This is a genomic window from Paraburkholderia sediminicola (assembly GCF_046026895.1).
In the GTDB taxonomy this organism is placed as follows: domain Bacteria; phylum Pseudomonadota; class Gammaproteobacteria; order Burkholderiales; family Burkholderiaceae; genus Paraburkholderia; species Paraburkholderia sediminicola_C.
In genome coordinates this window covers 1-54,323 of sequence record NZ_JAQQEU010000048.1, presented here as the reverse complement: position 1 = coordinate 54,323, position 54,323 = coordinate 1, and the positions used below count along the sequence as shown (strand labels likewise).

General features: G+C 66.6%; 45 protein-coding genes, 1 tRNA gene and 1 riboswitch. Of the genes, 25 read left to right on the top strand and 21 right to left on the bottom strand.

Going from position 1 to position 54,323, the window contains the following annotated elements:
- Positions 1-354: 354 nt before the first annotated feature.
- From PQR02_RS27310 to pepN, 5 genes are all read right to left on the bottom strand, one after another.
- Positions 355-430: transfer RNA gene (locus PQR02_RS27310), tRNA-Thr, on the bottom strand.
- Between the two features lie 50 nt (positions 431-480).
- Positions 481-1,500, bottom strand: coding sequence for a class 1 fructose-bisphosphatase (locus PQR02_RS27305; RefSeq protein ID WP_408238690.1), 1,020 nt, complete (start codon positions 1,498-1,500; stop codon positions 481-483).
- A gap of 121 nt (positions 1,501-1,621) precedes the next feature.
- Entirely contained in the window at positions 1,622-2,077 is a 456-nt protein-coding gene (locus tag PQR02_RS27300) for a HigA family addiction module antitoxin (RefSeq protein ID WP_408238687.1), read from the bottom strand.
- A 16-nt stretch (positions 2,078-2,093) separates the two neighbouring features.
- A complete protein-coding gene (locus tag PQR02_RS27295) occupies positions 2,094-2,375 on the bottom strand; it encodes a type II toxin-antitoxin system RelE/ParE family toxin (RefSeq protein ID WP_408238684.1) in 282 nt (93 codons plus the stop codon).
- A gap of 210 nt (positions 2,376-2,585) precedes the next feature.
- A complete protein-coding gene (pepN, locus tag PQR02_RS27290) occupies positions 2,586-5,291 on the bottom strand; it encodes an aminopeptidase N (protein WP_408238681.1) in 2,706 nt (901 codons plus the stop codon).
- 235 nt (positions 5,292-5,526) lie between these two features.
- Here pepN and PQR02_RS27285 point away from each other — a divergent pair, with 235 nt between their 5' ends.
- A complete protein-coding gene (locus PQR02_RS27285) occupies positions 5,527-6,225 on the top strand; it encodes a DUF4136 domain-containing protein (protein ID WP_408238678.1) in 699 nt (232 codons plus the stop codon).
- 145 nt (positions 6,226-6,370) lie between these two features.
- On the opposite strand, the gene PQR02_RS27280 is transcribed toward PQR02_RS27285, so the two are convergent.
- On the bottom strand, positions 6,371-6,943 hold the full coding sequence (locus tag PQR02_RS27280; RefSeq protein WP_408238675.1) for a TMEM165/GDT1 family protein: 573 nt from the start codon (positions 6,941-6,943) through the stop codon (positions 6,371-6,373).
- Between the two features lie 14 nt (positions 6,944-6,957).
- Positions 6,958-7,167, bottom strand: a riboswitch (yybP-ykoY riboswitch).
- Positions 7,168-7,762: 595 nt separating this feature from the next.
- On the opposite strand from PQR02_RS27280, the gene PQR02_RS27275 reads away from it, so the two are divergent.
- From PQR02_RS27275 to PQR02_RS27195, 17 genes are all read left to right on the top strand, one after another.
- A complete protein-coding gene (locus tag PQR02_RS27275) occupies positions 7,763-8,557 on the top strand; it encodes a beta-ketoacyl synthase chain length factor (RefSeq protein WP_408238672.1) in 795 nt (264 codons plus the stop codon).
- A complete protein-coding gene (locus tag PQR02_RS27270; RefSeq protein ID WP_408238669.1) occupies positions 8,541-9,335 on the top strand; it encodes a lysophospholipid acyltransferase family protein in 795 nt (264 codons plus the stop codon). Before PQR02_RS27275 ends, PQR02_RS27270 begins: the two co-directional genes overlap by 17 nt.
- The gene (locus PQR02_RS27265; protein WP_408238666.1) at positions 9,310-9,609 is read left to right on the top strand and encodes a phosphopantetheine-binding protein; all 300 of its coding nucleotides are present in this window, start codon (positions 9,310-9,312) and stop codon (positions 9,607-9,609) included. Before PQR02_RS27270 ends, PQR02_RS27265 begins: the two co-directional genes overlap by 26 nt.
- Before the next feature lie 3 nt (positions 9,610-9,612).
- Positions 9,613-9,864: an acyl carrier protein gene (locus PQR02_RS27260; RefSeq protein ID WP_408238663.1), complete on the top strand. Its 252-nt coding sequence runs from the start codon at positions 9,613-9,615 to the stop codon at positions 9,862-9,864.
- Positions 9,864-10,526: a COG4648 family protein gene (locus PQR02_RS27255; protein ID WP_408238660.1), complete on the top strand. Its 663-nt coding sequence runs from the start codon at positions 9,864-9,866 to the stop codon at positions 10,524-10,526. Before PQR02_RS27260 ends, PQR02_RS27255 begins: the two co-directional genes overlap by 1 nt.
- The gene (locus PQR02_RS27250; RefSeq protein ID WP_408238657.1) at positions 10,523-12,217 is read left to right on the top strand and encodes an ApeI family dehydratase; all 1,695 of its coding nucleotides are present in this window, start codon (positions 10,523-10,525) and stop codon (positions 12,215-12,217) included. Before PQR02_RS27255 ends, PQR02_RS27250 begins: the two co-directional genes overlap by 4 nt.
- Entirely contained in the window at positions 12,217-13,980 is a 1,764-nt protein-coding gene (locus tag PQR02_RS27245) for a glycosyltransferase family 2 protein (protein ID WP_408238654.1), read from the top strand. Before PQR02_RS27250 ends, PQR02_RS27245 begins: the two co-directional genes overlap by 1 nt.
- Positions 13,967-15,652 (top strand): HAL/PAL/TAL family ammonia-lyase, encoded by a 1,686-nt coding sequence (locus tag PQR02_RS27240; protein WP_408238651.1) that lies wholly within the window; start codon positions 13,967-13,969, stop codon positions 15,650-15,652. Before PQR02_RS27245 ends, PQR02_RS27240 begins: the two co-directional genes overlap by 14 nt.
- Positions 15,649-16,080 carry an acyl-CoA thioesterase gene (locus PQR02_RS27235; RefSeq protein WP_408238648.1) on the top strand — a complete coding sequence of 144 codons (432 nt, stop codon included), beginning with the start codon at positions 15,649-15,651 and terminating at the stop codon, positions 16,078-16,080. The genes PQR02_RS27240 and PQR02_RS27235 overlap by 4 nt, the downstream gene beginning before the upstream one ends.
- Positions 16,068-16,766 carry an outer membrane lipoprotein carrier protein LolA gene (locus tag PQR02_RS27230; protein ID WP_408238645.1) on the top strand — a complete coding sequence of 233 codons (699 nt, stop codon included), beginning with the start codon at positions 16,068-16,070 and terminating at the stop codon, positions 16,764-16,766. The genes PQR02_RS27235 and PQR02_RS27230 overlap by 13 nt, the downstream gene beginning before the upstream one ends.
- Positions 16,766-19,255 carry an MMPL family transporter gene (locus PQR02_RS27225; RefSeq protein WP_408238642.1) on the top strand — a complete coding sequence of 830 codons (2,490 nt, stop codon included), beginning with the start codon at positions 16,766-16,768 and terminating at the stop codon, positions 19,253-19,255. Before PQR02_RS27230 ends, PQR02_RS27225 begins: the two co-directional genes overlap by 1 nt.
- Entirely contained in the window at positions 19,252-20,436 is a 1,185-nt protein-coding gene (locus PQR02_RS27220; RefSeq protein WP_408238639.1) for a beta-ketoacyl-[acyl-carrier-protein] synthase family protein, read from the top strand. The genes PQR02_RS27225 and PQR02_RS27220 overlap by 4 nt, the downstream gene beginning before the upstream one ends.
- 5 nt (positions 20,437-20,441) lie before the next feature.
- Positions 20,442-20,930 carry a hotdog family protein gene (locus PQR02_RS27215; protein ID WP_408238636.1) on the top strand — a complete coding sequence of 163 codons (489 nt, stop codon included), beginning with the start codon at positions 20,442-20,444 and terminating at the stop codon, positions 20,928-20,930.
- A complete protein-coding gene (locus PQR02_RS27210; protein ID WP_408238633.1) occupies positions 20,927-21,652 on the top strand; it encodes a 3-ketoacyl-ACP reductase FabG2 in 726 nt (241 codons plus the stop codon). The genes PQR02_RS27215 and PQR02_RS27210 overlap by 4 nt, the downstream gene beginning before the upstream one ends.
- Entirely contained in the window at positions 21,652-22,878 is a 1,227-nt protein-coding gene (locus PQR02_RS27205; RefSeq protein WP_408238630.1) for a beta-ketoacyl-ACP synthase, read from the top strand. Before PQR02_RS27210 ends, PQR02_RS27205 begins: the two co-directional genes overlap by 1 nt.
- A complete protein-coding gene (locus tag PQR02_RS27200; protein WP_408238627.1) occupies positions 22,875-24,116 on the top strand; it encodes a beta-ketoacyl-[acyl-carrier-protein] synthase family protein in 1,242 nt (413 codons plus the stop codon). Before PQR02_RS27205 ends, PQR02_RS27200 begins: the two co-directional genes overlap by 4 nt.
- A 66-nt stretch (positions 24,117-24,182) precedes the next feature.
- A complete protein-coding gene (locus PQR02_RS27195; protein ID WP_408238624.1) occupies positions 24,183-25,427 on the top strand; it encodes an NAD(P)/FAD-dependent oxidoreductase in 1,245 nt (414 codons plus the stop codon).
- 101 nt (positions 25,428-25,528) lie between these two features.
- On the opposite strand, the gene guaD is transcribed toward PQR02_RS27195, so the two are convergent.
- From guaD to PQR02_RS27145, 10 genes are all read right to left on the bottom strand, one after another.
- Complete coding sequence (guaD, locus tag PQR02_RS27190; RefSeq protein WP_408238621.1) at positions 25,529-26,902, bottom strand: guanine deaminase; 1,374 nt, start codon at positions 26,900-26,902, stop codon at positions 25,529-25,531.
- 105 nt (positions 26,903-27,007) lie between these two features.
- Positions 27,008-28,060 (bottom strand): adenosine deaminase, encoded by a 1,053-nt coding sequence (locus tag PQR02_RS27185; RefSeq protein WP_408238618.1) that lies wholly within the window; start codon positions 28,058-28,060, stop codon positions 27,008-27,010.
- 90 nt (positions 28,061-28,150) lie between these two features.
- Positions 28,151-29,170 (bottom strand): xanthine dehydrogenase accessory protein XdhC, encoded by a 1,020-nt coding sequence (gene xdhC, locus PQR02_RS27180; protein ID WP_408238615.1) that lies wholly within the window; start codon positions 29,168-29,170, stop codon positions 28,151-28,153.
- Between the two features lie 153 nt (positions 29,171-29,323).
- Positions 29,324-31,753 carry a xanthine dehydrogenase molybdopterin binding subunit gene (gene xdhB, locus PQR02_RS27175; RefSeq protein WP_408238612.1) on the bottom strand — a complete coding sequence of 810 codons (2,430 nt, stop codon included), beginning with the start codon at positions 31,751-31,753 and terminating at the stop codon, positions 29,324-29,326.
- Positions 31,753-33,318, bottom strand: coding sequence for a xanthine dehydrogenase small subunit (gene xdhA / locus PQR02_RS27170; protein WP_408238609.1), 1,566 nt, complete (start codon positions 33,316-33,318; stop codon positions 31,753-31,755). Before xdhA ends, xdhB begins: the two co-directional genes overlap by 1 nt.
- Positions 33,319-33,701: 383 nt before the next feature.
- Positions 33,702-34,211, bottom strand: coding sequence for a disulfide bond formation protein B (locus PQR02_RS27165; protein ID WP_408238606.1), 510 nt, complete (start codon positions 34,209-34,211; stop codon positions 33,702-33,704).
- Positions 34,212-34,326: 115 nt separating this feature from the next.
- Entirely contained in the window at positions 34,327-35,706 is a 1,380-nt protein-coding gene (locus PQR02_RS27160) for an amidase (RefSeq protein WP_408238603.1), read from the bottom strand.
- A 122-nt stretch (positions 35,707-35,828) separates the two neighbouring features.
- Entirely contained in the window at positions 35,829-36,509 is a 681-nt protein-coding gene (locus tag PQR02_RS27155; RefSeq protein ID WP_408238600.1) for a GntR family transcriptional regulator, read from the bottom strand.
- Positions 36,510-36,674: 165 nt separating this feature from the next.
- Positions 36,675-38,027 (bottom strand): MFS transporter, encoded by a 1,353-nt coding sequence (locus tag PQR02_RS27150; protein WP_408238597.1) that lies wholly within the window; start codon positions 38,025-38,027, stop codon positions 36,675-36,677.
- Between the two features lie 7 nt (positions 38,028-38,034).
- Positions 38,035-38,721, bottom strand: a complete 687-nt coding sequence (locus PQR02_RS27145; protein WP_408238594.1) for a DUF2848 domain-containing protein — start codon at positions 38,719-38,721, stop codon at positions 38,035-38,037.
- 212 nt (positions 38,722-38,933) lie between these two features.
- On the opposite strand from PQR02_RS27145, the gene PQR02_RS27140 reads away from it, so the two are divergent.
- The 3 genes from PQR02_RS27140 to PQR02_RS27130 all read left to right on the top strand — a co-directional run bounded on the left by PQR02_RS27140 (position 38,934) and on the right by PQR02_RS27130 (position 43,809).
- Positions 38,934-40,691: a cation:proton antiporter gene (locus tag PQR02_RS27140; RefSeq protein WP_408238591.1), complete on the top strand. Its 1,758-nt coding sequence runs from the start codon at positions 38,934-38,936 to the stop codon at positions 40,689-40,691.
- 182 nt (positions 40,692-40,873) lie between these two features.
- Positions 40,874-42,397, top strand: a complete 1,524-nt coding sequence (locus PQR02_RS27135) for a gamma-glutamyl-gamma-aminobutyrate hydrolase family protein (RefSeq protein ID WP_408238588.1) — start codon at positions 40,874-40,876, stop codon at positions 42,395-42,397.
- A 653-nt stretch (positions 42,398-43,050) separates the two neighbouring features.
- Positions 43,051-43,809, top strand: coding sequence for a DUF2968 domain-containing protein (locus tag PQR02_RS27130; protein WP_408238585.1), 759 nt, complete (start codon positions 43,051-43,053; stop codon positions 43,807-43,809).
- 72 nt (positions 43,810-43,881) lie between these two features.
- Here the strand turns inward: PQR02_RS27130 and PQR02_RS27125 are convergent, their stop codons facing one another.
- Positions 43,882-44,988, bottom strand: a complete 1,107-nt coding sequence (locus tag PQR02_RS27125; RefSeq protein ID WP_408238582.1) for a hypothetical protein — start codon at positions 44,986-44,988, stop codon at positions 43,882-43,884.
- Positions 44,989-45,316: 328 nt separating this feature from the next.
- Positions 45,317-45,841: a GNAT family N-acetyltransferase gene (locus PQR02_RS27120; protein WP_408238579.1), complete on the bottom strand. Its 525-nt coding sequence runs from the start codon at positions 45,839-45,841 to the stop codon at positions 45,317-45,319.
- Between the two features lie 324 nt (positions 45,842-46,165).
- Here PQR02_RS27120 and PQR02_RS27115 point away from each other — a divergent pair, with 324 nt between their 5' ends.
- Positions 46,166-47,467: an MFS transporter gene (locus tag PQR02_RS27115; protein ID WP_408238576.1), complete on the top strand. Its 1,302-nt coding sequence runs from the start codon at positions 46,166-46,168 to the stop codon at positions 47,465-47,467.
- Positions 47,468-47,630: 163 nt separating this feature from the next.
- On the opposite strand, the gene PQR02_RS27110 is transcribed toward PQR02_RS27115, so the two are convergent.
- Positions 47,631-49,478, bottom strand: coding sequence for a tetratricopeptide repeat protein (locus PQR02_RS27110; RefSeq protein WP_408238573.1), 1,848 nt, complete (start codon positions 49,476-49,478; stop codon positions 47,631-47,633).
- A gap of 205 nt (positions 49,479-49,683) precedes the next feature.
- On the opposite strand from PQR02_RS27110, the gene PQR02_RS27105 reads away from it, so the two are divergent.
- The 3 genes from PQR02_RS27105 to PQR02_RS27095 all read left to right on the top strand — a co-directional run bounded on the left by PQR02_RS27105 (position 49,684) and on the right by PQR02_RS27095 (position 53,002).
- Positions 49,684-50,016: an ArsR/SmtB family transcription factor gene (locus PQR02_RS27105; protein WP_408238570.1), complete on the top strand. Its 333-nt coding sequence runs from the start codon at positions 49,684-49,686 to the stop codon at positions 50,014-50,016.
- Complete coding sequence (locus tag PQR02_RS27100; protein WP_408238567.1) at positions 50,016-51,131, top strand: cation diffusion facilitator family transporter; 1,116 nt, start codon at positions 50,016-50,018, stop codon at positions 51,129-51,131. The genes PQR02_RS27105 and PQR02_RS27100 overlap by 1 nt, the downstream gene beginning before the upstream one ends.
- Positions 51,132-51,280: 149 nt before the next feature.
- Entirely contained in the window at positions 51,281-53,002 is a 1,722-nt protein-coding gene (locus PQR02_RS27095) for an FAD-dependent monooxygenase (protein WP_408238564.1), read from the top strand.
- Between the two features lie 107 nt (positions 53,003-53,109).
- Here PQR02_RS27095 and PQR02_RS27090 read toward each other — a convergent pair whose 3' ends face one another.
- Positions 53,110-53,361, bottom strand: a complete 252-nt coding sequence (locus tag PQR02_RS27090) for a formate dehydrogenase subunit delta (RefSeq protein ID WP_408238561.1) — start codon at positions 53,359-53,361, stop codon at positions 53,110-53,112.
- A 7-nt stretch (positions 53,362-53,368) separates the two neighbouring features.
- Positions 53,369-54,323 (bottom strand): molybdopterin oxidoreductase family protein (locus PQR02_RS27085; RefSeq protein WP_408238558.1); only part of this gene is annotated, 955 nt, incomplete at its 5' end.

Sequence of the window (54,323 nt, the reverse complement as noted above, 5' to 3'; positions counted from 1 at the left end):
ACCGTCAACCTCCCGGCCGACAAGGATGATGCAGTGCTGCCCCCACAACTCCACTTGTTCTAACGCACATGTCGTGGTTCGGCGACGACATCCACCACTCACCGTACGGGCCTAACTGGTGGTGCCCGACCGCGAGACGGCGGCACTCGAAGCGGCAGAAGTCGAGCTGGTGTCAGTTATGAAGGCGTACAGAACGGCATGACGTCTGTGCGCCGACGGGGCAAACGCTGCCACTGCGAAAAACGGAGCGCGCAGGCAGAGTCGTGTTGATCGAATTTGCCTATGCGGTGCCTACATGGAATTCAGAAAGCAAAAAGCCCAGTCGCAATGACTGGGCTAAGTGCTTGAATCTGTTGGTGCCGGAAAGAGGAATCGAACCCCCGACCTTCGCATTACGAATGCGCTGCTCTACCGTCTGAGCTATTCCGGCATCAGGAGAAACAAGATTATAGGGACTTGTTTAGCAGCTTGGCAAGCCCCTCACTTATTTTTTATTTCGAGATGATAGCGGGTGACTCGATCGACTTCATTCTTCGAGCCGAGGAACACTGCCACACGCTCATGCAGGCTCTTCGGCTGGATATCAAGGATGCGCTTTTCGCCGTTGGTCGCGGCGCCGCCAGCCTGTTCGACGATGAATGCCATCGGGTTCGCCTCGTACATCAGGCGCAGCTTGCCCGGCTTGTCCGGCGTCCGCTTGTCGGCCGGATACATGAAGATGCCTCCGCGATTCAGGATGCGATGCACGTCCGCGACCATCGATGCGATCCAGCGCATGTTGAAGTCGCTCTGGCGCGCCCCTTCCTTGCCAGCCTTCAATTCGCCGATGTACTTCTCGACCGGCGGATACCAATGGCGCTCGTTCGATGCGTTGATCGCATATTCGCGCGTTTCGACCGGAATGCGCATTTCGCTTTGCGTGAGCACCCACGACCCGAGTTCGCGGTCTAGCGTGAAGCAGTTCACGCCGTTTCCGGTGGTGAGCACGAGCACGGTTTGCGGGCCATACACCGCATAACCCGCGGCGACCTGCTGCGTGCCCGGCTGCAGGAACGACTGTTCGGTGGGTTGCTGGCCGTCCGGGCAGCGCAGCACCGAGAAGATGGTGCCGATCGAAACGTTCACGTCGATGTTCGACGAGCCGTCGAGCGGATCGAACACCAGCAGGTATTCGCCCTTCGGATAGTTGGCCGGGATCGGGAAGAACTGTTCCATTTCCTCGGATGCCATGCCGGCGAGGTTGCCGCCCCATTCATTCGCTTCGAGCAGGATTTCGTTCGACAGGATGTCGAGCTTCTTCTGCACTTCGCCCTGCACATTCTCGCTGCCGGCCGTGCCGAGCGCATCCCCGAGCGCGCCCTTGCTGACGTGGTAGCTGATCGCCTTGCACGCACGCGCGACGACTTCGATCAAAAGGCGCAGGTCCGCCGGGAGGTTATTGGTCTCGCGCTGCTGCTCGATCAGGTACTTCGTGAGGGTGGTACGACGTTGCAAAGACATTGCTGTACTCCGGGAAGGCTAGTGGAATATCCCGATTTTAACCGCTGGATGTGTCCGCTCCGTGGTTTTGCGCGCGCAGGGCGCGCGGTGCTGTGGCCGGCGCCGCACCGCGCCGCGCGATTCAGGCCTTGCGGCGTGCCCTGGCGGCGGTGAAATTGCCGCTCACGCTGGCCGCGAGTGCCGCCGCGCGGGCGTGCGCGGCCGACACCGTGGGCAGTTTGGGGCGATCCGCCTTGGGCATGGGCTCGATTTCGCGTTCGATCTGCTCGCCGGCGGCCGCGGTGGCGACGCGCAGGTCGTAGGCGATCTGCAGGTTGAGCCAGAACTGCGCGCTCGCGCCGAAGTAGCGCTCGAGCCGCAGCGCGGTGTCGGCCGAGATGGCGCGCTTCGCGCGCACCACGTCGTTGATGCGCGGCGCCGGTACGCGCAGCGCAAGTGCGAGCGCATTGACGGACATGCCGAGCGGTTCCAGGAACTCGCTGCGCAGAATCTCGCCCGGATGGATTTCCGGGATGCTGTCGCCGGTATCGATGTCGGAGAAATCGATACTGTTCAGCTCTGAGCGTTTGATGACCATGCCGGTCTCCCAATAATCAGTGATAGTCGACAATCTCGACATTCAGCGCCTCCTCGCCGACGAAGTGAAAACAGATGCGCCATTGCGCATTGACGCGGATGCTCCATTGCCCGCTGCGCTGGCCTTGCAAGGCTTCGAGCCGGTTGCCCGGCGGCGCGTGCAGATTGACGATGGAGTTGGCGGCGTCGATCATCAGCAGCTTGCGGCGTGCGAGCGCCTGAATGTGAAGCGGCAGCGAATGCACGAACTTGCCCTGAAAGATTCTCGCCGTAGCCTTGTCGCCGAATGTCGTGATCATGGGATGATATAACGCATTGCGTTAAACGTAAACCGTTAATAGAATGCGTTTACTTTCACCCCTGCGAGCCGGCATGAACATTCGTCCAGATGGCCAACGTGGGGCGCGCCAATCGCCGCCCACGAGCCGGATTCAGGACGAAAAAAAAGCCGGCAACGCGTGCCGGCTTTTCGAGACGGATGCCGCAATCACGCGGCTGCCAGGCAGGCACTACGCCAACGCCTTCTCCACGATTTCACGCACGTCGCGCGACTTCACCTGGGAAGCGACCTTCTCCAGCGCCGCGCGCATGCGCTCGCGCAGCGCCGGCGTGAAGCGGCGCCACAATTCGAGCGAGCGGGCAAGGCGGGCGGCCACTTGTGGATTGAGCGCGTCGAGCGCGATCACCTGATCCGCCCAGAAGGCGTAGCCCGAGCCGTCTTCGGCATGGAACTGCGCGGGATTCGCCGCGCAGAAGCTGAAGATCAGCGAGCGCGCGCGGTTCGGGTTCTTCAGGTTGAAGGCTGGATGCGTCATCAGCTTGCGCACGATGTCGATCACAGGACGCTGCGCGCTGCCACGCTGCGCGGCTTGCAATGCAAACCACTTGTCGATCACGAGCGGCTCCTTTTCGAAGCGCTGATAGAAGTCGTCCAGCGCCTGTTGCGCGTCGCTGCTGCCGCCCTTGGCCGCCGCCGCGTTGAGCAGGGCGGAGAGCGCCGCCGCGCGGTCGGTCATGTTGTTGGCGGCGTCGTATTGCGCGGACGCGAGACGCACGGCTTCAGCCGGATCGTCAAGTTCCGCAAGATACGACAGCGCGAGATTCTTCAGCGCCCGATGGCCGGCCGCCTCGGGTGTCGCTTCGTACGCACCGGGCGTGCGATGCCGCTCGTACACCTTGAGCCACTCGTCCTTCAGCGCCGTGGCCAGACGCTTGCGCACGAACTGGCGGGCGGCATGCACGGCCGCCGGATTCGATTCGGCCATCTGCTCGGCGAGGTACGCTTCGGACGGCAGCATCAGCGCGAGTTCGCGGAACGACGGCGACAGCGTTTCGTCGGCGAGCACGCGCGCGAATGCGGCGACCACCGAGTCGTCGAGTTGCAGCGGAACGTTCGTGGCGGCAGCTTCGGCGAGCGTCATCAGCTCGCGCGTGGCGAGCCGCTGGCCGGCTTCCCAGCGGTTGAACGGATCGCTGTCGTGCGCGAGCAGGAAGGCCAGCTGGTCCGCCGAGTAGTCGTACTCGACGATCACCGGCGCGGAGAAATTGCGCAGCAGCGACGGCAGCGGTTCCTGTGCGACGTTCACGAACGTGAAAGTCTGTTCAGTCTGCGTGAATTCGAGCACGCGCGTGGTGGCGGCCGAAGCCCTGGCTTCGCCTTCCAGCTGGAGCGGCAGATCCTTGCCGTCCTTGCCGATCAGGCCGATCGCGAACGGAATCAGCAGCGCTCCCTTCTGGGTGTCGCGCGCGGCCGGCACGGCGTCGCCGTAACCTTGCCTGAGCGTCACGCTGTAGCGCTGCTGCGCGGTGTCGTAGCGAGTGCGCACGGATACCCTTGGGGTGCCGGCCTGGCTGTACCAGCGCTCGAACTGCGCGAGATCGCGGCCGTTCGCATCGGCGAGCGCGTAACGGAAATCGTCGCAGGTCACGGCCTGGCCGTCATGGCGCTTGAAGTATAGGTCCATGCCCTTGCGGAAACCGTCACGGCCGAACAGCGTCTGATACATCCGCACGACTTCGGAGCCCTTTTCATAGACCGTCATCGTGTAGAAGTTGTTGATCTCGACATAGCTCTCCGGACGTACCGGATGCGCCATCGGACCCGCGTCTTCGGCGAACTGCATCTGGCGCAGCACGCGCACGTCCTCGATGCGCTTGGTCGCGCGCGCGGCTTCGTCGCTGCTGCTGGTCTGGCCGGCCGCCATGTCCGCCGAGAACTCCTGGTCGCGGAACACCGTCAGGCCTTCCTTCAGGCTCAACTGGAACCAGTCGCGGCAGGTCACGCGGTTGCCGGTCCAGTTATGGAAGTACTCGTGGCCGACCACCGCCTCGATGTTCGCGAAGTCGGTGTCGGTTGCCGTTTCCGGGTTCGCCAGCACGTACTTCGTGTTGAAGATGTTGAGCCCCTTGTTCTCCATCGCGCCCATGTTGAAGTCGCTCACCGCGACGATCATGAAGCGGTCCAGATCGAGTTCGAGCCCGAAGCGTTGTTCGTCCCAGCGGATCGAATGGATCAGCGAGTCCATCGCATGACGGGTCTTGTCGAGATCGTGCGGTTCGACCCACACCTGCAGCAGCTTTTCCTTGCCCGAGCCGGTCTTCATGCGTTCTTCGAGCGCCACCAGCTTGCCCGCGACCAGCGCGAACAGATAGCTCGGCTTTCTGAACGGATCTTCCCAGCGCGCGAAATGGCGGCCGTCGGGCAAATCGCCTTCTTCGAGCAGATTGCCGTTCGACAGCAGCACCGGATAATCGGCCTTGCTCGCGCGCAGCGTGACCGTGTAGGTCGCCATCACGTCCGGGCGGTCGAGGAAGTAGGTGATGCGGCGAAAGCCCTCGGCCTCGCACTGCGTGAAGAAGTTGCCGCCCGATACGTAGAGGCCCGACAGCGTGGTGTTCGCAGCCGGGTTGCAAAGGGTCGTGAGCGTCAGCTCGAAGTTGTCCGGCACGTTGTCGAGCAGCAGGCCGTGTTCATGAGGATGTGCGTTGGCGAACGGCTGGCCGTCGATCTGCGCGCCGAGGAACTCCAGCTCTTCGCCCATCAGTTCCAGATGCGCGGCGCGCGACGCGTCCGGGTTGCGGCGCACACGCATCGTATTCCTGACGACCGTGCGTTCGGGGACCAGATCGAACTCCAGCGCGACGGTGTCGATCAGGAAGGCGGGCGGCGCGTAATCGGCGCGGCGGATCACATTGGGCGTTGCGGTATCGGCCATGGCGTTCTGTGGTGATGGTACTCGAGCGGTCAGGCGCGCAAGGGCACGCGAGCCGGGCTTGACGAGCCATTGTACAAAGCCTCGGGCAATCGTGCGGAGCGAACTTTTTACCGGCGCGCCAGGTCAGCGTATTATCGGGCGCACGCGCAGCAACAGGCGACAACAGGCCGCACGGCAGACGAACCCGGTCATGACTGACGATAACGGGCAACCCTGAGGCATCACGAGGCAGACCATGAACATCCACCCATGGACCCGCCGCGCCGCGCTGTTGCTCGCGGCGCTGACGGTGCTCCTGTCCGGCTGCACCACCTACGTGACCACGCAGGTCACGGCGTTCTCCGACTGGAGCAGCAACGACGCGGCCCGCACCTTTGCGTTCACGCGGCCGCCGGGTCAGCAGAGCAATCTCGAACTCTCCACGTACGAGCGCATCGTCGCCAGCGAGCTCGCGGTGCATGGGTTCCGCGAAGTCGACAGCGCGCAGGCGCGTTATCTGGTCGGACTCGCGTATGGGATTCGCTCCGACATGGTGACCGTCGCACAACCGGTGTACTACAACCCGTGGCCCGGGCCTTACTGGGGCCGGCCGTTCGATCCATGGGGACCTTGGGGTCCGTATCCGAGCACGTATGTGAGCCAGACCTATCAGATTTTCACGCATCTGCTGGGCTTGCGGATCACCGAGCGCGCGACGGGCAAGGAGGTCTATAACGTGACGGCGCGCAACTCGGGCGAAGAGTCGTCGCTGGTCGGGGCGATGCCGTATCTGGCGCGCAGCGCGCTGGCCGATTTCCCGCTCGGCAACGGCGTCGTGCACACGGTCAAGCTCCTGGTCGACAAGAACGGTGGGCCGGCCAACGAGATGGCCGCCGCTGGCGCCGTGCCTGCCGCGGCTCCAGTTCCGGCGTCGGGAGCGAAGGTCGCCGAGTAGGGGCAGTGCGCCGAACGCTACGCGCGGTAAGCGCCAGGCGTTACAGCTCGATGAAAAACGGCCCACGGGGAATGACCTGCAGGACCGTCTCCATTTCTGGACTGCGTGAAATGCGGCGACTCGAAACATGCAACCGGGACGCCGCTTAAACGCCGATCCCAAACAACGCCATCGTCCCCAGCACCCCGAACATCACTGCGGCAATGCCGTGCACGAGTTTGGTCGGCAGCCGGTGGGCGAAGCGGTCGCCGAGCAGGATCGCCGGCACGTTCGCGATCATCATGCCGAGCGTGGTGCCCGCCACCACGCCGAAGAAATCGTGAAAGCGCGCGGCGAGCGCCACCGTCGCGATCTGCGTCTTGTCGCCCATTTCCGCAAGGAAGAACGTCACCACGGTCGCGCCGAACACGCCGAAATGCGTGCGGCTGGTGTTGGCTTCCTCGTCGTCGAGCTTGTCCGGCACGAGGATCCACAAACCCATCGCGATGAACGACGCCGCCAGCGCCCAGCGCATGAGGGTCGGCGTGAGCAGCGAGCCGAGCCACGCGCCGATTGCGCCCGCGCAGGCGTGATTGACGAGCGTGGCGGTGAGTACGCCGAGGATGATCGGTACAGGCTTGCGATAGCGGGCGGCAAGGACGAGCGACAGCAGTTGCGTCTTGTCGCCGATTTCGGCGAGCGCGACCGCGCCGGTCGAAATGAGGAAAGCGTGATTCACGATGGTGTGGGTTGATCCGGGCCTGCGATGAACGAGCGACGACCCACGACACGCCGGGCCCTGTTGCGGCGCGTGGATCATCGGTCTCGCCAGGCCGGAGGCTGCGGCTGCCATGGCCGTGACGACCAGGTCTGTTGACAGGCGCCCCCGCGATCACACGTGCGACGCACCGGATACAACGGTGCGGACCTGCGGCGGGGCGGCTACTCCCCAATGAGGGACGGAGTATAGCAGGCCAAGCCGGCCTGCGCGGCGCAATTGGCCGTGAAGCGCCGCAGCCTTGCATGCGGCCGGCCCGCAGCGGATGGCCGTGCGCGGTGGTTCGTGCGCAGCCCACGAGGGGCGCGCCGCTTGGCAGCTTGCAAAATGTTCCGATCTGAAACACGCGTGCAGAAGGCTGGTTGAAAGCAATGGTGCGGCTCATGTCCAGGGGGCTCGCCGTCAGCGCCGCCCAAAGCGCGCCGCCACTGGCTTTTGGGCCGGTTGGGGCGCGGGGTGCCGAAGTTGCGATCACTGGCCCTCGCGTATTGACCCCGTATAGCCTCGACGCGACGGATACAGATAGATACGTCTTTTGTCGCTGAATTAATTCAGAATACGCACCATATTCCGGCGACCAGGGGAGCCCGCGACGATCCATCAAACTCATTGCCAGGCGCCCTGAAACCTGGGCAGGCACTGCTCATTCGCCGAACTCCCTATAAGAAGACTGGATGGTCCCCGGCTGGAGATGCCGATCCGCGCGGCGCACGCACGCTGCGACCGCGGTATGCTCCGTCCGGCGCGCGGGCCTCCTCCTATCTCCACGCGAACACCCATATGCCCGATCTGCACTGGACCATTCCGGTCGGTCGCTGGTCTAGCTGGCCGGCTACCACATCCGCCGCCCCCGAGATTGGCTTCATCGAGCCGATGGTGCGGCGGCGTCTGAGCACGCTGTCCAAGGTGGCGCTGAAAGTCGCGCACGACTGCGTCGCGCAAGGCGCGGTCCGGGTCGTGTTCGCGTCGCGTCACGGGGAATTGCGCCGCACCACCGACATTCTGCGCAGCATCAGCGCGGCCCAGCCGGTGTCACCGACCGCCTTCAGCCTGTCGGTGCTGAACGCGATGACGGGCGTGTTCGGGATTGCGCGTGGCGACCGCTCGGCGGCGAGCGCGATTTCGGCCGGCGCCGAAACGCTCGGCTATGCGCTGCTGGAAGCCCACGCGCAATTCGCGACGCAGCCTGACTCGCCGGTCCTGCTGGTGTACGCCGACGAACCGGCCGACACGGCCTACGGCACGATCGAAGACGAAGTGCAAGGCGGCGCGATCGCGATTCTGCTGGACCGCGAGGCGGCGGCCGGGCACATAACGTGCTCCCTGTCCCGCGCCGGGGCCGAGCGGCCCGCGCGGTCCGGGGGCGCACACGGGGCCGGCGTCAACCGTGAGAGCGGCGCGGCCACCGAAACCGCAGCGGCCACCGAAACCACCGCCGCCAGCGGCCTCGGCCAGGCCGCCAGCTTCGCGACCCAGAGCCAGGCGCTGCTGCACTGTCTGGAAACCGCCCAGCCGGCCTGCTGGCAGCGCGCCGGCGCCCTCTGGCATTGGAGTTGGCATGACCGCGCGGCTTGATTACCTGTGGCGCTTTTGCGCGACCGGCATGGCCTTCGTGGTGTTCGGCATCTGCGGCGTGCTGTTTTCCGTGCTGCTGTTTCCGCTCGCGTGGCTGTGGCCGCATCGCGCGTCGCGGCAGCGGGCGGTGACGGGCGTGATCCACTGGTTTTTCCGCGCGCTGGTCGCACTGTTGCGCAGTGCCGGTGTGATGAAGCTCGACGTGTCGGGCTCGGACGTATTGCGCGCGGGCGGACCATCGGTCGTGGTGGCGAATCACCCGACCTACCTCGACGTAATGGTGCTGTTGTCGCTCACGCCGCGCGCCTGTTGCGTCGTGAAAAACGCGCACTGGAGCAACCCGTGCTTCTGGGGGATCGTGCGAGCCGCGGAGTACGTCAGCAACGCGGACCCCGCGGCGCTGATCGACGCGGGCGCGAGGCAACTGGCGGCGGGCTATACGGTGATCATTTTTCCCGAGGGCACGCGCAGTCCTGGGCGCAATCGGCTGCATGCGTTTTCGCGCGGTTTCGCGCACATGGCGTTAAAGGCCGGCGCGCCGATCGTGCCGGTGCTGATGGATTGCGACCCGCCCGCGTTCATGACGCAGATGCGCTGGTATCACGTTCCGGCGCGCCCATTCCGGATGCGCGTGAACGTGCTCGCGCCGTTAGGCGTCGAGCAGCTTGCGGCCCATCAAACAACACCGGCTCTCGCGGCGCGCAGCGTGACGAGCGCCGTCGAAGCACACATTACCCGGCATCTGTTCGCTTATGGATTCTTTAAAACTGGAAATTAAGCAGCTTCTGATCGAAGCGCTCGACCTCGAAGACCTGACCCCCGCCGATCTCGACGACGATGCCCCGTTGTTCGATACGGACGGCATCGGTCTCGACTCGATCGACGCGCTCGAAATCGGCATCGTGCTGCGCAAGCAATACCAACTGACCATCGCGGCGAACGACGAACGCACGCGCGAACACTTCCGCTCGATCAACACGCTGGCCGCGTTGGTGGCGAGTCAGCGCGAAGCGGTGGCTGCTACGAACGAAACCTCAAAGAAGGGGGAATGAACCGTGTCCGACGCAGAGATTCTTGAACGCATACACGCGATCTTCAAAGAGAACTTCGCCATCGAGCCGGAACGCGTGACGCCCGACGCGCATCTGTTCGAAGACCTCGATCTCGATAGCATCGACGCCGTCGACCTCGCGATCAAACTGCAGGAAATGACCGGCCGGCGCATCAAGCCCGAGGCCTTCAAATCGGTGCGCACCGTGGGCGACGTGATCGGCGCGGTCGAAACCCTGCTGGCGGCCCAAGGCTGATGCCGGCCACGCGCTCGCGCATGCCGGCGGCGGCGCGTCCGGCCGTCGCGGCGCAGGCCGGCCCTGCGCGGCGCTGGGGCAAGCTCGTCGTGCAAGCGCTGCTCAAGCTCGCCTATCCCGCGCTGATCCTGTGCGCGTGGCGCTGGGACGCGCCGCGTGTGGTCGGCTGCATGCTGTTCGCGATTCTGTGGCTGCAGCGCTGGGCCGGCGGCGGCACGCTCGCGGCGTCGCTGCGGCGTCTGACCGCCATCGACTGGGCCGTGGTCGGCATGCTGAGCTGCGCGTCGGCGGCGATCGTCGTCACCGACAGCGAGCTGCTGTTGCGGCTCTATCCGTCGCTCGTCAATCTCGGTTTGCTGATCGCGTTCGGCGCGACACTCGTGCGCGGACCGTCGATGATCGAAAAATTCGCGCGCCTCGGCAATCCGGATCTGCCGCCCGGCGCGGTGCGCCATACGCGGCGTGTGACTCAGGCGTGGTGCGCGTTTTTCGTGCTGAACGGCGCGTTTTCCGCTTACACGGCGCTGTACTGGGGTCGCGCGAGCTGGTCGCTCTATAACGGTGCGATTGCTTATGGGCTGATCGGCGTGCTGCTGGTGGCCGAGGTGATCTGGCGTTATCTGGTCGTGCTGCCGCGCGCCGCGCGTTCGGGGGTGGCATGATCGCGTTGCACCATCTGTTGTCGGCTGCGGATGAAGCCGCCGCGCCGGTATGCCGGGATGGCAACGCGGTGCTGGATCGCGTGGCGTTCCGCGCGCGCGTCGCCACACTGATCGCGCTGCTACAAACGCGCACAGAATCGCGCTACGCGCTGTGCATCGACGATCCGTTCGATTTCGCGTGCGCGCTGTTCGCGCTATTCGCGTGCGGCAAGGAGCCGGTGTTGCCTGCCAATGCGACGCCGGGCTATCTAGCCGATCTCGCCGGCGCGTACGACAGGGTGCTGACCGATGCGGACCTGCCGCTCTTCACAGGCGACACGAGCGCGGACCTCGTCGCCGCGCGCCGCGCCCACCCGATCGATCCGCAAGCCCCGCTCACGCTCTACACGTCAGGCAGCAGCGGCCGCCCGAAACCGATCCGCAAGACGCTCGCGCAATTCGACGCCGAAGTGCACACGCTGGAACAGCAGTGGGGCGCGCTGGTCGGCGATGCGACGATGCTCGCGAGCGTGCCGCATCACCACATCTACGGTTTGCTGTTTCGTGTGCTATGGCCGCTGGCTGCCGGTCGCGCGTTCGATCGCGCGATCAGCCTCGATCCGCTGCATTTGCAAAGGCGGGTCGCGCAATGCGGCGCGACGGTGGTCGTCTCGACGCCCGCGCAATTGTCGCGTTGGCCCGCGTTGCCCGGCTTTGCCGCGTTGACGCCGGTGCCGCGCGCGTTCTTTTCGTCGGGCGGCCCGCTCGCGCTCGAAGCCGCGCGGCACTACGCCGCCGCGTACGGCGCCGCGCCGCTCGAAATCTACGGCAGCACGGAAACCGGCGGCATCGCGTGGCGGCGTCAGGACCGGACCGATGCATGGCAGCCGGTGACCGGCGTCGAAGTGCGCCGCGACGAGGAGGGTGCGCTGAACGTCCGCTCACCGCATCTCGGCCATCCAGGCTGGCACCGCACCGACGACAGCATCGCTTGCGACGCCCAGGGCCGTTTCCGTTTGCAAGGCCGGCTCGACCGCGTGCTGAAGCTGGATGGCAAGCGCGTGTCGCTGGCCGAGCTGGAAGCGCGTCTCGCGCTGCATCCGTATGTGGCGCAAGCGGCGATCGTCCCGCTGGAGGGCGCGTCGCGCGAACGCGCCGGCGCGGTGGTCGCATTGACCGACGCGGGCGGCGCGGCGTTGCGCGACGAAGGCCGCGTGCTGCTTGCGCGAACCCTGCGGCGCCATCTCGCGAACTATTTCGACGTGGTCGTGCTGCCGCGTCATTGGCGTTTCCGGCTGAGCTTGCCGTTCGACGCGCGCGGCAAACTGCCGGTGAGCGCGGTGGCGGCCGCCTTCGACGCGCGCGCCGAAGGCATGGACGTGCTGGCCGAAACGCGCAGCGGCGACACGCTGCATTACGAACTGCGCGTGCCGCGCACGCTCGCGCATTTTGCCGGCCACTTTCCCGGCCTGCCGATTCTGCCGGGCGTCGTCCAGCTCGACTGGGCGATCCGTCTGGCCGCGGATCATTTGCCGGGCGTGCGCGCGGTCGCGTCGATCGACAGGCTGAAGTTCATGGCGCCGGTCTTGCCGGGCGCGGTGCTCAAGCTCACGCTGGCCCACGACGCCGCGCGCCGCCGGGTGCAGTTCACGTACCGGATGGACGGCCGCGAATGCGCGGCGGGGGTGATCGTCTATCGGGAGCCCGCGTGATGAGCCGCTTCGCTGCCTGCATCGTCATTCCGATCTACAACCACAAGGACGCGATCGGCGCGACCGTCGACCGTCTCGCGATGCATCGGCTGCCGATCTTCGTGGTCGACGACGGCAGCGACGAGCCGACCCGGCAGGTGCTCGCCGCGCTCGCGCAGCAGTACGCGGGGCAGCTCACGCTGCTGCGTCTGCCGGTCAACGGCGGCAAAGGCGCGGCGGTGATGGCGGGGTTGCGCGCCGCGCGCGACGCGGGCTATACGCACGCGTTGCAGATCGACGCCGACGGCCAGCACGATGCGGCCGACGTGCCGCGCTTCATCGACGCGGCGCGCGCCGAGCAAGGCGCGGTGATTCTCGGCCGGCCGGTCTACGACGAGAGCGTGCCGAAAGCGCGCCTTTACGGCCGCTATCTGACGCACGTGTGGGTGTGGATCGAAACACTTTCGCTGACGATCCGCGATTCGATGTGCGGGTTCCGTCTCTATCCGTTGGCGCTGGTTTGCGAGCTGATCGATAGCGTGCGGCTGCCCACGCGCATGGACTTCGACATCGAAATCCTCGTGCGCCTGCATTGGCGGCGCGCGGCGTTCCGTTCGATTCCGACGCGCGTCACTTATGCCGCCGACGGCATATCGCATTTCGACGTGCTGTGGGACAACGTGCGCATCAGCGGCAGCCATACGCGGCTCGTGTTCGGCATGCTGTGGCGTCTGCCGAGGCTGCTCGCGCATAAGGTGATGCCGCGTCGCGCCGCGCTTGCCGATGAGCCATGCGAACCGGGCGAACCGCGCGAACCGGATGAAGCCACGGAGCCGAACGGCCAGCACTGGTGGCGCGTCGCCGAACGCGGCAGCCACCTCGGCATGGCTTTGCTCGCGCTCAGTTGCAAGCTGTTCGGCCGCCGCTTCACCTCGCTCTGGCTGCATCCGGTCGTCGCCTATTTTCTGCTGACGGGCCGCGCCGCGCGCGGGGCGTCGGCCGATTACTTCAGGCATCTCGGCGCGGCCGCGCCGCAAGGCGAGACGCCGCGTCCCGGCTGGCTGTCCGCGTATCGCCACATGCTGGCGTTTGCGCAGTCGGGTTTCGACAAACTCGCCGCCTGGTCCGGGCGCGTCGACGAGGCGGACGTTAAATTCGACGATCGTTCGGCGTTCGAAGCATTGGTTTCGAGCGGCAAAGGCGCGCTCGTGATCGGCGCGCATCTCGGCAATCTGGAGATGACCCGCGCGCTCGCCACACACGGCGCTCACGCGAAAGTCACCGCGGTCGTCTACACGGAGCACGCGCGCCGCTTCAACAGCGTGCTGGCGTCGGCCCATAGCGAGTTCGCGCGGCATCTGCTCGAAGTCGGCGACTTCGGGCCGGAGACCGCGGTGCTGATGCAGCAGCGCGTCGATGCCGGCGAGTTGCTGGTGATCGTCGGCGACCGCGTGCCCGCGCACGAAGCGGGCCGCACGACCCACGCGCGATTTCTCGGCGCGAGCGCGCCGTTCGCGCAAGGTCCGTATGTGCTCGCGCATGCGCTGGGCTGCCCGGTGTATCTGTTGTTCTGCCTGAAAGAGCGCGACGGCTATCACCTGTATTTCGAGCCGTTCGCCGAGCGCATCGAGTTGCCGCGCCGTGAACGCGCGCAGCATCTCGCGACGTGGGCGCAACGTTACGCGGCACGTCTCGAACATTATTGCCGCAAGGCCCCTTACCAATGGTTCAACTTCTTCGATTTCTGGGCCAGCCCCAAGCGAGGCGCGAATGGCCGAACATGATCTGAGCGAAGCGCGCGATGCCGGCACGAGCGTGAACGCGCACGCCGACGCCAACGCCGACGCCAACGCCGACGCCAACGCCGACGCCAACGCCGACGCCAACGCCGACGCCGACGCCAACGCAAACACGGCGGCGGTCGTGCTCGGCGCGCGCAAATTGACGATCGAAGAGGTCGTCGCGATTGCGCAGCACCGCGCGCCGGTCGCGCTGAGCACCGACCCCGCATGGCGCGCGCGCATCCAGCGCGGCGCGGATTTTCTGCGCCGCCATCTGGCTGCGGGCGCGACCGTGTACGGCGTCAACACCGGTTACGGCGACGCCTGCGTGGTCGACGTGCCGATGGAACTGATCGAAGCGCTGCCGCTGCAACTGACGCGTTATCACGGCTGCGGCATGGGCCAGCATCTGGACGACGCGCAAGCGCTCGCGGTGATCGCCGCGCGGCTCAACTCGCTGGCCTATGGGTTTTCCGGCGTGCGCCCGGTGCTGCTCGAACGCCTGGCCGATCTGATCAATCATCGTGTGTTGCCGCGCATTCCGGCCGAGGGCTCGGTCGGCGCGAGCGGCGATCTGACGCCGCTGTCGTATGTGGCGGCGGCGCTCGCGGGCGAGCGCGACGTGAAGTTCGAAGGCGCGCTGCGCGACGTGCGTGACGTGTGGGCCGAACTCGGTCTGGCGCCGCTCACGCTCGCGCCGAAAGAAGGTCTCGCGCTGATGAACGGCACGGCGGTGATGACGGGCCTCGCGTGTCTCGCGTTTGCCCGCGCGGATCATCTGACGCGGCTCGCCGCGCGTTTGACGGCGCTCTCGACCGTGGCGCTCGACGGCCGTGCCGCGCACTTCGACGCGACGCTGTTCGAGGTGAAGCCGCACGCCGGCCAGGCCGAAGCGGCCGGCTGGATCCGCGACGATCTCGCCGGCCGCGACGATACGCCCGGACATCGTCTGCAGGACCGCTATTCGATTCGCTGCGCGCCGCACGTGATCGGCGTGGCGCGCGATGCGCTGACGTGGGTGCGCCGCGACGTCGAGAACGAGTTGAACAGCGCCAACGACAACCCGCTGATCGATCCCGACAACGAGCGCGTGCTGCACGGCGGCAACTTCTACGGCGGCCACATCGCGTTCGCGATGGATGCGCTGAAGGTCGCGGTCGCCAATCTCGCCGATCTGATGGACCGGCAGTTCGCGCTGCTGGTCGACGTGAATTTCAACAACGGCTTGCCGCGCAATCTGTCGGGCGCCGCGCCCGCGCGCGCGGCGATCAATCATGGCTTCAAGGCCGTGCAGATTTCGTCGTCGGCATGGACTGCGGAAGCGCTGAAGAACACGATGCCCGCCAGCGTCTTTTCACGCTCGACCGAATCGCACAACCAGGACAAGGTCAGCATGGGGACGATCGCCGCGCGCGACTGTTTGCGCGTGCTGGAGTTGACCGAGCAGGTGGCCGCCGCGCATACGCTTGCGACGGTGCAGGCCGCGCGTTTGCGTTTGCGGATCGACAGCGCGACGCCGGTGCCGGCGCCGCTGCAAAGCTTGATCGACAACGTGAGCACGGGCTCGCCGTTCGTCGATGAAGACCGCGCGCTGGAAAGCGAACTGCGCGCGTTGACCGCGCGCATTGCCGCGTGCGATCTGCTCGACGACTATCGCGGAGGGCCGAACGCATGAGCGGGAAGCCGAAAGTGCTGAGCGCGAGCGCGACGGTCGAAGTGCCGTTCCACGACGTCGACGCGATGAATGTGTGCTGGCACGGGCACTATCTGAAGTACTTCGAGATCGGCCGCGCGGCGCTGCTGCGCGCATTCGATTACGACTACCGCGAGATGCAGGCGTCGGGTTATCTGTGGCCGATCGTCGAGGCGCATCTGAAGTACGTGCGGCCTGCGGTGTATGGTCAGCGGCTCGATGTGCGCACGCAACTGCTCGAACACGAAAACCGCCTGAAAATAGGCTATGAAATTATCGATTGCGCGTCCGCTACGCGGCTCACGAAGGGCTACACGATCCAGGTCGCGGTCGATGCGGCCACCCAGGAGTTGCAGTTCGTGTCGCCGCCGGTTGTATTCGAAAAGCTGGAGCGCATATGGGGACGATGACATTGCGCGCGCTGCTGGTGAGTGCGTTGAGCACATTGAGCGTGACCGGTGCGATCGGGATGGCGGCGTGGCCGGCGTCGGCAGCCAGTGCAGCCGCGGCAACCACCGCGCCCGCATCGACCGCCGGCAACCCCGCACTCGTCTCGCAGGTCGCCGCCCATCTCGCCCAGGCCAAGGGCGTGCGCGCGCAATTCACGCAGACGCAGACACTCGCGGCGATGAAGCAGCCGCTCGTCAGCAGCGGCGCGTTGCTGTTCTTTCGCGAGCGCGGCGTGATCTGGCGCGTCGATGCGCCCTACAAAGCCACCTATGTGATCACCGACGCGGGCGTCACCCAGGTCGACGCCACTGGCCGGCGCGTGAGCGCCCGCAGCGCGCAAGGCACACGCGGTGTCGCGCAGATCTCGAAGCTGATGCGCGCGATGCTCGGCGGTGACCTGTCGGCGCTGTACTCGCAGTTCGACGTGCAGGCCGAAGGCAGCGCCGCGCAATGGCGCATGCAACTGACGCCGAATCAGCCGCAGCTCGCGCAGTCGATCAAGCGTCTGGAGATGGGCGGCGGCGACTACCTGCAAAGCTTGCGCATCACGCTGGCTAACGGCGACGTGACCAGGCTCGACTTCACGCAGGGCGAGGCGGTGACCGAACCGACTGCGGCTGAACGCAGCCTGCTCGGAGCGCCGTAATGAACATGCGGGACGTGCGCGATACGCGCAAGGCGCCGCAACAGCGGTCCGCGAGACAGACGTGGGGCGTGCGCGCCGCGTGGCTGCTGCTCGCGCTGGCCGCGGCGCTGTACTGCGCATGGCGCTTCGCGGGGCCGTCGCCGTTGCAGACCGATCTGCTCGCGCTCTTGCCCGCCACCGAAGCGGACCCGGTCGCCGAAAAAGCGGTCGACACACTGGCGAGCGCGCTCGGCGACCGCACGGTGTTGCTCGTCACCAGCCACGACGACAAGCACGCGAAAGCGGCGGCGCAGCAGCTTGGCGCATCGCTGCAAAAGAGCGGGGCGTTCGCCTCGGTGACGGCGGAGTTGCCGCCGTTCGATCTCGCGCAGATCGCCGCGTTATACATGCCGTATCGCTTCGGCCTGCTCGCGCCGGTCGACCGCGCGGCGCTCGCCGCCGGCGCCGCGGGCGCATCGGGTGCATCGCGTGCATCGGGCCCGACCTTGCGCGACACGCTCGCGCAGCGCATCTACAGCCCGTTGCACGGCGGCCTGAGCACGCCGCTCGCCGACGATCCGTTCGGCTGGCTCGAACGCTGGCTCGGTGGCCTGCCGCTCGCAACCTCCAATCTCGAAGTCGAAGACAACCTGCTGGTCGCGCACCGTGGCGCCGCGACCAGCGTGCTGATCGTCGCGACGTTGCGGGGCTCGGCCTACGAAACCAAAACGCAGCGCGCGGTGCAAGCGGCGCTCGCCCACAGCGAAAGCGCGTTGCGACAGGCGTTTCCCGATGTGTCGGTGGCGCGCACCGGCGCCGTGTTCTACGCGGAATCGGCGCGCAGCGCGGCCGAACGCGAAGTGCACCTGATCGGCATCGCGTCGTTGTGCGGGATCGCGCTGCTGATGTTGTGGGTGTTCCGCTCGCCGCGCCTGCTGCTGCTAGGTTTCGTGTCGACGGCGTTCGGCATCGTCTGCGCACTCGCCGTCACGCTGCTGGTATTCGGCAAGCTGCATCTGTTGACGTTGGTGTTCGGCGCGAGCCTGATCGGCGAGGCCGTCGATTATTCGATCCAGTACTTCGTCGTGTATCTCGGCGCGCGGCGCGACTGGGACGCGCGGCGCGGCGCGCGCACGGTGCGGCCCGCGCTGACGGTCGCGCTGCTGACGAGCCTGCTCGGCTACGCGATCCTGACGTGGGTGCCGTTTCCCGCGCTCAAGCAGATCGCGTGCTTCGCGATGGTGGGCATCACGACGGCGTTCGCATCGGTGCTGTGGCTGTTGCCTGCGTTGCTGACGCGCGCGCCCAAGCGCAGCCCGCAACGCGTGTTCGCGGGGGCGGCGCGTTTGCTGGCGCTCTGGCAGCGCGCGATCGGCGGGCGGCGTGCGTGGTATGTGGCGGCGCTGTTGCTGATCGTCGCGCTTCCCGGCTGGCTGCGTCTGACGAGTGACGACGATATTCATCTGCTGATCCAGCGCGATGCGTCGCTCGTCGCGCAGGAGGACAAGGTGCGCGACGCGGTGGGCGTCGATAACAGCGCGCAGTTCTTCGTCGTGCGCGGCGACACGCCGGAAGCGGTGCTGCAACGTGCTGAAGCGCTGGGCGCGAAGCTGGATGCATTGGACGGCACGGCGAACCAGGTCGGCGGTTATCAGTCGGTGACGCAGTTCGTGCCGTCCGCGAAGCAGCAGGGCGAAAACCGCGCGCTGCTCGCGCAGCATGTCTTCGACGACCGTGGCGCGTTGCGGGCCACATTGCTGCAAGCGGGCTTCAAGGATGAAGTCGCCGATGCGTGGCTCGCCGCGTTCGCGCAAGCGCAGCCGCCGCTGACTGTCGAGCGTTGGCTGGCCGCGCCGTGGTCGCAACCGTACCGGCATCTGTGGCTCGGTGCAGTGGATGCCGCTGCGCGCGAGTATGCGGCAGTCGTGATTCCGCAAGGCGTGACGCCCCGCAATGCACCCGCGTTGCTCGCACTCGCGCAGCACTTGCCGGGCGTCACGTTCGTCGATAAGGCCGCCAGCGTGTCGAAGCTGTTCGGCGCCTATCGGGTGGACAGCGGCTGGTGGCTCGGCGGCGCACTCGCCCTGGTGCTCGTGCTGCTAACCATGCGATACGCCGCGAAGGAAGTCCGATTGAGGGACCGCCTGCGCGGCGGCATCGCCACCACTTTGCCGGTGCTGCTCTCAATCGGCGTCACGCTCGCGGTGTTCGGCTACGCCCGCGTACCGCTCAATCTGTTCAACTGGCTCGCGCTGATGCTGGTGCTCGGCGTCGGCGCAAACTATGCGGTGTTCCTGCGCGAGGGCTGTCTGCGCGCGGACGCGGATCTCGGCGCGGTGTGGACCGGCGTGCTGCTGTCGGCGGCCACCACGCTGTTGTCGTTCGGCATGCTCGCCATGAGCGCGATGCCTGCGCTGAAGAGCTTCGGCGCGACGCTCGCGCTCGGCATCGCGGTCGCGGTGCTGCTTGCGCCGATCGGCATGCCACTGCAATCGAGGAGGGCGGCATGAGTGCGCCATCAGTTTATTTACACGCGCTCGGCATGACCAACGCGCTCGGCGGCAACGTCGATGAGATCGTGCCGGCGCTCGCCGCCACGCGTGCACCCGGCATGGCGCACGTGCACACGGGCATCGGCGACGCGTTTGCCGGCAGCGTGCTCGCGCCGCTTGAGCTGGCGCCGCGCGCCGACCTCGCGCGATACGACTGCCGCAACAACCGCTTGCTGTTGGCCGCGCTCGCGCAGATCGGGCCTGCCATCGATGCCGCGCGCGAACGCTACGGCGCAGCGCGCATCGGCGTGGTGCTCGGCACCAGCACGTCGGGCATCGAGGCCGCCGAAGCCGCGTTCGTCTATCACGCGAAAGCGGGCGAGCTGCCCGACAGCTTCAACTACCGTCAGATGGAAATCGGCACGGCCGCGCCGTTCGCCGCCGCCGCGCTCGGCGTGCAAGGCCCGGCCTTCACGATCTCGACCGCGTGCACGTCGAGCGCGAAGGCCTTCGCATCGGCGCGCCGGCTGTTGCAATTGCAACTGTGCGATGCCGTGGTGGTCGGCGGCGTCGATTCGCTGTGCGAATTGACGATGCAGGGCTTCGCGTCGCTCGAATCGACTAGCGCCGTGCGCACCAATCCGATGAGCGTCAACCGCCGCGGCATCAATGTCGGCGAGGGTGCGGCCGTCTTTCTGATGAGCCGCGACGAAGCGGCGGTGCGGCTCGCGGGCGTCGGCGAATCGAGCGACGCGCATCACATTTCGTCGCCGGACCCGCAAGGCACGGGCGGCGAACTCGCGTTGCGCGCGGCGCTCGCCGATGCGGGCATCGCACCGGCCGCGCTCGGCTATGTGAACCTGCACGCGACCGCCACGCCGAAGAACGACGAGATGGAAGCGAAGCTGATGGCGCGAGTGTTCGCGAACGGCGTGGCGACGAGCGGCACCAAGCCCCTGACCGGCCATCAACTCGGCGCGGCGGGCGCGACCGAACTCGGCTTCGCGTGGCTCACCCTCGCGCGTGACGACGTGCCGCTGCCGCGTCATCTGTGGGACGGCGAAGCCGATCCCGCCTTGCCCACGCTCGACCTGGTGGAAAGCGAACGTTTCGTGCCGCGCGGCGCGGGCACGCAATACGTGATGAGCAATTCGTTCGCGTTTGGCGGCAGCAATGTCAGCCTGATCCTCGCACGGTGACGCACATGACGACTCCGCCACCGGGCGACGGGCAACTCGTGCAGCAACCGATCGAGGCGATCATCCCGCATCGCGGCACCATGCTGCTGATCGACGCGGTCGACAGCTTCAGCGACACCACGCTGAACGCGCGCGCCACCGTCGATCCGCACGCGTGGTACGCCGGCGCCGACGGCGCGATGCCCGCGTGGATCGGCATCGAACTGATGGCGCAGGCGATCGCCGCGCACGTCGCGCTGCTGGCGATGCGCGGCGGCGGCCGCGCACGGCCCGGCGTGCTGCTCGGCTCGCGCAGCTACCATGCGCTGCGGCCGGCGTTCGCCCGCGGCGCGCGTCTGCTGGTCCACGTGAGCGAGCTGCTGCGTGCCGAAGCGGGCCACGGCGCGTACGAATGCACGATCCACGAAGACGGCGTGTGTTGCGCCGAAGCCGTCATCAAGATTTTTCAGCCGCCCGATTTTCAGTCATTCATCGAAGGGAGTGTCAGTTCATGAGCCGGCGTGTTCTCGTTACCGGCGCAAGCCGCGGCATCGGCCGCGCAATTGCGTACAAACTGGCCGCCGACGGCTTCGCGGTCGGCGTGCATTGCCGCACGGGACGCAGCGAAGCCGATGCGGTTGCGACGGGCATCGCCGCGCAAGGCGGCACGGCGCGCGTGCTGCAATTCGACGTGCGCGAGCGCGCCACCTGCCGCGCCGTGCTCGAAGCGGATGTCGCCGCGCACGGTCCGTACTACGGCATCGTGTGCAGCGCGGGCGTGACGCGCGACGCCGCGTTTCCCGCGCTCACCGAAGAAGATTGGGACATCGTGATCGAGACGGGTCTCGACGCGTTCTACAACGTCGTCCATCCGCTCACCATGCCGATGGTGCGTGCCCGCAACGGTGGGCGCATCGTCACGATCGCGTCGGTGTCCGGGGTGATGGGCAATCGCGGCCAGGTCAACTACAGCGCGGCGAAGGCCGGGCTGATCGGCGCGACCAAAGCGCTCGCGGTGGAGCTGGCGACGCGCAACATCACCGTCAATTGCGTCGCGCCGGGTCTGATCGAAACCGGCATGCTCGAGCAGAGGCCGCTCGAACAGGCATTGAAGACGGTGCCGATGAACCGCGTCGGCCAGCCAGCGGAGGTTGCGTCGGTGGTCAGTTTCCTGATGTCGGATGCGGCCTCGTATGTGACGCGCCAGGTGATCGGCGTGAACGGCGGGATGGTGTGATGAAGCGCGTCGTCATTACCGGCATGGGCGGCGTCACCGCATTCGGCGATAGCTGGGACGCGATCGAGGCGCGCCTGAAAAGCGGCGCGAACGCGGTGCGGCGGATGCCCGAGTGGGATTACTTCGAATCGCTGCATACGCGGCTCGCGTGTCCGCTGCCCGATTTCAGTGTGCCCGCGCACTATCCGCGCAAGAAGACGCGCGCGATGGGGCCGGTGTCGATGTATGCGGTGCGCGCGAGCGAGCTCGCGCTCGCCGATGCGGGCCTCGCCGACGACCCGAGCATCGCCGATGGCCGCATGGGCGTCGCGTATGGTTCGTCGTCGGGCTCGGTGCAGCCGATCCGCGCGTTCGGCACGATGCTCGAAACCGGCTCGATGAACAATGTCACGTCGAACAGCTACGTGCAGATGATGCCGCACACCACGGCGGTCAACGTCAGTCTGTTCTGGGATCTGAAAGGGCGCATCATCCCGACCTCGTGCGCGTGCGCGTCGGGCAGCCAGGCGATCGGCTACGCGTTCGAGGCGATCCAGTCCGGCAAGCAGACGCTGATGCTGGCGGGCGGCGCGGAAGAACTGTCGGGCCCGGCGGTGGCGGTGTTCGACACGCTGTATGCGACCAGCACGCGCAACGATGCGCCGCATCTGACGCCGCGTCCCTTCGATGCCGCGCGCGACGGCCTCGTGGTCGGCGAAGGCGCGGCGACGCTGGTGCTCGAAGAATACGAGCACGCGGTGGGGCGCGGCGCGCGCATTCACGCGGAAATCATCGGTTTCGGCTGCAACTCGGACGGCGCGCACATGACCCAGCCGACCGCCGACACCATGGCGCTCGCGATGCAGCTCGCGCTGCGCGACGCGCAACTGCCAGCGCACGCGATCGCCTACGTGAACGCGCACGGCACCGCGACCGATCGCGGCGACATCGCCGAAAGCCACGCGACCGCGCAGACCTTCGGCGCGCGCATGCCGATCAGTTCGCTCAAGAGCTACGTCGGCCATACGCTCGGCGCGTGCGGCGCGCTCGAAGCGTGGTGGACCATCGAGATGATGAAGCGCAACTGGTACGCGCCGACGCTCAATCTCGACAATGTCGATCCGGCGTGTGCGCCGCTCGACTACATCGCCGGCACCGGGCGCGAGATCGACGCCGAACATGTGATGAGCAACAACTTCGCATTTGGCGGCATCAACACGTCGCTGATTTTCAGGCGCGTCCGATGAGCGTCGCGCTGCAACGCGTGGTCGTCACCGGCATGGGGATCGTGTCGTGTCTCGGCAATTCGCTCGACGAGGTGGCCGCCGCGTTGCGCGCGGGCCGCTCGCGCATCGAGCGAGTCGATGCCTGGTGCGAGCGCGGGTTCGCGTCGCAGGTGTCGGGCGTTGCGTCGGTCGCGCAGGAGCCGCCGTTCGAGCGCAAGCTCGAACGCTTCATGGGCGACACCGCGCGCTTCGCGTGCCATGCCGCGCGCCGCGCGATCGACGATGCCGGGCTCACGGCGGCCGTGTTGCGCTCGCCGCGCGCGGGCGTGGTGATCGGCTCGGGCGTCGGCTCGCTGTCGAGCTACGACGCGGCGCTGGCGATCGCGCACGCGCGCGGCGTCGACAAGGTGCCACCCTACACGGTGCCGCAGACGATGAGCAGCACCGCCTCGGCCAATGTCGCGCAGCTGTTCGGGCTGGAAGGGGTGAGCTATTCGCCGTCGTCGGCATGCACGACCTCGGCGCTCGCGATCGGCCAGGCCATGCAGTTGATCCAGACCGGCCGCCAGCGGATCGTGCTGGCCGGCGGCAGCGACGCGCTGCACGACAACACGACGCTGCTGTTCGACGCGATGGGCGCGCTGTCGCGCCGCTTCAACGACGAGCCGCAGCATGCATCGCGTCCCTATGACACGCAGCGCGACGGTTTCGTGATCGCGTCGGGCGGCGGCGTGCTGGTGCTCGAAGCGCTCGATCACGCGGTGGCGCGCGGCGCGCGCATCTATGCGGAGCTCACCGGATTCGGCGCCAGCACCGACAGCGCCGGCATGGTCGCGCCGCGCGCGGCGGGCATTGCACGGGCGATGCGCGGCGCGCTGGACGAAGCGGGCAAGCGCCCCGACTACGTCAACACGCACGCGCCGTCGACACCGCTCGGCGATCTCGAGGAACTGCGCGCGTTGAATGAGGTGTTCGGCGCTGCGCTCGGGCAGCGCGTGCCGGCGTTTTCGTCGACCAAAGGCATGACCGGGCATTCGCTTGGCGCGTGCGGCGCGCACGAGGCGATCTACACGCTGCTGATGATGCGCGACGGGTTCATCGCGGGCACGGCGGATATAGGGACGCCGGAACCGGAACTGAGCGACATGCCGCTCGTGCGCGCGACGCGCGCCGCGCGCATCGGCACGGCGCTGTCGGTGTCCTTCGGGTTCGGCGGCAGTTGCGCGAGCCTGATGTTCGAAGCATGGCAAGGCGTTTGAGATGGCCGCGCCGTGCAGGCAAACCCACGCATTTGCAAGCACACATTTGCAAACACTGAGGTACACGTGAATCAACATTCGTCAAAGCGGACCACCGTCGATGTCGCGATCATCGGCGCCGGTCCGGCCGGCGCGGTCGCGGCCGCGCTGTTACGCAAAGCGGGCCGTTCGGTCCTCGTGCTGGAGCGGCAGCATTTTCCGAGATTTTCGATCGGCGAGAGCTTGCTGCCGCAAAGCATGGCCTACCTCGAAGAGGCCGGCATGCTGCAAGCCGTGGTCGAAGCGGGCTTCCAGTACAAGAACGGCGCGCATTTCGTGTATCGCGACCAGTCGTCGTCGTTCGACTTCCGCGACAAGCATTCGCCCGGCTGGGGCACCACCTATCAGGTCGAGCGCGCGGTGTTCGACGACATCCTGATTCGCTGCGCCGCCGGGCAGGGCGCCGACGTGCGCTTCGGCCACACGGTGCGCGCGGTCCACACGGGTCTCGTGCCGCTCGTGGACGTGGTCGACGAAGCCGACCACGCGTACCAGATCGAAGCGCGCTTCGTGCTGGACGCGAGCGGCTTCGGGCGCGTGCTGCCGCGTCTGCTGAATCTCGAATCGCCGACGCGCATGCCCACGCGCGCCGCACTCTTCACGCACGTGCGCGACGGCATTCCGGTCGAAGCAAGCGATCGCAACAAGATCTGCATCGCGACGCATCCCGAGCGCCGCGATGTGTGGTTCTGGATGATTCCGCTGGCGGGCGGCCGCTCGTCGGTGGGCTGTGTCGCCGAGGCCAGTTTTCTCGAGGTGCCCGAAGCGGAGCGCGACGCGACGCTGCGCGCGCTGATCCAGCAGGAGCCGACGCTGAACCGGCTGATCGGCGGCGCGCCGTTCGTGATGCCGGTGCGCCATATCGGCGGGTACGCGGCGAACGTCGAGCGTCTGCATGGGCCCGGTTACGCGCTGCTCGGCAATGCGGGCGAATTTCTCGATCCGGTATTCTCGTCCGGCGTGACGATCGCGCTGCGTTCCGCGCATCTCGCGGCGCACACGCTGAACCGGCAACTGGACGGCGCGGCGGTCGACTGGTCCGCGGACTATGACGTGCCGTTGCGCAAGGGCATCGACACGTTCCGTGCGTTCGTCGAGCGCTGGTACACCGGCGAGTTGCAGGACATCATCTACCACCCGGATCAGGTGCCGTCGATCCGGCGCATGATCACCGCCGTGCTCGCGGGGTACGCGTGGGATGAATCGAATCCGTATGTCGCCGATCCGGTGCGACGGCTCACGACGTTGCATGAGGTGTGCATGCCGCGGTGAATGGCGGCCCAATTTGATCTGGAATCCAGAGCAAATGAAAACGGCGCTTCGGGAACGAAGCGCCGTTTCTTATTCATCCACGTGAATCGATCCACGCACCGTCAAGCCGCGATTCTCGCCGCCCCCTGCGCATGCTGCCGCGCATCGTCACGGCGATGCACCCGTTTGCCGGCCGCATACGTTTCATAAACCGCGCGATCGTCGCCGAGCAGCGCAAACGCGAACAGCAACTCTTCCAGCGATTCCTTGCGCGCGGTGCGGCGCGCGAGCAACGGCGTCGCCTGCGGATCGAGCACCACGAAGTCCGCTTCCGAGTTCGGTTTCAACGTGCCGACCTTGTCCACCAGGTCGAGCGCTGCGGCCGCGCCCGCGGTCGCCAGATAAAACATGCGCGTGGCGCTCAGATGATGGCCGCCCAGACGCGCGACCTTGTGCGCCTCGTTCATCGTTTGCAGCATCGAGAACGAGGTGCCGCCGCCGACGTCGGTTGCCAGCGCGATCGGCATGCCCGCCGCGTCGGCCTTGTCGAAGTCGAACAGGCCGCTGCCGAGAAACAGGTTCGAGGTCGGGCAATGCGAGGCGACCGTGCCGGTTTGCGCCATGCGCCTGCGGTCCTCGTCATCGAGGTGGATGCAATGGCCGTACACCGCACGGCGGCGCAGCAGGCCATAGTGATCGTAAATGTCCAGATAGCTGCGGTGGCCGGGGAACAGATCGGCGACCCATTTCACTTCGTCGGTGTTTTCCGCGACGTGGCTCTGGATGAATACGTCCGGGTGTTCGCGCGCCAGCACGCCGCACGCTTCGAGTTGCGCTTCGGTCGAAGTCGGCGCGAAACGCGGCGTGAGCGCGTACATCTGGCGCCCGCGATCGTGCCAGCGGCTGATCAGCTCGGCGCTGTCGTCATAGCCCGATTGCGCGGTGTCGCGCAGGAACTCGGGGCAGTTGCGGTCCATCAGCACCTTGCCCGCCACCATCCGCAGATTGCGCGCGTCGCTCTCGGTGAACAGCGCGTCGGCGGATTCCTTATGGACCGTGCAGTAGACGAGCGCGGTGGTCGTGCCGCACGCGAGCAGTTCGTCGACGAAGAAGCTCGCGGTGTCGCGCGCATACGCGGGGTCGGCGAAGCGGCGCTCGGTCGGGAACGTGTAGGTGTCGAGCCACGGCAGCAAACCCGGCGCCGGCGACGCGATCATGTCCGTTTGCGGGAAATGAATATGCGTGTCGATGAAACCCGGCACGATCAGCTTGTCGCGCAGGTCCTCTACCTGGGTGCCCGGCGCGAGCCGCGACGCGAGCGCCGCATACGCGCCCGCCGCCGCCACGCGGCCGTCTTCGACGATCAGCAGACCGTCCTCGTGGAACACCACCGCATCGGGCGATTGCGCGGGGTCGCCGTTGAAGCTCAGCAGTTGCGCGCGAAATGCCGACTGCGCTGCTTTGGCCGGGCTGGCCGGGTTAGTCGATTGAGTCATGGAAAAACCGTCTCCGAATGTGAGAAGCCGCGCAGCGCGGACAGCGGGTTGATCCCGGGCTCCAGAGAGAACCCGCGCCGCCGCCGGCTGCCTTATACCGGCCCGTCAGTGCGGGCCGCTTTGATGCCAGTGCGCGTCGAGCTTCGCGATCAGCGCGCTGCGTTCCTCGGGGGTCACGAACGACGCTTCGAAGCTGTTGCGGATGATCGTGTAGACCTCGGCATCGTCGAGCTTCAGCGCGTCGATGGTGGCGAAGTAGTTGGCGTTGACGTAGCCGCCGAAGTAGGCCGGATCGTCGGAATTCACCGTCACCGCGACACCGCGATCGAGCAGGTCCTTCAGCGTGTGTTTGGTGAGGTCGTCGAACACGCACAGCTTCAGGTTCGACAGCGGGCACACGGTCAACGCGACGCGCGAGTCGGCCAGCCGCGTGACGAGCGCCGGGTCCTCGATGCTGCGCACGCCGTGATCGACGCGGTCCACCTTAAGCAGATCGAGCGCTTCGTAGATGTACGCGGGCGGACCTTCCTCGCCCGCATGCGCGACGAGCTTCAGGCCGAGCGCGCGCGCCTTCGCGAACACGCGCTCGAACTTCGACGGCGGATGGCCACGCTCCGACGAATCCAGCCCGACGCCGATCAGCCGATGCCTGTACTGCTCGAAGAGCGGCAGCGCTTCTTCGAAGGTGGCGAGCGCGTCCTCTTCCGTCAGATGGCGCAGGAAGCACAGAATCAGCTTGCTCGACATGCCGCGCTTTTCCGCGTCGGCGAGCGCGCGTTCGATGCCGGCCACCACGGTCGCGATCGGCACCCCGCGTTCGGTGTGCGTCTGCGGGTCGAAGAAGATTTCACTGTGAACCACGTTGTCGGCAAGACAACGTTCGACATACGCCATCGTCATGTCGTAGAAGTCCTGCTCGTGCAGCAGCACGCTCGCGCCCGCGTAGTAGATGTCGAGGAACGATTGCAGATCGGTGAACGCATATGCGGCGCGCAGCGCGTCGATCGAGTCGTACGCGAGCTTCACGCCGTTGCGCTCGGCGAGCGCGAAGATCAGCTCGGGTTCGAGCGAGCCTTCGATATGGATATGCAGCTCGGCCTTCGGAGCCCGCGCGGTTTTATCGGCGAGCGATGGAGTGGTAGCGGTCGTTGTAGTCATGGTCGGTTATGAGTTTGCTGGAGTCGGTTCGCGCCGGATCTGATGGGGAGCGGATGCGCGGCGATGGGGCGATAGCCGCGCCGCCGCGCTTCACACCGCCTGGGTCGTGTGATGATGCACGCCCGCGTTCGCCTCGACGGCTTGCAGCACCTGCGCGGCCGCCGAGATCGCGATCACCTCCGGCGACTTGTCGACGATGCCGTCGACGCCGAGCGGGCACTTCATCCGCGCGATCCGCGCCGGGTCGATGCCGCGCGCCGCCAGCCGGTGTTCGAACTGCTTGCGCTTGCTGTGCGAGCCGATCATGCCGAAGAACGCGAAGTCGCCGCGCCGCAGAATGCGCTCGGCCAACTCGAGATCGCGCGCATGGTTGTGCGTCATCACGATGAAGTACGTGTGCGGCGCGGCCTCATCGATGGCTTCGTCGGGCGCGTCGTTCGGATCGAGCTTGACGTTGGGCGCGTGCAGCGATTCGACCGGCGGGAACTGCGCATCGCGCTCGTCGACCCAACGGACCGTGCAGGGCAGCGTGGCCAGCACGCGCACCAGCGCGGCGCCCACGTGGCCGGCGCCGAACAGCACGACGGCGAAGTCGCCCGGCGCGATGGTTTCGGTGAGCAGCGCGCTGCTGTCGTCGAAACCGGCGCCGTCCCACAGCAGGCAGTCGGCGGCGTCGACACCCGGTTCGGGGTCGGACAGCATCACTGCATCCGGTGCGGGGCCGAATGATACGCTACGCACCGTCGAAAGGCCGGCGGCCACGCGCTTGGCCAGCGACGTGATCCAGCCGAGGTCGCCGATGTCGAGCCGCTCGAACGCGAGAATCACCGCGCCGCCGCAGCATTGGCCGAGGCTAGGGCCGAGCGCGAAGCGCTCAAGCCTGCGCATGTGCGGCGAACGCATGCCGTCGCGCAGCACCTGGCGAGCGGTCTCGATGGCTTTCCATTCGAGGTGGCCGCCGCCGATCGTATGCCTGGCCGAGTCGCGCGTGACGATCATCTTGGTGCCGGCTTCGCGGGGCGCCGAACCTTCGACGCGTGCGACCGTCACCAGCACGGCGGCGTCGCCGTGCGCGAGCAGTTGTTGCAGGTCAGGTAGCCAGGCTTGCATCCGGCGGTTCTCCAGAGAGGGCCGCGCGGGGTGTCCGTGCGGCCGGTTGCGTTGGTGCGCTTGTGCGTCTGCTTGCGGCCCGGTGCGTTCGTGTCGCGTCAGTCCGTGGAGTCATTTCAGTTCGATCATTCGCATCAGTTTATTGCGCCCAGTTCAGGCCGTCGTGTCGGTGACGGCCGGCTCCGCGGCGGGGTCTTTGGCGCATTCGGCCTGCAACGCGTCCAGCGCATCGAGTATCGCTTCGGGCGTGGCCGGCGCCCGCAACGGCGGAGCATGTCGCGCGCCCGGCACCGCCGCCGCGATCGCGTCGCGAATCGCGAGGAACACCGAGAACGGCAGCAGCAACGGCGGCTCGCCGACGGCCTTCGAGTGGAACACGGTCGGCTCCGCGTTCTGGTTCCGGTAAAGCTGCACGTTGAACGCGGCGGGCGTATCGCTCACCGCGGGAATCTTGTATGTGGACGGCGCGTGCGTCATCAGACGGCCATCGCGGTTCCACCAGAGTTCCTCGGTGGTGAGCCAGCCCATGCCCTGAATGAAGCCGCCTTCCACCTGGCCGATGTCGATCGCCGGGTTGATCGACTGGCCGGCGTCGTGCAGCACGTCCGCGCGCATCAGCTTCCATTCGCCGGTCAGCGTGTCGATCACCACTTCCGACACCGCCGCGCCATACGCGAAGTAGTAGAACGGATGACCCGTCAGCGTTTTCGCATCCCAATGCACTTTCGGCGTCGTGTAGAAACCGTCCGACCATAACTGCACGCGCGCGAGATACGCCGCGCCGACCAGTTGCTCGAACGGCATCGCGCCGCCGTTCACCGACACCGCGCCGCGGGCGAACTGCACGTCTTGCACGTTGCCGCCGAGCTGCTTGGCCGCGAGTTCCGCAAGCCGCGCGCGGATCGTCTGCGCGGCCGCCTCGGCGGCCTTGCCGTTCAGATCGCTGCCGGTCGAGGCCGCGGTCGCCGACGTATTCGCGACCTTGGACGTATCGGTTGCGGTGACGCGCACGCGCGACAGCGGCAAGCCGAACTGATTCGCGACGACCTGTGCGACCTTCGTGTTGAGCCCCTGGCCCATCTCGGTGCCGCCGTGATTGACGAGCACCGAGCCGTCCTTGTACACATGCACCAGCGCGCCTGCCTGATTCAGAAACGGCACGTTGAACGAGATGCCGAACTTGACCGGCGAAAACGCGAGGCCTCGCTTGAGCACCGGACTGTCGGCGTTGAAGGCCGCGAGCGCCGCGCGGCGCGCGCGATAGTCGCTGGTATCGAGCAGCGCGTCGGTGAGCGGCGCGATGATGTTGTCCTCGACGCGCTGCCCGTATGGCGTGGTATCGCGCTCGCCGATGCCGTAGTAGTTGGCCACGCGCACGTCGAGCGGATCGCAGTTCAACTCACGCGCGATGCTGTCGAGCATCACTTCCATCACGAGCGCGCCTTGCGGACCGCCGAAGCCGCGGAACGCGGTGTTCGATTGCGTGTTGGTCTTGCAGCACAGCGCGACGATATCGACATCGGACAGGTAGTACGCGTTGTCGAAGTGGCACACCGCGCGCGTCGCGACGGCGCCTGACAGATCGGCCGAATAGCCCGCGCGTAAGGCGATTTCGACGCGCGCGCCGAGAATGCGGCCGTCGCCGTCGAAGCCGGCTTCGTATTCGTAGACCGCGTCGTGGCGCTTGCCGGTGATCATGAAGTCGTCGTCGCGGTCGGCGCGCAGCTTGACCGGACGGCGCAGCCGTTGCGCCGCCAGCGCCGCCACGCACGCGAACAGCGCCGACTGCGATTCCTTGCCGCCGAAGCCGCCGCCCATGCGCCGGCATTCGCACACCACGTTGTGCGCGGGCCAGTCGAGCATGTGTGCGACCACCTGCTGCATTTCGCTCGGATGCTGCGTCGAGCTGTAGACGAGCATGCCGTCCATTTCCTTAGGCACCGCATACGCGATCTGGCCTTCCAGATAGAACTGCTCCTGGCCGCCCACGTCGAACGTGCCGCTGATCCGGTGCGGCGCGGCGGCGATTTTCGCGTCCGGCTCGCCGCGTCGGAGATGCAGCGGCGGCAGCACGAACTGCCGCGCGGCCTTCGCTTCGGCCGGAGTGAGGATGGCTTCGAGCGGTTCGTAGCGGACCACGTCGTCGCTTTTCGCGAGCGCCGCGGCGCGCCGTGCCAGTTCGTGGTTCTCGGCAATCACCGCGAACACCGGCTGGCCGAGATACAGCACTTCGCCGGCGGCGAGAATCGGGTCGTCGTGCAGCACCGGGCCGCAATTGTTTTCGCCGGGGATGTCCTCGGCGCTCAGCACTGCGATCACGCCGGGCGCGCGTCTGACCGCGTCGAGATCCATCGACACGATCCGCGCGTGCGCATGGCGCGACAGGCCGAGCGCCGCGTGCAGCGTGCCTTGCAGTTCGGCGATGTCGTCCGTGTAGGTGGCCTCGCCGCTCACGTGCAGCGCCGCCGACTCATGCGGCAGCGACACGCCGATCGCCGCGTCGTGTGCGTGGTCATGCGCGGCGGCGGGCTTCGCGGCAAGCGTCCCGCCGGCGTGTTCGACGAAAGCATCAGTGCGGTTCATCACGGCGACTCCTTCGCAACGGCCGCGTCCGATGAGCCCGACAGTCCCGGCATTCCGGCTGCGAACGCGAATGCATTCACGTCGAGAAGGGCGAGCGGTGCGTCATGACGCGTTTCGAGGTGAAAGCGCCACAGCAGGTTGCGCGCCACCTTCAGCCGGTATGCGCTCGACGCGCGCATGTCGGTGAGCGGCTGGTAATCGGCGCCGAGTGCGTTCATGGCTTGCCGCGCTGTGCCTTCGTTCCATGCTGCGCCGTTCAGCACGGCTTCGGTTTGCGCGGCACGCCTGGGCGTGGCCGCCATGCCGCCGAACGCGACGCGGGCGTTCTGAATCGTGCCGTCGTCATCGAGGTGCAGCGCGAATGCCGCGCAGACCGCCGAGATGTCCTGATCGTAACGCTTCGACACCTTGTACGTGCGAAAGCGCAAATGGCCCGCCGGACGCGGCACGCGCAGCGCCGTGACGAATTCGCCGGCCGCGAGCGCGCTTTTCTGATAGCCGAGGTAGAACGCGTCGAGCGGCAGCGTGCGGGTTTTCGCGCCGTGGCGCAGCACGACTTCGGCGTCGAGCGCGAGCAGCGCCGGCATCGAATCGCCGATCGGCGAGCCGTTAGCGACATTGCCGCCGAGCGTGCCGGCGTTGCGGATAGGCAGCGACGCGAAGCGCGTCCAGAGTTCGGCGACTTCGGGATAGTCGGCGGCGAGCGCCGCGTACGCGTCTTCGAGCGTGACGGCCGCGCCGATCGTCAGCGTTTGCGCATCGTGCTCGATGGTCTTCAGTTCGGCGACGTTGCCGATGTACAGAATGTCGCCGAGATCGCGAAACTGCTTGGTGACCCACAGGCCGACGTCGGTGCTTCCGGCGAGCAGCCGCGCCTGCGGATGGGCCGCGCGCAGCGCGGCGAACGCGTCGAGCGTGAGCGGCGCGCGGAAGGTGGACGAGCCGAACGCCGCGCCGCGCGTGTCGGGCGCGCCGTATTCGAAAGTGTCGTCGCGTTGCAGACCGCGCAGCGTGTCCGCGACGGCCCGGCGGTCGAGCGTCACGCGCGGGTATTGCGAATAGTCGAACATCTTCTGCGACGCCTCGACGATCGGCCGGTAGCCGGTGCAGCGGCACAGGTTGCCGGACAGCGCGGCGTTGATTTCGTCACGGGTGGGCAGGCCGGCGTCGGCCGGCTGGTTTTCGTACAGCGCCCACATCGACATCACAAAGCCGGGCGTGCAGAAGCCGCATTGCGAACCGTGGCAGTCCACCAGCGCCTGTTGCACGGGGTGCAGCGCGCCGTCGGCGGCGCGCAGGTCTTCCACGGTGAAGAGCGCCTTGCCGTCCAGCGTGGGCAGGAACTGGATGCACGCGTTGACCGCCTTCAGCGCGAGCGCCCCGCGCCCGTCGAGTTCGCCGACGACCACCGTGCAGGCGCCGCAGTCGCCTTCCGCGCAGCCTTCCTTGGTGCCGGTGCAACGGATATCCTCGCGCAGGTGCTGAAGCACGGTGCGCGTAGCCGGGACGCCCGCGACCTCGCGGATGGACCCCTGGTGATAAAAGCGGATGGTTTGCGTTGTCATGGCGAATCCGAAAGACAGTGCGGACCGGGCGCGCGTTACGCAGGGGGTCGCCAAAGCCGGCCTCGCGCACGTAGATCGCCATCCAGTTCCGAAGATAGCATTACCGGGTGCCGAAAATATTTCCCGTATCGCATGAAGCTTATGCGGCAACTGTCATGACCGGCCGTCACGTCAGTACGATTCGCGCGCAGCCGGGAAGTTGCCGCGGGCACGGGCGGGATTGCGCGAAGCCCGGCGGGACGGGGTATGGCGGCCGCGGCTGGGGCGGCGGGGTAAGCGTGCGGACCGCGCAGGCGCAAAAAAGCCGGCCTTCAGCCGCCGTGGACGGCGACGCGAAGTCCGGCCTGGTGCCAGCGCGGCAAGCGCCTAAGCGTGCCGCGAAATCAGACGAACCGGCGGCGGTTGCGCACGAGGCTCAGCGTCAGCGGGATGAACGCCACCACGAACGCGACCAGCGACCACATCGGCAAGGTCAGGCCGAGAATCGGCGGATAAATCGTTTCGCACAGGCCGGCGACCTTGAACACGCCCGGCAGCCAATGGGCGGGAGGCAGGCTGTCGACCACCGGCTGCAGCGCGTCGAAGCCGCAGCTGAAGCCGGGATTGGCCTGCACGTACACATGCCGCGCGGCGGTGACGATGCCCGCGAGCGCCGACAACGCCGCCATCACCTCCAGCAGGCGCACGCCGCGCCAGCTGTTGAAGCGCGCGCCGAGGAACGCGAACACCGCGATCAGCAGAAAGAAATAACGCTGGATGATGCACAACGGGCACGGGTCTTCGTGCAGGAAATACTGCAGGTACAACGCGCCGCCCACGAGGCCGACGCAGATCAGGCCAAGCAGAACCAGCAGGGTGCGCTCGCGGCGCAGCATCGCAATGTCGTTATTCATGGATCGTTGGAGCGGTCTCGAAACAGAAAGAGGGGCGGGTGCCCGCGATTCTAGCGCGAACCCTCACCGCGAGGCTTATCGCACTATTGCGCGGGCCGCCGCGCAACCCGCTCCGTCAGCGAATCGCTTTGAGCACCGCCTCGGCGCCGCGGCCGATCGCCAGCAACGCGTCGTCGGCGTGCGGCGCGGCCGCCAGCATCAGACCGACCGGTGGGTCGCCGCGCAGATGGCAGGGCAGCGACAACGCGCAGCTGTCGAGGAAGTTGAACACGCTCGGATTGCGCAGGATCAGCGCGTTGGCGCGGCCGAACGCGTCGTCGTCGTCAATCAGGTCGGCCACGCGCGGCGGTACGACCGGCACCGTCGGCGCGACCACCGCGTCGAAGCGCTGCCACAGCGTGCGGGCGGCTTCGCCGAGCATCGCGCCGCGCTCTGCGACGAGATCCAGATAGTCGACGGCGCTGGCCGGCTGGCCTTTCAGAATGCGCGTGAGCACGCGCGGGTCGTATTGCTCGCGATGCTTTTCCAGCAGCGGACGATGCCACGCATACGCTTCGATCGGCGAAAAACCGAAGCGGTTGATCTCGGGCAAGCGGTCGAGCGGTGCAAAACGCACTTCGCTGACGATCGCGCCGGCTGCTTCCAGATGCTTCAACGCCGTGTCGATCGCGGCGGCGACCGCCGGTTCCACGCCCTCGGTGACGAAATTGGTCAGCACGCCGAGCCGCACGCCTTCGAGCGGGCGGGCGGCCGGGATGCGCGGTTCGAGCCCCGCCAGCATGCGGTCGACCAGCGCGCAGCACGCGACCGACACGCCGATCGGGCCGAACGAGTCGAGCGTCGGCGAGAGCGGCACGCCGCCTTGCTTCGGGATGCGCGCGGCGGTCGGCTTGAAGCCGGTCAGGCCGCACAGCGCGGCCGGGATGCGGATCGAGCCGCCGGTGTCGGTGCCGAGCGCGACGGCCGCCATGCCGTCGGCGACCGACGCCGCCGCGCCCGACGAGGAGCCGCCCGAAATCCGCTCGTCGCCTTTCACGTGGCGCTGGTACGGCGACAGCGGATTGCCGTAGTGCGGGTTCAGCCCGAGCCCGGAAAACGCGAACTCGCTCATGTTGGTGCGCCCGACGATCACCGCGCCGGCCCGCTTCAGGCGCGCGACCGCGACGGCGTCCGCTGGCGCGGCGGGGGCGTCGGCGAGGACGACGGAACCGGCGCGGGTCGGCTGGCCTTCGATATCGAACAGGTCTTTGACCGACACCGGAATCCCCGCGAGCGGCGACAGCACGGTGCCGGCGGCGCGTAGCCGGTCGTGCGCGTCGGCGGCGGCGCGGGCGCTGTCGGCGTCGACGTGCATGAAGGCGACCGCGCCCTGGCCGGCCGGATCGGCGATCCGTTCGAGCGCGGTTTCGACGAGCGCGCGGCTCGTGGTGCGGCCGGCGGCGAGGTCGGCGGCAAGCTGGGCAAGCGGCGGGAAGGGCGTGAATTCAGTGGCCATGATGTCGGTAGGAATCCGGTTGAACGGGGTGAAGCCGGTTGAGCGGAGAAACGCGGTCGCTGGCAAAGGGCCGGGGTGATGCGGCTCGGGGCACGGTGCGCGGCTCGCTGCGTTGCACGCGTTCAGATGCGATTGAACAGCGTCGCACGAAACGCTTCGATATGCTTTTGCACCGATCGGCGCGCGCCTTCGGCGTCGCGCTCGCGCAGCAGGCGAAACAGTTCGAGGTGTTCTTCGTGCACGTCTTCGAGATGATGCGGCTCGGACAGCGAAATGAACCAGAAGCGCAGCGAGCGTTCATGCAGACCGCGCAGGATATCGGCCAGCACCGGGTTGCGCGAGGCGGCCGAGATCGCCAGATGAAACTCGCGGTCGATATCCATCATGCCTTCGATGTCGTGCGCGGCGACGCACCCCGACGAACGCTCCAGCAGCGCCTGCATCGCATCGTAATCGTGCTGCTGCGCGTGGCGCGCGGCCAGTTCCACGCAGTAGCTTTCGTTGACGAGACGCACGTCGATGATCGCCAGCACGTCGTCGAGCGAAACCGGCCGCACCATGATGCCCTTTCTCGGCATGATGGTCAGCATGCCCTCGTGGACGAGGCGATGCAGCGCCTGGTGAACCGGCGTTCTGCCGATCCCGGTCAGCGCCATCAGTTCCGCTTCGTTGAGCACTTCGCTCGGCCGCAGCCGCATCGTGATGATTTCGCGTTTGACGAACGCATACGCCTGCTCGGCGAGGCTCGCGGCGGCGGTCGCGCGGGTGGGCGGGGAAGGGCGGGCGGTCTGCGAAAGCGTCATGTGTCAGGCGAGCGGGCATTGTCGTCCGCATTGTAGAGCAAGGTTTTGCGTGGGCGGGGTGGGGTGATCGGCGTGGCAGGCCGGCCGGCGCGCGAGGCGCGCCCCACCGCAACCCCACCGCAACCACCGCAACCCCACCGCCACCCCACGGCCACCCCCCACGATTCAGGCGCGCCGCGGCGAGACCGCAGCCGCGTGCTGCACCTTCACGCGCGGCATCATCAGCGTTACCAGCCCGCCGACGATCAACGCCCCTGCGATCAGCACCAGTCCGAACGTCACGCTATGCGTCGCGTCCTTGACGATGCCCAGCACATAGGGGCTCACATAGCCCGCGAGGTTCGCGATCGAGTTGATCACCGCGATCCCGGCGACGGCGGCCGTGCCTTGCAGGAACGTCGTCGACATCGACCAGAAGATGCCGAACCCCGCGAGGATGCCGATATACGCGATCGACAGGCCGGTGACGGCGAGCGGAATCGAGTTCGTCACCGACGCGCTGCCGAGCAGCCCCGCCGCGCCGATGAAGCAGCACACCGCGTAATGCCAGCGCCGCTCGCCCGTGATGTCCGACGAACGCCCGATCAGGATCATGCCGATGCCCGCCGCCAGATACGGAATCGCGGTGACGAAGCCATTGGTGACGAGGTTCGTCACGCCGAGATCCTTGACGATCTGCGGCAGCCAGAACGAGAAGCCCGCGTTGCCGGTGACGAGGCAGAAGTAGATCAGCGTGAGCAGCCAGAAGCGGCCCGAGCGCAACGCGGTGGCGAGATTGTGTTCGGCGCCGGCCGCCTGCGCCGCGCTGTTTTCCCGCGCGATGCGGCTCGTGATGACGCGCTTTTCGTCGGCACTGAGCCACGCGGCTTCGGCGGGCGTGTTGCGCAGCACGGCGAGCGCCCAGAAGCCCGCGAGAATCGACGGAATGCCTTCGATCAGGAACATCCACTGCCAGCCGCGCAGGCCGTGCGCGTCATGCAGCGCCGACATCAGAAAGCCCGACAGCGGCGCGCCGATGATGCCCGCCACCGGAATCGCCGCCATGAACACGGCGACCATCCGCGCGCGCCGGTCGGACGGAAACCAGAAGGTCAGATACAGCACCACGCCCGGCACCAGCCCGGCTTCGGCCACGCCGAGGAAAAAGCGCAGGACGTAGAACATCGTTTCGCTGCGCACGAACATCATCAGGCACGACAGCAGGCCCCACAGCATCGTGATGCGGGCGATCGTGGCGCGTGCGCCGAACTTCTTCAGCAGCAGATTGCTCGGCACTTCGAACACGAAGTAGCCGAAGAAAAAGATCCCCGCGCCGAGTCCGTAGGCCGCGTTCGACAGGCCGAGGTCGCCGGTGAACTGCAGCTTCGCGTAGCCGATGTTGACGCGGTCCAGGTACGACAGCACGTAGACGAGAAACAGGAACGGCATGATGCGCCAGGTGATCTTGCGCAACGCGGTGGCTTCGAGCCACGCGTCGGACGACGCGTCGGTGCCGACGGAGAGCGTGGGGGAGTTCATGCGTGCCTCATTCGACGATAGGTAGCGCGCGCACGCGATAGGCGTGGCGCAGCGTGCGGTTCAGGATGGGGTCGTGCAGTTCGAGTTCGAGCGCGTCGCCGTCGGCCATGCCGACGATGCCGCCTTGCACCGCCAGCGTGCCGCAGAACATCGCGGCGCCGTTCGCGAGCGGCGCGAGCGCCAGCAGGTCGGCGGCCGGCAGCAGCGATGCGACGCTGCCTTGCTGATAGACGCGCCGCTCGCCGTTCGCGAGTGCATAGGCGCGCAGTTCCAGTTGATCCCAGTGGCCGGCGACCTCGTCGAAACGCCAGGCATCGCGTGCGAGCGGCTTCGGGCAGACCTGCTTTGAAACGGTCACGCCGTAGGCCTCGACTTCGCGGTCGGTGTGGTCGGAACCGATCGTGACGAGCAGGCCCGCCTGCGACTGCACCAGCACGCATTCGGCTTCGCCGCTGGACTTCACGCCGACCACATCGATCTGTTCGGCCTGCGTCAGCAGTTCCGCGCCGAGGCGGTAGAAGCACGGCGTGGTGGACGGGCGTTTCACGCCCAGTGCGGCCAGCTCGGCAATGTGATGCTCGATGGCCGCCTGATCGCGGCCGGCCCACCCGGCAATCGTCAGGCGGCCCACTTCGACATGCTCGGCGCGGCCTTGGCCCGCGCGGTCTATAACATTGAACGACAACTGCCGCATCACTCGACTCCCAGAAAAATATTCGACAAATATTATTGTGATATTTCACAGGAGTCGAGCGTTTCAAAAATATTCCTTGGGAACGCCAACGGCGCGGGGGCCGACGCCCACCCGCAATCCCGCGTCCCTCGGCGCTTTTACGAGATTCGTTGGGTCCGCTTCGGCTGTTACACTGCGATTCTTGTGGATTACTTTTTGTAAGGAACGCATTCATGCACCAGGGCATTGGCTTCATTCAGGATCTGGCGGTCGTGATGGCGCTCGCCGGCGTCGTCACCGTGCTGTTCCATCGCCTGAAGCAGCCGGTGGTGCTCGGTTACATGGCCGCCGGCCTGATCATCGGGCCGTATACGCCGCCGTTCCAGCTGATCCACGACGAGCAGACCATCCAGACGCTCGGCGAACTCGGCGTGGTGTTCCTGATGTTTTCGCTCGGGCTCGAATTCAGCCTGCGCAAGCTTTTCCAGGTCGGCGCCACGGCGATCGTCGCGGCGCTCTCCGAGATCGTGCTGATGCTGTGGATCGGCTACGAGATCGGCAGCGCATTCGGCTGGAGTCCGATGGATTCGCTGTTCCTCGGCGCGATCCTCGCGATCTCGTCGACCACCATCATCGTCAAGGCGCTGTCCGAACTGGGCTTGAAGCGCGAGGGCTTCGCACAACTGGTGTTCGGCATTCTGATCGTCGAGGACATTCTCGGCATCGCGATGCTGGTGCTCTTGACCGGCATCGCGCAGACCGGGCAGTTGAGCGCCGGGCTCGCGATGGTCACGCTCGGCAAGCTGCTGCTGTTCATGACGGTGTCGCTGCTGGTCGGCGTGCTGGTGGTGCCGCGCGCGCTGAACTACGTGGCGCGCACGCGCAGCGACGAGATGCTGCTGGTGTCGGTGCTCGGCTTCTGCTTCGGCTTCTGTCTGCTGGTGGTCAAGCTCGACTACAGCATCGCGCTCGGCGCGTTCCTGATCGGCGCGATCATGGCCGAATCGCGCCATCTGCATCGGATCGAGCATCTGATCGCGCCGTTGCGCGACGCCTTCTCCGCGATCTTCTTCGTGACGATCGGGCTGATGCTGAACCCGGCCGTGCTGCTCGACTATGCAGGACCGATCGCGGTGATCACGGTGGCGGTGATCGTCGGCAAGATCGTCTCGTGCGGGCTCGGCACTTTTCTCTCGGGGCAGGACGCGCGCACGTCGATGCGCGTCGGCATGACCGTTTCGCAGATCGGCGAGTTCTCGTTCATCATCGCGTCACTCGGCTTGACGCTGAAGGTGACCAGCGCGTTTCTGTATCCGATCGCGGTGGCGGTCTCCGCGTTGACCACGCTGTTCACGCCGTATCTGATCCGCGCGGCCGATCCGTTCACCCAGCGCCTGGGCCGCGCGATGCCGGGCACGCTCGCCAACGTGTTCGGCCTGTACGGCCAATGGCTGCGCAGCCTCAGCACGGCGAGCGGCGAGCCGACGCTCTTCAGCATGACGCGGCGGATCATTTTGCAGATCGCCGTCAATCTCGCGCTGGTCGCCGCGATCTTTCTCGGTGTGTCGTACACCGCGCCCTACACGGGCAAGCTGCTCGCGCACTGGATCGATTCCGAACCGATGCAGCGCGCGGTGCAGTGGGGCGTCGCGCTCGTCGTGTCGATGCCGTTTCTGGTGGCGGTCTATCGCAAGACGAAATCGCTCGCGCTGCTGCTCGCCGAAGTCAGCGTGCAGCCGGCAACAGCGGGCCGCTTCACGAGCGCGCTTCGTTATGCGATCTCGGATCTGGTGCCGGTGGTGTCGATGGCCGGCGTGTTTCTGCTGGTCGCGGCGCTCTCGGGCAGCATTCTGCCGCCGGTGGGTTTGCTCGCCGCAGTGCTGATCTGCGCGGCGGTGCTGCTCGCGTTCGTATGGCGCTGGTGCGTGAAGATCCACGCCGCGATGCAGATCTCCTTGCGTGAAACTTTCGACGAGCAGCCGGACCCGTGAGTCATGGTGGCCTGCGTCCTGGTTCCTTGAGGAGGCTTCCTTTGACGCGGCCCCCGAGCGGGCTTCCGCTTGACCTTTCGCAACAATGTGAGCAATTGTGTGCGGGTTTGCCGGGCGTGCTGCGCTAGCGGATAATCAGGGCATATTCATTCGTTCGCGTGGAAGGCGCCTGACTGACTGTCATGAGCGAAAATAAACCCGACAACGCCGGCACGCCCGGCAGCCCATCGTCGCCTTCGGCGTCGCCAGTGCCGTCCGGCGCGACCTCCGGCGCGTCGCAACCCAGCGCGACGCCGGCTGAGCCGGCGGCTTCGCTACCTCCCTCGCATGAAGACGCGATCCAGTCGCCGATCAAGGATCCGCTGACGCCGGCCGCCGAACAGGCAGTCGCGAGATCATCGACCGACCACCCCGACAGCGCGTCGGCCGTCACGCCCACCGATGCGCAAATGGCCCGGCAACGCGACGCGGCCGAAGCGCGCAGCTCGGCTGCGGCATCCACCGCGAAACAGGAAGCCGAGGTCCATGAGCGCGAGGCGCGGCGGGCTGGGGCGCCTGCGGCGCGTCCGGACATCATGAAAGGCGCGCGTGGCACGCAGGGCACGGCTACCACCACCAGCACGAAGAGCGCGCCTTCCGCGCCCACCTTGACGAGCAGCGAGCCGCTTGCCGGCGAGCTGACCACGTCGACCGACGAGACGGTCGCCGCCGAAGAAGCCGCCGCGTCCAGTACGCGTGCGGCCGGCTCGCCGCCGCCCGGCTTCGGCGCGGCGCCCGACTTCACCGCGACCAATCCGCCCCCGCCCCACGCGTTGCCGCCGTCGCCGCCGCGCTATCTGAAGCAGCAGGATTCGGCTTGGACCGTATTCGGCCGTATCGTCGCGGCGCGCGCACGGCAGCTGTTCGATCGCGCGGGTCAGCGGATCACGCAGCGCACGCTGCGCATCGGCGTATCGGCGCGCATCTTCCATCCGGAGCCGGGCGCGAAGGGCTTGCGCGGCAAGACCTTGCAGTACCTCGAAGAGTCGATCGCGCATTGGGTGATGTCGCGCGACGTGCTGGTGTTCATGATTCCGACGGTCGGTCATCAGGGCATGCTGCATCCGAGCAATATCCGCCTGCGCGACTACGCGAAGCATCTCGACGGTCTGCTGCTGCAAGGCGGCGCCGACGTCTCGCCGCAAACCTACGCGGAAGCTGCGACCAGCCACGAGTGGCCCGGCGACCGCGTGCGCGACATGTACGAGCTGGAGTTGCTACACGAGTTCGTCGAGTCGGGCAAGCCGGTGCTCGGCGTATGCCGTGGCTGTCAGCTGATCAACGTGGCGTTCGGCGGCACCTTGTATCAGGACATCGCGACCGACGTCCCGACCGCGGCCGCGCACGTCAATGAGGACTACGATCAGCACCGGCACGGGATTCACTTTCCGGACGGCTCGACGCTGGTCAACATGTTCCCGGGCCGGCGTGATGCGATCGTCAACTCGATCCACCATCAGGCGGTGAAGACGCTCGGCCGCGATCTCAACATCGAAGCGGTGTCGGCGTCGGACGGCCTCATCGAGGCCGTGCGCTATCGGCGCGCGCCTTTCGTGATGGGGGTGCAGTGGCATCCGGAGTTTCATCGCGCGGGCGGTCCGGAGTTGCTCGATTGCACGCCCTTGCTCGACACCTTTCTGCGGGTCGCGCGTGAGACGCGGTTTTGAGACCGGTGGGATTTGGATGTCTGTAGTAGGGCGGCGTGGGTTGGGTTTGGTTTGCCTTTGAGTTTGCGGTCAATGACCGTTTTCCGATGCTGATTTATGTGGCGCACCGTCGCGGTACAGGGCGGTGCGCTTTGCTTTGTTCCGCACGGTTGGATTTGTCCGGTTCCTGTGCGTCTTTCCCGGTCAGCTCGCGTCTGCCTCGTCCCGTCGAACCGACACGGCAACGATGGGTTCGAATCGCCGCCGCCTTTTTATCAAGATAATCAGCATTCCGAGGTTTCACGTACGGCCTTAGAGTAGGTAGGATTTATCGCGTGACTTTGCCGTCTTCAAAACACCGATTGCAAACGCAATGGACCTTCAATCGGTCCGCGCGAACGAGGCACCTATTCATCGCAATATTGCAAACCCGCTTGCCGTTGGATTCGTCCAGATCCATTGAAAATTCGGAAGCGTCCTAGGAGGCAGTTTGCCGTGTTTTCGCAGTATCTGAACAGTTTTATTTCACAATGGAGCGGTGCATTTGCTCAGAATCATTCTCTTCCTGATTATCTTGAATTAGAGCCTTGCCAGGCGCCATTTGAGTGCTTCGCCTGACGTCCAATCCGCGCGATAATCTGCCGCTGTTTCGGAATGGCATGGAGCAAGCAGGTATGAAGTATCCCTTAATAATGAGGCGCGCCGTGCCGCTCGCGGCCGCGTGTGTGCTGCTGCAGCACGGCGGCTTGGCGCGCGCGGCGCAAAGCGCGGAAGCGGCGTCGATAACCGGTATGCGGCCGGTCATGAGTGCGCCGTCGTCCAACGATGACGCGCTGCCTGGCGCGCAGGCGGTCAAGCCCGACGCAACGAACGCTTCGGACGCGGCGAACGCAGCGAGCGCGCCGGCCAACGACGCGCGAGGCAACGTCGCCGAATTGATGCAAATGATTCACGACGCAAAGCTGAGCGAACTGCGCACTACCTATAACGGCAGCTATGGCGCGAGTCTGTTTTTCTATCCGCAGCAGGTGACGTACTACGTCGCTTTGTTTCAGAACAAACAATTCTGGCGCGTGATCAAGTCGGAGAACACCGATCGCGCGGAAGCGATCTACGCGGATTTTGCGCAGCAAACGGCGCAGCTCTCGGAAGTCGAAATTCGCCGCATTCGGTTGCAGGCGCAGAAGGCGTACATCGAAGACATCATTGCGATGTCGCAGGATCACGCGAAACGCTTGCAGGCCGATCTCGACGTAGCGCGCACGCAGCAGGCCACGGTCAACGACTACCAGCGGCAAACGCTGGGCGAGACGGTCACGCTGCATGCCGAGAAGGAAAAGGCGCAGGCGCAACTGCGTCAGGTGCAGAGCGAAATCATGCAGTTGCAGCGGCAGACGGAGTTTGGATTGCCGGTCTCGAAGCTGCCGCAGTGAATGAAAGAAGCCGGGCTTATCAGCAGGCGGGCTCCTTTTTGCCGCCATTTCCGGGCAGCGGTGCCTGGACGTTTACTTTGCGAACTGGTCCGGGACCTCGGTCACGCGACGCTGCGACATGTGACTCATCCATTCGGTCGAACCGGCTGTCGAAAGACTGTTCGACAAGGAGGAACGGGGCGACGCTACGTCGCGCAGTTGCATCGCGGCGGACATCCTCACGTCAGCGTATTCGTCGAGACCGGCTTGTGCCGGCGCGCGCGGCGAGTAAGCGCCCGCGTCCGACGGTCTGGCCAACGCTCGCTGCACAGTTCGCGGGACGGTGCTGCGCTGTGTGTCGTCGTTCACTGCCGAGACTTGTGAGAGCGGGGTTGCCGCGGCGCGGCGCGCGGCGCGACGGCGGTCTTTTTCGCGCGGGATGTCCACCGTTTCGCGGACCGCACGACGGCGGCGAGAGAGCGCGTCGTTGACCACGGCATGCGCCGCTGCCGTTGCTTCGGTCGAAGCGGGCGGGCGCGCAGGGATGGGCACAACGTGGCCGCTTGCCGATGTCATCTTTCCAGCTCGCGCATCGACCTTGGCGGCAGTCGCTTCACTGACTGCCTTGCGGATCACCCCATGGACCGTAGCCGCATCAGATGCGCGACGCTCAACTGCCTGTGCGTCGTGGCTTGCCGTCACCGTGTCCACGGACTTCGTGTCGTCGACCGTATGGCGATGCGCGAGATGGGTGAACCCGATCCACGTAAGCATTGCCGCGCCGCTGAGTGCGCACACGCCGCCCGTCAGCGCGCCCCAATGCGGCGGCGCGCGCCGCGCAAGAGTGGCGCGCGCCGGCGGTTTCACTGCCGGTTCCACCGTTGCTTCGGCAAGCCCATGCGGTGCCTGTTCGCGCGGCGCCTCGAATACCGTTGCACGCTTCGCGGTCGCAGCGGAAGCAGAAGTCGCGGCCCGCTGTGCGCTCAACGGCACCCATCTGCAAAACGAGAGAATGGTCTGGTCGCTCATGCAGAAGGTGCGCAACATGGCTGCATATAGCGCCTTGAGTTCCGCCCGCCAGCTGTAGCCCGGCGGCAGCAACGCCCAGTCGCGGCCGAAGGGTGCCGGCAGATGATCGAGCGGCCGCAGGCTCGGCATTGCAATGGAGCCTTCGATCAAAGTGAGCGGAATGGTGGACATTGGTCTCTCGCGGCGCCTCGTAGTGGGGCCGCCGGTCGGCGGCTGCGGGGTCGTAGGGACTCAGGCTCGGGGCGATGCGGGCGGAACGTTTTCATGCACGCCGTACGCCGGTGCGAACGCGCTGCTCCGCATGCCGCATGCGCGTGAAGCACAGCGCTCAACACGAACAGATGATGGATGCGTAGGCGCGACGCGGCGAAGCCATCGGGCTACAGAAGATGATGCCTACAGGCAGCCGATCCGGCGATCAGACAGTTCTGAAAATTAGCGACACCTCACGCAAGCCCGGTTGGTGCAAGGCCGGCGGCGCTCCCCGTGAGCGGCGCGATCAGCGTTTCAGCCTGTACACGTAGCGCAACGCGGTGATGTCGACGCCGCCCATATGATCCGGCTCGGCGCCGACAAACTGCCAGCCCTGCCGTTCATAGAAGCCGATCGCCGGCGTGTTGCCTTCGAGCACGTACAGATACAGTTGCGTCTCGCCTTGCGCGCGCGCCCAGTCCTCGGCGGCGCGCATCAGCAGCTTGCCGACGCCGATGCCCTGGTAGCCGGGCAGCGCATGCAGGTTGTCGAGCAGCACGCCCCACGCCGACTCCGGCTGCCGTTCCACGCACACGAAGCCGATCGGCTCGGCCGCCAGCTCGGCGATCAGCACGATGCGGCGCTCTCCGCCTGGCGCGCCCAGCCGCGCTTCCCAATAGGCGGCGCGCTCGCGTGTGATTTCGCCGTCGAGGAATGCATCGGGCAGCAGCCCCCGGTACGTGGCCTGCCAGCTGGCGCTGTGGATCGAAGCGATCAGCGCGGCGTCGTCGACAGTCGCGGGGCGCAGCGAAAGAGCGGGGGTGGTTCGCATCGGGATCGTGTTCAACGGAAATGCCGGGCCGCAAAGTCTACCGCGATGATGGTCGCCCAACGCGACGACATTCAGTAGGGGCCGTAAGCAAACTGTATGAATTTCGCAACAGCGCCATCAACGGCAACATTACCTGGCGCGGCTCGCACCTGAGTTACAACGTTTACCCTGATACCGCGTGGATACGTTCGGTATGACAATTCCGCGCCCCCGGCGCGTCCTTTCCTTTCCGATCGCCTGCGGCATCCGCTCGCCACGCCCGGCGGACCGTTTCAACTGCCTGGCCGTCATGTCCCCATGGCGGCAGGCTTCTCAGAGAATGTCATGTCTACTGCGTCGCACGCCATTTCCGCCAAGGAAGAATCCAAGGTCAAGACAGTTTTCCGCGTGGTCAGCGGCAACTTTCTTGAGATGTACGACTTCATGGTCTACGGCTATTACGCCTCGGCGATCGCCAAGACCTATTTCCCCAGCGGCAACGAATTCGCTTCGCTGATGCTGTCCCTGTCGGTGTTCGGCGCGGGCTTCCTGATGCGGCCGCTCGGCGCGATCGTGCTGGGCGCCTACATCGACCATCACGGCCGCCGCAAAGGCCTGATCCTCACGCTCGGCCTGATGGCGCTCGGCACGCTCACGGTCGCGGCGATACCCGGCTACGCGACGATCGGCCTCCTCGCGCCGATGCTCGTGCTGTTCGGCCGGTTGTTGCAGGGTTTCTCCGCCGGGGTCGAACTGGGCGGCGTGTCGGTGTATCTGTCGGAGATCGCCACCAAGGGCAACAAGGGCTTCTACTGCTCGTGGCAATCGGGCAGCCAGCAGGTCGCCGTGGTGTTCGCCGCGCTGATCGGCGTGCTGCTGAACAAACTGCTGCCCGCCGACCAGATGAGCGCGTGGGGCTGGCGCGTGCCGTTCCTGATCGGCTGTCTGATCGTGCCGTTCCTGTTCATCATTCGCCGGTCGCTGAAGGAAACAGAAGAATTCCAGGCGCGCAAGCATCGTCCGAGCATGGGCGAGATCATGAAGTCGATGGCCACCAACTGGGGCGTCGTGCTGGGCGGCATGGGCATGGTCATCATGACCACCGTGTCGTTCTACATGATCACCGCGTACACGCCGACCTTCGGCAAGGAAGTGCTGAAGCTGTCGGCGATCGATACGCTCGTCGTCACGGTCTGCGTGGGTCTGTCGAACCTGGTCTGGCTGCCGCTGTCGGGCGCGCTGTCGGATCGTATCGGCCGCCGCCCGGTGTTGCTCGCGTTCACGATCCTGACCATCGTCACCGCGTATCCGGCGCTGCAATGGCTGGTCGCCGAGCCGTCGTTCGCGCGCCTGCTGGCGGTCCAGCTGTGGCTGTCGTTCCTGTACGGCAGCTATAACGGCGCGATGGTGGTGGCGCTGACCGAGGTGATGCCGGTCGAAGTGCGCACCGCCGGGTTCTCGCTGGCTTACAGTCTGGCGACGACGGTCGGCGGCTTCACGCCGGCGATCGCCACGCTGCTGATCCACGTCACGGGCAACAAGGCGGCGCCGGGTCTGTTCCTCGGCATGGCGGCGATATGTGGGCTGATCGCGACACTGGTGCTGTATCGCACGCCGGAGTCGCGCAATCAGTATCGGACGGCTTGAGGGGCTGTTGGCCCGCTGCGGGTCTGGTTGAGAAAAACCCCGCGTTCGTGAGAACGCGGGGTTTTTTGTCGGGTGCCGCTGCCGTTGCTGCTGTCGTCGCGCCGCGCGTGTGCTCCGCCAGCCCGGAGGTTCGCGCGGCTCGCGTTACGAGCAGCGCGCTCGGCTAGCCTTGGCGCAATTCGCTCGCCACTACGTCGACGACTTCGCCCCACGCGCCGGGCCGCGGCTGACGCACCAGCGTCGCGCCGGGATACCACGGGCTGCGCGTGTCGCCATCGAACCAGCGCCAGTCCGCCGCGAACGGCAGCATCAGCCACAGTGGCTTGCGCAGCGCGCCGGCCAGGTGAGCGATGGACGTGTCGATCGACACCACCGCGTCGAGCCGCGCGATGATCGCTGCGGTGTCCGCGAAGTCGCCGATCCGCGTGTCGAAGCGATGGATCGACGCCGTGCGCGGATGCGCGTCGAGCGCCGCGCGTTCGTCGGCGCCCAACTCGGGCTGCAGCACGATCCAGTCGATGCCCTGAAGCGCGAACAGCGGGGCGAGCGCGGCGAGCGGCATCGACCGCGTTTCGTTTTGCTGGATGCGTCCCGACCACGCGATGCCGATCTTGCGTTTGGCCTGGCCGCCGAGCGAGCCGCGCCATTTGCGGCCGTACGCCGGCGGCACGTCGAGATAGGGCGTGCGCTCCGGAATCGTGTCGAAGCGGGTGCCGAGCGCAAGCGGCAGGCTCAGCAGCGGGCATTGCAGATCGGCGGCGGGGCGCGGTGCGCCCTGGGCGATCAGCGTCACGCGCCATGCCTGTGCGGCCGGCGCCAGCAACGGCAGCAGTTGCGGTTGTACTTCGAGCACGACGCGCGCGGCGCGCTGCGCGGCGAGCGGCACGAAGCGCACGAATTGCAGCGTGTCGCCGAAACCCTGCTCGGCGTGGATCAGCAGCGTGCGCTGATCGATCGGCTCGCCGTGCCAGCGCGGCAGCGTCTGGATGACCGGCTGCGCGGCGATTTGCAGTCGCCATTCGTATTCCGGCAGTCCGCGCGCGAAATCGCGCTGCGCGAGCCACGCGAGCGCGCGGTTCAGGTGCGCGGACGCGAGGTCGGGGCGCAGCCGCAGCGCCTCGTCGAACGCGCGCACGGCGGGCGCATGCGCGTTCAATGCCTGGTGCGCGCTGCCCAGACTCAGCCACGCGAGCGCGAACTGCGGGTCGAGACCGACCGCGCGCTCCAGATACGGCAGCGCCCGCTCGTGACGACCCAGCGCCGCCAGCGCGTTGCCCATCCCGTAGATGGCCGGCGGCAGATTCGGCTGGTGGCTCAGCGCGGCCTCGAACGACGCGACCGCTTCGCCATGGCGGCCGGTGGCGTCGAACGTATTGGCGAGATTGAAGTGGGCGGCGACGAAGCGCGGCTCGGCGGCGAGCGCCGCCTGGAAGCAGGGGATCGCCTCGTCCGCGCGACCCAGCGCGTTCAGCGACATGCCCATGTTGTTCAACGCGCCGGCGTGGCCGGGACGCAGTTCGAGCGCGCGCCGGAACGATGCGATCGCTTCGGTATGACGGCCGAGCGCGTGCAGCGCGTTGCCGAGGTTGTTGTGCGACGACGCGTCGTCGGGTTGCAGGCGCAGCGATTTCTCGAACGCGTCGGCGGCGTCTTCGTGACGGCCCAGCGACGCGTACGCGTTGCCGAGGTTGTAGTGCGCCATCGGGAACGACGGCGCGAGCGTCAGCGCATTGCGGAACTGCTCGATCGCGTCGTCGATCTGGCCGAGCGCCTTCAGTGCGTTGCCGAGGTTCAGTTGCAGCGCGGCGTCTTCCGGGCGCAGGTTCACCGCGCGCCGCACGAGGTCGGCGGCCTCGGCGTGCTGGCCTTGCTGGTGGCGTAGCACGCCCAGCAGGTGCAACGCGTCGACGTGCTTGGGATTGCCGTCGAGCGTCGCGCGATAGCCGCGTTCGGCATCGTCGAGGCGGCCGTCACGGTGCGCCGCGAAGGCGCTCTCAAATACAGGTTGCATGACGGGGGATGGTATCTGGGTGAGGCAGAGGCCGCATTTTCCCACACTCGCCGGACGCCCCTCGATTTGACCGGTTCGATAGCCATCTATAACATTTGAACATCTGTTCATATGTGTGGCTGCCATGTCCGTTTCGGTGCCGACCTTCACGGGGAATTCTTCGAGGGGTTCTGCTACTTCCGGCGGTTCCGTTTCCGCTTTGACTATGTCCGCTGGGGGTGGTCAGGGCGACGCGGCGGATACGATCGTGCCGCTGGCCGAGCTGTTCCGCCTGCTCGGCGATCCGACGCGTTTGCGCATCGTGCTCGCGTGCGCGGACGGCCAGCGCGCGGTCGGGGCGATCGCGCAGGGGCTGGACTTGTCGGCATCGCTGGTGAGCCATCATCTGCGATTGCTGCGCGCGGCGCGGATCGTGCGTGCGCAACGCCAGGGCAAGCAGGTGTTCTATCGCGCTGCGGATAGCCATATCAGCGCGATGCTGGCCGCCATGCTCGAACATGTGGCCGAGCCGGCCGACAACCTTTCCCAGGACGCGTGATGAACCAAGCCGATAGATCGGACCGGGATGATGAAGCGCGTGGAGCGGCGCAGGACGGCAACGAGCTGAGCGGGCACGACCATAGCGATCACGACCATAGCGATCACGACCATAGCAAGCACGACCATAGCGGTCACGACCACAGCAAACACGACCACCCCAAGTCCACCAAAGCCAGCCACGCGAACCACGCGCACAACCACGCCGGCCACCACCACCACGCCCACGCCCCCGTCGAAGGCCACGGCCGCGCTTTCGCAATCGCCGTCGCGCTGAACGTCGCGATCGTCCTCCTGCAGGCCGTCTACGGCGTGCTCGCGCACTCCACCGCGCTGCTCGCCGACGCGGGCCACAACCTCTCCGACGTCCTCGGCCTGCTGCTCGCATGGGGCGCCGCGTGGCTCGCCACATGGCGTCCGTCGGCGCGCTACACGTTCGGCTATGGCGGCTCGTCGATTCTCGCGTCGCTCGTCAATGCGGGGCTGCTGCTGTTCGCATGCGGCGTGATCGTCGCCGAGGCGATCGGACGGCTGATGAACCCGGCGCCGGTGGCCGGGCTCGCGGTGTTCGTCGTTGCGACGATCGGCATGGTGATCAACGGGATTTCCGCATGGCTCTTCATGCGCGGTCAAAAGGAAGACCTCAACATTCGCGGCGCTTTCCTGCACCTGGCCGCCGATGCCGGCATCTCGGCGGCGGTCGCGCTCAGCGGCCTCGTGATCCTGTACACCCACTGGCTGTGGCTCGATCCGCTGATGAGCCTGCTGGTGGTCGCGGTGGTGGTGGCGGGCACGTGGAGCCTGTTGCGCGATTCGCTGCGCCTCGCGCTCGACGCGGTGCCGTCCGGCGTCGATCTGCAAAGCATCCGCGACTATCTGGCGGCGCAGCCCGGCGTGATCGAGGTGCACGACCTGCACGTGTGGGCGCTGTCGACCACGGGCAACGCGCTCAGCGCGCATCTGGTGATGCCGGCGGGCCATCCCGGCGACGAGGGGCTCGATCGCATCGTCGTCGTATTGCGCGAGCGCTTTTCGATGCAGCACGCGACCCTGCAAGTCGATCTCGGCACCACCGAGCATCGTTGCGCGATGGATCATGCGCCGCACGCGCATTGACGCAGCCGGCACCGCGCGACGATATGCACGTTGCACGACGTCGCCTGACGCAGCAAGCCCACGCGGGCTCATCAATGATGCAGCGCACCGCTGACCAGCATATCGGCGGCGTACACTAGAGCGCATTGTTGTTGCCTCCGGAGTGCCGCATGGACGCTGCTGCATACGATGCGCCGGTGCTGATCGTCGGCGCGGGTCCCACCGGACTGGCGGCGGCGATGAGTCTGGCGCGTGCCCACATCCCCGTGCGTCTGATCGACAAAGCGCTGCAGCCGAACCCGTATTCGCGGGCCATCGGCATCCAGGCGCGCACGCTCGAACTGCTCGAACAGCACCGGCTGATCGAACCGTTCCTCGAACTCGGCCATCGCGCGCGCATCGCCAATCTGTTTTCGAACGGTATGCGTCTCGCGCAACTCGACTTCGACCCGCTGCACACGCGCTATCCGTATCTGCTGTTTCTCGATCAGTCCGTGACCGAGCGTCTGCTCACCGAGCATCTCGCTACCTTCGGCGTGCAGGTCGAACGCGGCACCGAACTGACGATGTTTTCGCAAGGCTCCGCGAGCGTCCAGGCAACGCTACGTCGCGCGGACGGCCACACCGAGACGTTGCGGCCTTCTTACATGATCGCCGCCGACGGTGCGCATAGTTCGATCCGTCATCGGCTGGGTCTGAACTTCGAGGGCAAGACTTTCGAGCAGACATTCCTGCTCGCCGATCTGCACGCCGAAACCGATTGGCCCGAAGACGAGTTCCATATCTTCGCGTCGGGCGAGGGCCTGGTGGCGCTGTTTCCGATGGGTCACGGCCGCCATCGGCTGATCGCGGATCATCCGGCGGAGCCGCCCGCCGTCGCCGCGCCTCCGACCCCCGCGGTGCTGGGTGAGCCGCCGCTCGACCAGGTGCCGGCGCCGTCGCTGGAGCAATGCAAGGCGTTGATCGCGCGGCGCGTGCGCGAGCGCGTCGACGTGTCCGAGCTGGCGTGGTCGTCGTATTTCCATTTGAATAGCCGGATGGTGGACCGGCTGCGTGTGGGCCGCCTCTTCCTTGCCGGCGACGCCGCTCACGTGCACAGTCCGGCCGGCGCGCAAGGGATGAACACCGGCATTCAGGAAGCGTTCAATCTAGGGTGGAAGCTCGCGCGCGTGCTGAAGGGCGCGGCGCCGGATCGCCTGCTCGACACCTACCACCTCGAACGGCATCCGATCGAGCGCGACGTGCTGCGCCAGACCGGCTTCATCACCCAGATGGCCGAGGCCGATCATGGGCCGCTGAAGCTGCTGCGCGAGCGCGTGATGCCGGTGCTGGCCGCGCTGGGTCCGCTGCGCGATGCCGCGCGTCTGACCATCAGCGAGTTGTCGATCCAGTACCGGCGCAGTCCGCTCACGCTCGAACGGGTGCTCGACGGCGGCCCGCGCGCCGGCGAGCGCGCGCCCGATGCGCTGGTGCATGTGGTGGACGGACCGCTCGGGCGCGCGCCGGGTGTCGGCTGTATTTTCGATCTGCACGATCCGGCGTTCTTCTCGCTGTTTCTGCTGGTGCCGCCACTGCCCGTCGACGATACGCCGCTCGATCCGGCCGCGAAACATGCGCCGCCGCCGGACGCGGAGCTGGAGCGGCTCACCGCCGAGGTCGAGCGGCTGTTGCCGGGCGCGGTGCGGATCTGGCGCATCACCGATACGACCGGCGACGGCGGCCCGGCGCTCTCCGAATCGTACGGACGCACGCGGCCGTCGTTCTATCTGGTGCGGCCCGACGGGTATATCAGCGCGCGCGGGCGGACCGGGTCCGATCTGCTCGGGCTGCTGCGGCATTGCGAAGCGTGGTATACGGTGGGCGGCGAGATACCGGAACAGGCCGCGCTGTGATGCCGGCGGCTTTGGAGTGGTGCTTTCGTTCGTTGACTGTGTGAGTGAAGCGATGCGTGCAACAACGCGGCGCGCGAGCGGTGCGAACCGCCAGCGCGCCGCCTGCCTTATGACGCCACTGCGGCGGGCATCAACCGCTCCCGATGTTTAACCAGCGCTTCCCTCACGAAATCCGACATCGCGGTTGCGTGCGCGTCCTGCGCGTCGTCGAGCGTCGCCAGCAGCGCGCGGCGCATGCGCGGTTCCCAGAAGCGGCGGATATGATCGGCGACGCCGGCGAGCGCCTCTTCGCGGTCCGGCATCGAATCGAAGAAGTCGCCGATGCGGTTCGCCATATCGAGCAGATTTTCAGTGTCCATCGTCGCCTCACTTGCCCGACGTTGCGTTGGCGAGTTCGCGCTGCTTCAGCAGATCGAGCTGCTCGGTGTTGAAGCGCGAATAGTCCTGCTGCCATTGCGACGGCTGTTCGACCGGCGTCACCTGCACCGCGGTCACCTTGTATTCCGGACAGTTGGTCGCCCAGTCCGAGCTATCGGTGGTGATCACGTTCGCGCCCGACTCGGGAAAGTGGAACGTGGTGTAGACCACCCCCGGCTGCATCCGCTCGGTCACCTTTGCGCGCAGCACGGTCTGTCCCGCACGCGACTCGATGCCGACCCAGTCGCCGGTCTTGATGCCACGTTCCTCGGCGTCGTGCGGGTGCAGTTCGAGCCGGTCCTCGTCGTGCCAGCGCGAGTTCTCGGTGCGGCGCGTTTGCGCGCCCACGTTGTACTGCGACAGGATGCGGCCGGTCGTGAGCACCAGCGGGAATTTGCGCGTGACTTTTTCCGGCGATGCGATGAACTTCGTGATCACGAACCGGCCCTTGCCGCGCACGAAGGTATCGACGTGCATGGTCGGCGTGCCGTCCGGCGCGTCCTCATTGCAGGGCCATTGGATGCTGCCGAGCTCGTCGATCTTGCGGTACGACACGCCGTGGAAAGTCGGCGTGAGACGCGCGATCTCGTCCATGATCTGTGACGGATGCGTGTAGTCCATCTCGTAGCCGAGCGCGCGCGAGAGCAACACCGTGACTTCCCAGTCGGCGTAGCCCGGGATCGGCGGCATCACCTTGCGCACCCGCGAAATGCGGCGCTCCGCGTTGGTGAAGGTGCCGTCCTTTTCGAGGAACGACGAACCGGGCAGCAGCACGTGCGCGTACTTGGCGGTCTCGTTGAGGAAGATGTCCTGCACGACGATGCATTCCATCGACGACAGCGCCGCCGACACATGATGCGTGTTCGGGTCCGACTGCACGATGTCCTCGCCCTGGCAATAGAGA

Coding starts and splice junctions, on each gene's coding strand:
- PQR02_RS27305 (WP_408238690.1), bottom strand. CDS start 1,500: ATGTCTTTGCAACGTCGTACCACCCTCACGAAGTACCTGATCGAGCAG.
- PQR02_RS27300 (WP_408238687.1), bottom strand. CDS start 2,077: ATGGTCATCAAACGCTCAGAGCTGAACAGTATCGATTTCTCCGACATC.
- PQR02_RS27295 (WP_408238684.1), bottom strand. CDS start 2,375: ATGATCACGACATTCGGCGACAAGGCTACGGCGAGAATCTTTCAGGGC.
- pepN (WP_408238681.1), bottom strand. CDS start 5,291: ATGGCCGATACCGCAACGCCCAATGTGATCCGCCGCGCCGATTACGCG.
- PQR02_RS27285 (WP_408238678.1), top strand. CDS start 5,527: ATGAACATCCACCCATGGACCCGCCGCGCCGCGCTGTTGCTCGCGGCG.
- PQR02_RS27275 (WP_408238672.1), top strand. CDS start 7,763: ATGCCCGATCTGCACTGGACCATTCCGGTCGGTCGCTGGTCTAGCTGG.
- PQR02_RS27270 (WP_408238669.1), top strand. CDS start 8,541: ATGACCGCGCGGCTTGATTACCTGTGGCGCTTTTGCGCGACCGGCATG.
- PQR02_RS27265 (WP_408238666.1), top strand. CDS start 9,310: ATGGATTCTTTAAAACTGGAAATTAAGCAGCTTCTGATCGAAGCGCTC.
- PQR02_RS27255 (WP_408238660.1), top strand. CDS start 9,864: ATGCCGGCCACGCGCTCGCGCATGCCGGCGGCGGCGCGTCCGGCCGTC.
- PQR02_RS27250 (WP_408238657.1), top strand. CDS start 10,523: ATGATCGCGTTGCACCATCTGTTGTCGGCTGCGGATGAAGCCGCCGCG.
- PQR02_RS27245 (WP_408238654.1), top strand. CDS start 12,217: ATGAGCCGCTTCGCTGCCTGCATCGTCATTCCGATCTACAACCACAAG.
- PQR02_RS27240 (WP_408238651.1), top strand. CDS start 13,967: ATGGCCGAACATGATCTGAGCGAAGCGCGCGATGCCGGCACGAGCGTG.
- PQR02_RS27235 (WP_408238648.1), top strand. CDS start 15,649: ATGAGCGGGAAGCCGAAAGTGCTGAGCGCGAGCGCGACGGTCGAAGTG.
- PQR02_RS27230 (WP_408238645.1), top strand. CDS start 16,068: ATGGGGACGATGACATTGCGCGCGCTGCTGGTGAGTGCGTTGAGCACA.
- PQR02_RS27225 (WP_408238642.1), top strand. CDS start 16,766: ATGAACATGCGGGACGTGCGCGATACGCGCAAGGCGCCGCAACAGCGG.
- PQR02_RS27220 (WP_408238639.1), top strand. CDS start 19,252: ATGAGTGCGCCATCAGTTTATTTACACGCGCTCGGCATGACCAACGCG.
- PQR02_RS27215 (WP_408238636.1), top strand. CDS start 20,442: ATGACGACTCCGCCACCGGGCGACGGGCAACTCGTGCAGCAACCGATC.
- PQR02_RS27210 (WP_408238633.1), top strand. CDS start 20,927: ATGAGCCGGCGTGTTCTCGTTACCGGCGCAAGCCGCGGCATCGGCCGC.
- PQR02_RS27205 (WP_408238630.1), top strand. CDS start 21,652: ATGAAGCGCGTCGTCATTACCGGCATGGGCGGCGTCACCGCATTCGGC.
- PQR02_RS27200 (WP_408238627.1), top strand. CDS start 22,875: ATGAGCGTCGCGCTGCAACGCGTGGTCGTCACCGGCATGGGGATCGTG.
- guaD (WP_408238621.1), bottom strand. CDS start 26,902: ATGACTCAATCGACTAACCCGGCCAGCCCGGCCAAAGCAGCGCAGTCG.
- PQR02_RS27185 (WP_408238618.1), bottom strand. CDS start 28,060: ATGACTACAACGACCGCTACCACTCCATCGCTCGCCGATAAAACCGCG.
- xdhC (WP_408238615.1), bottom strand. CDS start 29,170: ATGCAAGCCTGGCTACCTGACCTGCAACAACTGCTCGCGCACGGCGAC.
- xdhB (WP_408238612.1), bottom strand. CDS start 31,753: ATGAACCGCACTGATGCTTTCGTCGAACACGCCGGCGGGACGCTTGCC.
- xdhA (WP_408238609.1), bottom strand. CDS start 33,318: ATGACAACGCAAACCATCCGCTTTTATCACCAGGGGTCCATCCGCGAG.
- PQR02_RS27165 (WP_408238606.1), bottom strand. CDS start 34,211: ATGAATAACGACATTGCGATGCTGCGCCGCGAGCGCACCCTGCTGGTT.
- PQR02_RS27160 (WP_408238603.1), bottom strand. CDS start 35,706: ATGGCCACTGAATTCACGCCCTTCCCGCCGCTTGCCCAGCTTGCCGCC.
- PQR02_RS27155 (WP_408238600.1), bottom strand. CDS start 36,509: ATGACGCTTTCGCAGACCGCCCGCCCTTCCCCGCCCACCCGCGCGACC.
- PQR02_RS27150 (WP_408238597.1), bottom strand. CDS start 38,027: ATGAACTCCCCCACGCTCTCCGTCGGCACCGACGCGTCGTCCGACGCG.
- PQR02_RS27145 (WP_408238594.1), bottom strand. CDS start 38,721: ATGCGGCAGTTGTCGTTCAATGTTATAGACCGCGCGGGCCAAGGCCGC.
- PQR02_RS27140 (WP_408238591.1), top strand. CDS start 38,934: ATGCACCAGGGCATTGGCTTCATTCAGGATCTGGCGGTCGTGATGGCG.
- PQR02_RS27135 (WP_408238588.1), top strand. CDS start 40,874: ATGAGCGAAAATAAACCCGACAACGCCGGCACGCCCGGCAGCCCATCG.
- PQR02_RS27130 (WP_408238585.1), top strand. CDS start 43,051: ATGAAGTATCCCTTAATAATGAGGCGCGCCGTGCCGCTCGCGGCCGCG.
- PQR02_RS27125 (WP_408238582.1), bottom strand. CDS start 44,988: ATGTCCACCATTCCGCTCACTTTGATCGAAGGCTCCATTGCAATGCCG.
- PQR02_RS27120 (WP_408238579.1), bottom strand. CDS start 45,841: ATGCGAACCACCCCCGCTCTTTCGCTGCGCCCCGCGACTGTCGACGAC.
- PQR02_RS27115 (WP_408238576.1), top strand. CDS start 46,166: ATGTCTACTGCGTCGCACGCCATTTCCGCCAAGGAAGAATCCAAGGTC.
- PQR02_RS27110 (WP_408238573.1), bottom strand. CDS start 49,478: ATGCAACCTGTATTTGAGAGCGCCTTCGCGGCGCACCGTGACGGCCGC.
- PQR02_RS27105 (WP_408238570.1), top strand. CDS start 49,684: ATGTCCGCTGGGGGTGGTCAGGGCGACGCGGCGGATACGATCGTGCCG.
- PQR02_RS27100 (WP_408238567.1), top strand. CDS start 50,016: ATGAACCAAGCCGATAGATCGGACCGGGATGATGAAGCGCGTGGAGCG.
- PQR02_RS27095 (WP_408238564.1), top strand. CDS start 51,281: ATGGACGCTGCTGCATACGATGCGCCGGTGCTGATCGTCGGCGCGGGT.
- PQR02_RS27090 (WP_408238561.1), bottom strand. CDS start 53,361: ATGGACACTGAAAATCTGCTCGATATGGCGAACCGCATCGGCGACTTC.